We start from the raw sequence: 57,671 nt of genomic DNA on the forward strand, positions 1-57,671 counted from the left end.
TTAGTTGATAGGGCATTGCTTGCGCCTAAAAACTTACTTCTTGAAGGGACGGCAAGGCTTTTGGCATGGGAATATCTTGCCTGGCTGTGCAGTTGGGAGGCGATGCTCGTTATTTTTATTGTCGAAGAGTTAGTGACGTATTTTTCTGATAATGAGTTACAAAAATGGTGTCGGAATTGTGTGTTTGGTTTGGAGCCGACAAAAAGCTTGAAATCAACCCAATTTATTGACCCTGAATCGCAGCGAAATACGCTGTATGAAGCACAATGTAAAGGCTTTGCTGACGCAATGAAGGATTTGTCATGAGTACCAGTCGCCCTTTTAAAGACGCTATTGACTTTAAGGAAATAAAAAGTCAGAGAAGTAGTCTTAATACACGAATAGCGGTTAAGCGAGAAAGGATTCAGCGCTGCCCTGAAGATAGAGCCGAAGTGGAAAAAGCAATAGCGGAGGTTCAGGCTCAAATTCCGGCATTGGATGCCATTTTAGCAAAAGAGCCGCCCCCGCCGGAATTACCGCCGCGTAAGCCATTAATCAAAGTCAGTGGGGTATTGGAAGAATTTGAGGCGCTCTGTGTGAGAGGCTATTTTTCCGATCGGGAATATGATCTTGCCGCCTTTGCCCGCAAGGAGGAGCGGGATCAATTTGGAGCACTGTTGCTGGCAATGGTAGGAAATAGTTCAGCGGCGGCGGTGACTTCACAGACGCAAGTGAGGCTGGGTGATGTTTGTGATTTTGTGCAGGGAAAAATCAATGGTATTCCTTTCCACGGTTGGCTGGGATTTACCTCCGCAAAAGTGGGTGATTACGTTGAATTAGCGGTGACGGAGCAGGCGGGATATTATGTGGTTTATGCTATCGCTAATCCCGAATTAAGGATTATTTCCATGACCCCGCGTTGCAAACAGGGTATTCATGCAAACGCTAAATATCAGATACGTGGGACCTGGTATGGCTCTTCAGTTATTTGGGTGATGTACATGTTAGTCGGTGTTTTCTTTATTAGAGAAGATATTTTCGAATATATAAAATATGTGTCTTTATTTTGTATTATCATGGCAGTAGTATTTTCGCCCTTCATCTATATTTCCTGTATGAGAAACCCAAAACCTTCATTCAGATTGGCTGAGGCTATTTTCACTGCTTTAGGATTCCCAGACCCTACAGAGGTTAATCTTGAACGATTAACAAAAAAAAGGCTTAAGGAAATTAAGGCTAATTCCCCTGATAGGGAACCCAGTAAAGAGAGTGGAATAGTGTTGCCAGATAAGTATTATTTCGTAAGCCATTACTATTATTACTAATTCAAGTAGCTATGTAATTGATATGGATTTATCAGGATTATCTATGACTGGTCGTAGAGATATGAATAAACTTTCTGACTTTGAAAAAATCAGTAACCCATTATCGAATGGTAAAATGTTATCTAATACTATTCGAGTAATAGGTAATTTTGTGTAAATTAAGGTTTTTTTATGAAACAAATCTATAAAATGGTTTTCGTCGGTTTTGCCATTAATGTATTAATATGTTTGGTTTCACTGGCGGCGACCAGGGCACTTTATGCCAGTTATGATGATCTTTCTTATCAATTACAAAGTGTAGTTGATAAGTTACTTATCGTGGATAAAGTGCTACAGGTTTTCATTTTCCTGCAAATTGTTAATTTATTTATTATTATCAAAATGCCAAAGTATGCAAAAATCAGTTCTTTTATCGTGTCCAGTGTCTTTCCATTGGGGGTGGTTTATTTTATTGGGTGTTTATTGTCGATTCAACGCGTGGCACTTTTCTCCTTCACTGAATGTGAGAATAATCCGTTCCCGGATAGCGCGGTTTGTTTTTTGCGGGACGAGTATCGATACAAAGCGTTAATTTGGAGCGGCGGGGCTATTTTACTCTTGATTAAAGGCTTAAGTAGTACGTGTATCACGATGGCAGTGATGCATTATGTCTCATATCGTAAAATAAAAGATCGTTATTTCTTTGCCGAGAAAGAGGACGGCTTTTTGTTAACCCCGACTACTTTTAGTAAAACGATTTTTTTGCCTTATGGATGTATTGAACGAGTTGAACAACGTAAAAATAAAGTGATTGTTTCCGTCAAGTTAAAGGGAAACATCGACATCGTGTGTTCAACGAAATTTATTGATAGAGCCGAGCTGGAAAAAGTCGTTAATACTCTGTCGCTGGCGGCGTCAAATAATCAGGGTAATCAGCAATAATTATTGCCGCTCTTGAGATGTGAAAAGTTTATTCTTAATTATACCGGAGTCATTATGTTTGAAGGCATTATTCGTCTGGGTGATAAACTCAGCAGCGGCGGTGAAGTGATTTCCGCTTCTTCCTCAATAGAGATTGACGGTAAAAGAGCCGCGTTATTGCATGATGTAGTCAGTTGTCCGCTGAAAGGGCATGGTATTAACCGTATTGTCAAAGCCAATACCCAATTTATCTCTGATGGCAAGCCGGTCGCTTTTGATAAAGCCCTTTGTCAATGCGGTTGTTATGTCATTGCCAGTACATCGAAAATGGGGACCGGAGGGGAAGCGTGATGATCTGGGAAATTCCGGAACCGCATGTTGTGCATTGGCCAGCGTCGTTGAACTGGTCACTCTGGTGGCGGTGGTTCAGTCTGATCTGTTTTGTCGTGGTGGTGGCCGCCAGTGGTTTTTGGTACGTGTCTGAAGATCCCCGTAGCGTGTTCTACGCCGTGGTTGCGGTGGTCGGAACCGCGATGGTGTTCGGGTTGATAGCCGGTTGGCAGCTTTTCCGTTACGGCGTGGAACTGGAGCAGGCGGAGCGACTGACGCAGGAAAACGCCTGGCAGGCAGCGTATTGGCAAGCGTGGGCTTCACAGGGCATGAAGGTCGTGGATTATCAGGCGGTTTTTCCGCCGGAAGTTCCCTCCCCGATGGACAGTGCGGTGTTAGTCAATGGCGATAGCGCTCTGATCTTACCGCCTTTTCCGGGGTATACCCGCTTGTTTGAAGAGGTGTTAGGGCCGATGCGCCAGAGCTTGCTGAAACATGCTGCTCGTCGTCAGTTGACTCTCTATTTCCCTTTACCGGTAGCAGAAACCGTTTGGCAGCAATTCTGCCAGGTTTGGCAAACGCTGGGGTTTTCTGTGTCGCAGTTACAAGGCCCGGTCGTGCTGAAACCGGATTATGCCAGTCAACTCAATGACTGGCTGGTGACGGAAAGTAAGGATCTGATGCTGATAATTACCTGGTCGTGGGAAAGTCAGGGTGGGTGTCGCAGGGCCAGTGATGGCGCTGTGGCCTGGTTATTAGCTGCATCGTCTTCTACGCTGCCGGCAAAATGTTGTTTGCACCGTACGATGATGACAATGCCTGATGATGCTCAACGGGATATCGCCCGGTTTCTGCGTTATCAATGCCCGGCAGTCACGGCGGGGACGCTGTGGGACAACGATGTTGATCCCGCCATAAAAGATCGCTTACTTATCCAGCTAAATCAAGTGTTGGCCTCTTCGTTGTCACCGGAGGTGACGACAGCACCGGTCATGCCGGATCACCAGTGTGTGAGCCACTGGCTGGGGAAATCAGGGGATTTCACCGACTGGTTCACCCTGACGCTCGCCATGAGGATGGCGGAATATCAACATGTCCCTCAGCTTTTTCTGCTTTCTCAGCCTGCTACGTTACAGCTGGGGACGGTTTCCCCAGTAAACCCGGCAATTTCATCAGGAAATTCCTATGTCTAAAGCGTTTATTACCCGTAATCTGGGGGTGGGGCTGATAACCCTGCTGATAGCACTGGTGTCAGGCGGGCTGTTATATCTCCGAGGGGATCAGTTAGGATTAAATACGCTGGCGCTCAAGATAGTCGTCTGGATAGTCAGTATGGTGGGGGTCATCTGGTTGTTGAACCTGATTCGTGACGGTAAACAGAGGACTCCCCCACAGAAAATGCCTGTCAACGCTTTGAGGGGAAAAGCGCTTTCCTCGGAAGAGCCATCTTATTTTTGGGCGCTGAAAAGTTGTGTTCGTCGGCGCTATGGGTATTTCTGGCGTTTTAAGGTGCGGATTTTACTGGTGACAGGTAAAAAGGCGCTCGTGGAAGCCATCGCGCCGGGGCTGACCAGCCAACACTGGCTGGAGGGCCATCGCACGCTCCTGCTGTGGGGCGGCAGTTTACAACACACGGCACCCGATACCGCGCAACTGGCGGCCCTGCGTCGCCTGCGCCGTCTCCGTCCGCTCAACGGCATTGTCTGGGCGCTGACCGAACAACAGAGCGCGCAGCCGGTCTGGATGGATAACGCCCTGCGCCTGTTGCAGAAACAGGCCCGACAGTTACGCTGGCAGGCACCCGTCTATTTGTGGCAGGTGTGTCACAGTCTCTGGTCACAGGAGGGGCGGGTGACTCAGGCGGTGGGCAGCTTTTTTCCTGAACGCTGTACCCCCGAGATTGTGGAGACCCAGCTGCAACAGTTGATTGACCCGATACGCCGGCAGGGGATGCAGCAAGTCCTGGCCGAGAATGCCCATGATTTTTTGTATCGGCTGGCCGCCACCCTGGAGAAAAAAGGCCTTGCCCACTGGCGCAGGGTGTTGACGCCGTGGCTGGCGGAGTACAGTGAGGTGGTGTTGCTGCGCGGGTTGATGTTCAGTCTGCCGCTGAAAGCGACCCCGGATGCAGGACCGCAAAACTGGTTGCCCGATTTTGCCTGGCAGGGGGTGTTGGCTGACAGTCGGCACCGGCACGGCAGACGGATCGGGTGGATCCAGCGGCGCAACGTCTATCGTGGCCTGATGGTGCTGGCTTTATTGTGGGGTGCCGGGACTGTACTCTCCTTTTTCACCAACCGCGATCAGATAGCGGTGGTCAACGCGGCAGTGACCGACCTGAAAGCCCGCCCGGAAGCGTCTGACGCCCAGTTGCTGGCGTTTAAGGCACTGCGTAATGAACTGGGCCGGTTGCAGTACCGGGCCGAACACGGGGCCCCCTGGTATCAGCGTTTCGGGCTGGATCAAAATCAGCCGCTATTGACGGCGGTGCTGCCGTATTACACCCAGATGAATAACCGGCTGATACGGGATAAAGCGGCGGCGATACTGCACCAAAAACTGAGCGCGCTGGTGAATCTGCCCCCGGGCAGCCCGCAACGGGCCCGTCAGGCGAAAGCCGCGCACAACCAGCTTAAAGCCTATCTGATGATGGCGCACCCGGAAAAAGCGGAGGCCGCGTTTTTAACCCGCGTCCTCAATGAAAACGAGCCGGCCCGGGCGGGTATTGCCCCCGGCGTCTGGTTGAGTGCGGCCCCGGATTTGTGGGATTTTTATGCGGAGAATCTGCCTGCCCATCCGGCATGGCGGATTACGCCGGACACGGTGTTGGTCAGTCAGGTGCGGCGGATATTGCTGGACCAGATGGGCCGACACAATGCGGAAGCCACGCTCTACCAGCAGATACTGCAATCGGTGGCGAAGAATTATGCCGACCTGACCTTAAGGCAGATGACCGGCGACACCGAAGCGGCACGGCTGTTTACCACGACACGCGTGGTGCCGGGGATGTTTACCCGTCAGGCATGGGACGGGCAGATACAGAAAGCGATGGATAATGCGGTGGCCTCACGTCAGGAAGCGATTGACTGGGTATTGAGTGATAACCGTCAGGCCGTCCCGGCGGCGGTGTCACCCGGGGAGCTGAAAGTCCGTCTGAGCGCGCGTTACTTTACCGATTTCGCCGGGGCCTGGCAGGATTTTCTCAACAGCCTGCGCTGGAACAACGCGCGTAATCTGGCCGAGGTGACAGACCAGTTAACCCTGATGGCGGACGGGCGTCAGTCCCCGCTGATTGCGTTGATGAACACCGTGGCGTATCAGGGGCAGACCGGCCAGCAAGGCCCGGCGTTATCGGCGTCACTGGTGAAATCCGCGAAGGCGTTGCTGAATAAAACAGCGGTGCCGGTGATTAACCCGCAAACGCCCGAACTGAGCGGGCCAATGGACCGCACCTTCGGGCCGTTACTGGCGCTGATGGGGAAAAATAAGGCATCGGATGTCATAACGGCGGACAGCAACCTCAACCTGCAAACCTTCCTGACCCGGGTCACGCAGGTGCGGCTGAAACTGCAACAGATGAACGCCAGTGATGACCCGTTGGAAATGGCGGGAAGGCTGGCGCAGACGGTGTTTCAGGGCAAAAGCAGTGACCTGACGGAGACGCAGGGTTACGGCAATCTGATGGCGGCCAGTTTGGGGGCGCAGTGGCAGGGTTTTGGTCAGACGATGTTCGTGCAGCCATTAAATCAGGCGTGGCAGGGGATACTGAAACCGTCTGCGGCCAGTCTGAATGCGCAGTGGCAGACGGCGATAGTGGCTAACTGGAATAGGGCTTTTGCCGGTCGTTACCCGTTTGCCGGAGGGGAGAGTGATATCTCATTGCCGATGCTGGGGCAGTTTATCCGCCCGGATACCGGGCGCATTGAGCAGTTTTTGACGCGTCAGTTAGGCGGGGTGCTGCATAAAGAGGGTAATCGCTGGGTGCCGGACAGGGTGAACAGTCAGGGATTGCCGGTTAACCGGCGTTTCCTGAACGCGGTGAATCAGCTCAGTCAGTTATCGGATGTGCTGTTTGCGGACGGCAGTCAGGGGCTGCGGTTTGAGCTGCGGGCCCGGGCGGCGCGGGATGTGGTGGAAACCGACCTGACGATAGACGGGCAGAAACTGCGTTACTTCAACCAGATGGAAAGCTGGCAGCGTTTTCGCTGGCCGGGAGAGACCTATAAACCGGGGGTGATGCTGACCTGGACCAGTGTCAATGCGGGGGCGCGGCTGTTTGGTGATTATTCGGGAACCTGGGGGCTCATTCGCTGGCTGGCGCAGGCGAAAGCGGAAAAGCTGGATGAAAGCCGCTATCGGCTGACATGGATGATGCCGGACGGTTTACCGATAACCTGGATATTACGCACGGAAATGGGCAGCGGGCCGCTGGCGTTGCTGAAACTGCGGGGATTTACGCTGCCGAAAGCGATTTTTGACACGACACCGGGGGACGACACAAAAATGTCGGCGGTCGATGACGATGACCTGACGGAGGGATCATGTTGCAACGATTGATAACAACCTGTCTGGGTGAGCGTGATACAGAAAGATTGCTAAGGCAATGATGACAAAGACAGGTAAGATCGTGACTTGATAAACCTGATTTATGCTCTGAGCTTAAAGCTCGTTAGGAGAGTGAGGAGCCAGTCAGCGGATTATATCGAGGCCCGCAGATCTGTCTGCAATAAGGCCGGATATAGGGCTGCAACCTACCATCGATGTCAGAGTAATTTTTGTCTTGAAGCGCTTACCCGGATCTTGGGATAAGCTTGTGCAAACCTGAAATTCCGGTGGCTTGACGCTGTTGCCTGAAAAGGAGTGAGTGTATGAAAAATAAAATCAACAGGCCTCCTCTGCATGAATGCCTTTTCGGCAACGTTAGCGGCGGGTTGGATTTGTTAGGCAAATTAACCACTCTAAATCTCACGATATAAATGCAGTCTTGGAATAACCAATTCTAAGGGTTTAGCTTTGGGTTTATAACGATGCACTATTGCATTAGCATCATAATCAGGCAGTCCGCCAATCTTTGGTGGGGTTTCGCCACCGTTAACATAAAACGCAATTAATGGAAGAGGGCAGGCATATTGTACTTGCTTTTGCTGATCGGCATACCAGACCCGTGCAATAGGTTGTACTTTCACTGGACGTTTTATTTTTAAAATCACATCATCAGATAATTTTTTTATATCGGTAATTTCTTTGGCAACAAATTCTGCCCATTGTTCACGGGAATAGGGGGAAACCGCCCGCCCTGAATTGTAGCTTTTCTCCAAACGCGCCAAAATTTGATTTTTTGTGACTTTATTAATGATGTTTTTATTTGCCCAACCAAAACGCACTGAATCAGGGTTAAGAAGGGGAGTGATTGTTCTGTAAGCGTTTAGTGTAATTAACCCGTGTAATTGATTATGAACAAACTCAAACCGCTGCTCTTTATTCACACCTGATTGCACTGTGACGATGTGTTCAAGTTCTGCTTTTAACTTATTAATCTCCTCAATCAGATTTAAAGCAGAGTGGTATTGCTGTTGATTCACAGAAAAACATAATACACCCGGTAAGCGAACAGCCGCTTTGCTGCTAATATTGTGATTATTGTGGTGTATAAATAGCCTCTGATAATGACTTAAACCTAAATTTAATGCTTCATTACCTGAAATTTCATTAACGGTTATTTCCGTTATTGGATCATGTTCACTGCCTTTTTTGATATTAGGCAGAACAAACACATGAGCGGCCGATAAAGAATAGCGGTGAAGGAGTTCATGTAATTGCCTCAATTTATTCTCTTGCTTTTGAAAACAACGATTCAAATCTTCAATTGATAAGTATTTACTCATATGAATAACGAATTTAGTTACAACATACTTTTTATTATAGAACAAAAGGTGCAAAATTCAAACTTCTCAGTCACATTTCAAGGTCTACATCGGAATATCCCTACAACACTAAAAATTTACTTAATAATTGTGATGTCATTCGTAGTTCAATCACATTCCTTATCCTATGCTTAAGCGTACCACCGCAACTTACCTGCAAGTTAATTTACTGTATCAACGTGTTTTTAAGGCCAATATTGTGAACAATCTGATAATCAAAGATACTGAGCATTTACGATCAATTTCGTCGAGACAGTTAAAAATTAATGAACAATTTTCCAGGTTTGTCGATGAACGTGAATACATGCCTGATGATGCTCCCAGCAATGCAAATCTTGGCATGCCGGGTAATATCGAAATACTGCTGTGGAAAGATTATGCTAGCGTTAGTTAATGGTTTTATTCTTTGCTTAGGGCTTGTTGTTTCGATTGGCCCTCAAAACATGGAAATCCTCCGGGTTGGCTTGTTGAACGACCGAGTGGGTTTGCTCGCGTCAGTTTTCGTGATTTGCGATGTCATCCTGATTATCACAGGTGCGTTAGGTGTTGGAAGTATCATTGCGTTAAACCGGGGAATTACGGTGGCTTTGACATTACTCACCGTAATGTTCCTGTTATTCCTGACGTTCCAAGCGGTGCGCCGGGCTATAAATGAGAGTGGGGCAGTTATTGCTCTTGGCGGGCAACAAAATACTCGTTCCTTCAACATGGTGAAACGTGGGCTTGCTCTCTCGTTCCTGAACCCTTTAGCTCTGCTGGAAACTGTTGTCATCTTGGGATCAACGGCTGCGCCTTATCCTGTCAATCATCGGATTTTGTTCGTGGCTGGCGCGCTTACGGCCTCGGCCATGTGGTTCTACGGTCTGGCCTATAGTTCACGCTGGTTCTCGGCCTGCATATCGAAACCTTGGCAGCGTTGCATTATGGAATGTGTTGTTGCTGTCATCCTGTTTATTACGGCTTGTTGGTTGTTACAGCGTACTTTCGGTGGTTGAGTTGACAAAAGTTCAGATTTCTCAAACCAAACTAAATTGAACTCCTTAAGCAATCTACTATTTATTTAAATATAATAGTTGTTAAAATTAATGTGATTAGGTGCTAAGTTTACAATCACTTGAACGTAACATATGGCGTGTTACTGGAAAACCACGCAAACTATTGGAGTAGATAGCTTGGAATTAAATCAAGTAATTACCGCTCTTAAAAAGTCTGATAATAACTGGACTGTAGAGCAAACAGGTGAATGTCTTATCATCACTAATGAAGATGGTGTTAAGGCCCATCTGGCAATGTGTGGAAAACAAATCACAGTAGAAGCGTTAATATTTTCGGAAGAGCATGTTTCGGATACTATCGCCTTAAATAAATTCATTTTAGAAACACATAAAATGATCCCTCTGACCTCTGTTGGAATTACTGAGGTAGATGGTCAATCTTACTATACCGCTTTTGGTGCCCTCTCTTCGGAATCAAAAGTGGAGAGTGTTGTCATTGAAGTCTCTATGTTGTTTGCCAACATCAATGAACTTCTTGATGCATATTCTGAGTTTCTGAAATAACAACATTAGGGTAAATACCAATGAGTAGTGTATGGAAAAAGCTTTTCAAAGCAATCAAAGGTACTGTGAACAATGCAGCAGAAACTGTGGCTGACGGGAACGCATTGACGATTCTTGATCAGGAAATTCGTGAAGCTAAAGCAGAAATTCGCCGTGCTGATGACAGTTTGATCCGTATTATCGCCAAGCGCAAAATGGCAGAGCAAAAGGTTTCAGCTATCAAAGCCAGCATCACCGAATATGAAGGGCACGCTCGCTCTGCTGCTAATAAAGGTGACAATGGGCTGGCACTGGAATGTGCTCAGAAAGTTGTGAGTCTGCGTGGCGAACTGGAAACAGGGCAATCACAGCTGGACGCTTTCAAGACGGCTGAAACGACCCACCGCCGTACTGTGCAAGAAGCTAAAGAAAAAGTGTCTCAGCTTGAGAATCAGGTTGACCTTGTTAAGGCCACTGAACAAGTACAGAAAGCACAGGCTGCAACCCATAATTCTGTAGTCGGCGCGTCGTCAAAAACATCGACTGCGCTTGATTCGCTTGAGCGTATTAAAGCGCGACAGGCCGAAAAAGCGGCTCAGTTTGAAGCTCAACAAGAGCTTCACGATAGCGCTACTTCAAGCGACTTGGACAGAAAGCTTAAAGAGGCTGGCATTACTTCAAACTCCGCGTCCGCAGAAGATGAACTTGCCCGCATTCTTGGCAAGTAATCCCCCAAGTTTGTTAGTCAAGATCCTGCTCCTTAAGCGGGATCTTCCTCTGTAAATTCAAAGGATGTTTCTATGTTGTCCAAAATCGCTAAGGCATTTAAGAGAGCATTCAACAGCAAAGAAATTGCGCCTGTTGGTCCAAAGGTACCAGAAGTATTGGGTTTGCGTATTGGCGGTGCACTTGAAATAGACCCGCTTATACTAAAACTGATCGAGTCTGACCTTACCATCGAAAACGCGGCCTCAACTCAGCTTATATGCTCTGTCGGTGTTGTCGATCTTGGCGATAATGTACGTTTAGTTCGCTATTACACCGATGATGAAGGCTACCTCCAGGTGCTTCAAGAAAACGAAAGTGATGATGGGGTGAGAGAGGTGAGCCTTTGGTACTTCTACGAAACCAAACCGATCGACGACCAAACTCAGTGGGATGGACTGATTGAAAGCGGTATCGTTACACCAAACGGACAATATGACCTCGACGGTACCAAGTTTTCCCGGCTGTGGGACAACACGAAACCTGTTGCTGTTACTGAAAAAACCTACCATCAGAACGGTACCGTTACTGAAACTGACCAGTTCATAATGGCTTACACTCGCCAGGTCTCAGATAACAGAACAGAAGAGCTGTTGATTGTGGGTGAAGAGAAGATTGTAGACAGCCGTTTAGACAGGTTGATGGTAAAAAGCACCGGTATTCAACTTAATCAAACAGATTTTAAAGTGGTGGCATAAATGATTACACTCGCAAATGAAGAGCAAGCTTTAACGCAATTTATTAACAGCATAACCAACTTTGGATTGTGTTTTGGTCTGGCGCTTGTTTTCTTCATTGTATTCAAATTCATCTATGTCATGGTGACTCCACAGGATGAATGGAAGCTGATCAAGGAAGAAAAGAACATGGCGGCCGCAGTATCGCTAGGCGGCGCTTTGGTAGGTTATACCATCGCAATTGCAAGTGCCGTAAGCAATTCGGTGGGCGTGACTGATTTCATGATGTGGGGGGTTATTGCACTACTGGCGCAAATTGCTGGTTTCTTCATCGTTCGTATATTTATGATGCCAAAAATTGTATCTCGCATTGAAAACAATGAGATCCCTGCCGCTGTCGTTCTGGCCTCAGTTTCAATCTCTGTTGGCCTTCTAAACGCAGCTTGTATGACTTACTAATTCAGAGGTTGTATGACGAACGAGAATAAAAGGCGCAGAATGCGCAGCTCAGGCATCAACATTGAAAGTAAGCGTAAATATTGGCGTACTTTTTCACTTACTTCGCTAGCGTTCAGTGTCGGTTCGATAGTGGGCTGTGGTCAATCGACGGATGAACTGTCAATCAAGCTCTACAAGGATTTGGCAGCTTGTCAAAACGATCCTCAAAATACGATTACGGCTGAATGTGAAACCACATATAAAGCAGCATTGCGTGAAGCAGATCGGACATCGCAGAAGTTCAGACAAGAAGCAATGTGTAACCTTGAGTACGGCGAGTGTGAAGAGATGCCGGGCAAGCTTGGTTACCGGCCAAAGATGGCTGCTTTCATGATGGCGGATGTAAAGCCTGAGCATTTCAATGAGTACAACATTTCTGACAAATACCGCAATGTATTTTACCAACCCATATTCACTTCAACATCGAGCTATAGTGACCTGTACGGCAATCTGTTTTTCGCTGATGGCAAGGTGATTGGTTCTTACTCCGATATGGATAATATTCAGTTCGAGATGAACCCGCGTTATTTGCATCCATTGGCAACCGTTCGCTTGCCAACTAAGCAAGAAATCTCTCCGGGGACAGCAAATGCCTCTGCGGGTATGAACTCGACGCTAGGCGCTATGGGGTCTGCTTATATTGCATCTGAATTGCTCAAAAACAGAGACAGAGATAGTGTGTATAGGGAAAGAATGTATAGAGAACGCCTAAATCGTGAGAGAGAACAGCAATCTGAAACCGGCTATTACGGTGGCGCTGGTACCGGGTCTTCAACTCGATCTAAGGACGGTTTCACCCGGTTCCCTGACTACAATAAACCAATTGTCACCACTAAGTCTAAAGGTGGTTTTGGCTCAACATCCTCAGCCAGATCAAGCTGGGGTAGTTAACTGGCTTTGACATCTAATTCAGGATGACAAGAAGTATCAGGAGGTCAAAGTAATGCTACAGATCCCAACGACACCACGCCATGATTGGAAAGTACGTGCAAAAGAATTTGGTTTTGGTTTCCACACAATTGATGATGAACCGTACTGGATGGAAGACCGTTATTATCAGTTCACTCTCAGGCAGATTGAGGAGCATATCGAAGCTCCGACAGAGGAAATCCATCAACTGGGCCTGCAAGCGGTAGAGCGAGTGGTTAGCAGCGACAAGCTGATGGCTAAATTCCAAATTCCAGAAACAATGTGGTCGTTGGTGCGTGAGTCCTGGGAGCGCAAAGACCCGAGCCTCTATAGCCGGCTCGATTTTGCTTATGACGGTAAAAATCCGGCGAAATTATTAGAGTTCAACTCGGATACGCCGACCTCGATCTATGAACTTGGCTTCTTTAGCTGGCTGTGGCTGGAAGACAAAGTTGACCGTGGAGAAGTGCCACGCTACGCAGACCAGTTCAACTTATTACAAGAGTTGCTTGTGGATCGTTTCTATGAGCTTAAACCGTTCCTGCCATTCAACACACTTCACTTTGCATGTTGTAAGGATACAGAAGAAGATCGGGGTACGGTCAAGTACATGGCTGATTGCGCCAAAGATGCCGGCATTCATACAGAATTTGTCTATGTTGAAGATATTGGTCTGAGTGAATGCGGTAAGTTTACGGACAACAATAGTAAGATCATCGACTCTATATTCAAGCTGTACCCGTGGGAGTTTATGTTTCGCGAAGAGTATGCTCAACACTTGAAAACTGCTGACGTTAACTGGTTTGAACCCATGTGGAAGTGCATTACCTCGAACAAATCAATTTTACCGTTGCTTTGGAAAATGTTCCCAGGACACCCAAATCTGCTTGAATCGTACTTTGCTGATGACCCGAAAGCTAAATGCTTAACGCATTATGTAATAAAGCCAATATTTAGCCGCGAAGGTTCAAACATCAGTATTCATAAAAATGGCAAGATAATCGAGAAAGTCGGTGGACCTTATGGGCAAGAAGGTTACATCGTGCAACAATATAGCCCGTTACCAAAATTCGGTGATAACCACGTTCTTATCGGCAGTTGGCTCATCAATGACAGACCGGCTGGTTTATCGGTGAGGGAAGATGTTGGCTTAATCACGAAGGATACATCGTTATGTGTGCCTCATATTATTTTAGGCTGATTACAGCCCTTTATCTCAACAATTAATACAAATGAGCCGATCCCCATAAAAGGAACAGCGCCATGCTGTTCCCAAATTATTATATAATATACTAAATATCAGACAGGATTAATTGTTGTATCAATGACTTGGTAGAATGCGTTAAGGGTATCTGCAACAGTCCAGATACCCAGTATAACGTGATAACCTTGATATCCTTCTGGTAAGGTACATTTATTAATAACTTGATTCCCTGGCATTTTCTCCTGGTAATCCTCAAAACAGAAAGGAGTACTATTAAATTGCTCTCTGGTTAAAGGCTTATTGGGCTCCCAGTTTGGTTTAGTAATAAAATATTCCCAGCTTGCAGTTTTGTGTTGAATAACAATTTCCCATTTGAACTCAATATTACCGGTGGTAATAGGAATTTTTTTCCAGCGATCTTCTGTTTGGACATCCAACGCCCCAAAATGACCAATACCAGCACTGGCAATGTGACCATCTTCTGGACCTGCTTGTGGGAAGCCTTTTTTAGCTTCGAGAGATTGAGGCTCATATTTAACCAGTCCACAATCCGTATTTTGTTTATTTCCCTGAACAGAACAAAGAAATGCACGACTTCCTGGACTATCAATATAACCATGAGCCCAAGCACCATTAAATAAAGCTGCAATTATCGTAGTGGCTAAAGTCATCTTTCTCACTTTATGTTTATACATAAATCGTGTCCTCCATCAGACAGGATGATTTATCTATGACAAATAAAGCCCCGGGACTTAATCATTCATTTTAGGTAAATATAATATGATTATCCATTTCATAAATTGATTAATAATCTAATTACATTAAGCTATTGAAAGTTTATCTAAAATATGCCTGTTATTATTTTTTATAATATAAAAGGATATGATTTTCTTAATTTATTTGACATAGTTCATGCTATAAACAATCTGTGAGTTTTGGTGACATTTATTAACTTAAAAACACTTACTTATAGTTATGGTGATGTGTTTTTGACAGTCTATTCTTATGCAGATAATCTGAATGGTAAAAACTATCGATGTGGAATAATGATATAGATTATAAAAATATTAAATCATATCGTAAAAATATATAAAAAATACATTAATTTAGTAAAGTTAAATTTTCTACTATATTAATTGTCTTTTTGAATTCAATCAGGATTAATTGAATTATGATTTTCTATTCAGAAAGACAATTCATCCGCTTTCTATTAGGGGAAAAGCAATCCCTGCAATTCTAAGGGATATTATTTTAATTTTGATATATAGAAGAGGTTATAGTGAGTATTTTATATAATTCTGTTATGGTTCCTAGTACTACACCTTATTATGGTTCTATTACTGTCAATAACTTGCATTATGATACCGGAGAGCAGGTTCACATTGATAACTATCTGAGTTTTAACTTTATTTCCCCGGTTTTGATATCACGATTCTATATAAATCCGTTATTTTCCGAATGGCAAAATTGGGATATTGACGTTCAAAATGTCTCTGTTGGTGCCAATACATTTTCTGTAACAGTAAAAATAACCTTCCCAAATCCACATATATTTATTGATTCAGATTCAATAAACATTGGTATCAATGGAGATTTGACAACAGATCCCAATAAATATCTGGATTCCTTTGTTTTTGCCGCAGATAGTGCACCAGAGATCAATGGCACGGTTAATATTACCTGTGCAGCATCACCTGATCCTGCATTGGATAATCTTCAACCTACAGTGTTGCTTACTACCGCAGGTGGGTATTCAGTATCAGTAAATGTGGTAATGGGCACAACTCAGCCGGAAAGTATCCTGCCTGGTAACTATTCGTTGAGTGTTCCAGACCTGGAAAATAGAGATTTAACTGTGGTGGCTCCGGTGCTGGTTACTCCAGCTACGATAGAGGTTATAACAGGCGGAACAACAGAAGCGTCGGTCAACTTTGGTCAAGTTGAATACTACTGTTCAATTGATTTTACCGTTAATGATGTTCCGGGACTTGAACATGAGATATTGAATGTCACGGTATTAGATGCGATAAACGGTGACATAATTGCTAATTTTGCTACTAAAGTGAATAAAACCACGCAGTTACGCAAATTAAATAGTAGCGGAGTAGTTAATATTGTTATTGATACTGTAAACCTCAATAACCAGATATACACCTTTGATGTTCTTCCGGTGGAATTACAAAATGAACTAATTGATGTCAGATACACTGCTAATTTAGTCACAATAGAGTTTGGATGGAAATAAGTAAGAAATGGGAACAGTACCATTCTGTTCCCATATTAGATATTGGGTGGAATATTCAACAATTGATGACTAGATATAATTATTATAAGAATAATAGTTTTCACAAAACATATTATAGGCATTAAATATTTATTTTCTTATTTATATTTATCCGAAAATTAAATAATATAAAAAACCATATCTAATTCATCACTAATGTATTAATATATGATAAGAGAAAAACTTTAAGTAATTATTAAATTCATACTCAACAATATATCTCTTCGATAAATAAAGCACTTTGGCCTTTAGCTAAGGATAAAAAACATGAAAGATGACACTTTATATGACCCTATTGCACATCTTTACGAGAGCTTTTCAGATGCTGCTGACCATATCAAAGTAGAAATCAGAACTATTTTCAATCTGGCAGGAGATATACACGGGAAATCGGTGTTAGATTTAGCCTGTGGATATGGTCTCTTTAGTCGAGAATACAAAAATGGCGGTGCGTCAAAAGTCATTGGAGTCGATATATCAGATAACATGATAGCAATTGCGAAAAGCAAATCACAACAATACGGTGACGATATCGAGTTTCACATAAGAGATGTCTGCAAGATGGAGTCATTTGGCAAATTTGACATAGTCAATGCAGCCTGGTTATTCTGCCATGCAGAATCTATTGAAGATCTTGAAACTATGTTCCGTGTCATTGCCGCTCATCTCAAACCTTCCGGTAAACTCATTGCGTATACTTTTGAACCTGATTATCGATTAGATAAAGGGAATTATGAAAATTATTGTATAAAAATTCTGAGTGAAGAACCGGTGAAAGACACCACTCTCGTGAAAGCTGAATTTCTTACCACACCACCCAGCCCTTTCACTATGTATCGTTGGAGTCGTGAACAATATCAAACAGCGATCCAAAAGGCGGGGTTCAAACAATTTAGATGGCAAAAACCCATGCTGTTAAAAAGCGATATTGATAATCATCCCCTAGGTTTTTGGGATGATTATCAACGAAATTGCCTTGATACAGCTCTTGTTTGTCAGTTTTAACAAGATAATTCCCGAGATCCGACTATTGCTTTCAGATGTTGGGTAAAATAGGGCGCCACTAATAATAAAATAGAATAAACATTCAATCATCAATATTTATATTGATGATTGAATGTTTACACGGTTATACTATTGTTTAATTAGAAGGATATATTTTTTCTACAAATTCATGGTAACGGAGGAACTAATTAGTATCTATATATTTTAATGTTACTAAACATATTTATTATTATAAATAATACATGACAGTATTTTGAATTTAATACTATAGGATAATATCATGCCACCACTGAGAGTTACTCTTATTCCATATAATATTTGGAAAATGTTGATGACGTTATTAATAATTATATTAATGAGAATCCTGGTGTATAGGGAGAACCCGAGAATAATATTGGTATAATTACTATTATATATAATGGTAACTTAACCGAACATGAACTGGAAAGAGAGGTTGAAGGTATTCTGGAGGCTAGTGTAGTAGTAGATCCTATATAATTAAAAATTAAAGTAAGTCATCAATTTTCTACTAATAATTTATTCTGAATGATCATAAAATTTTATCAATATATTACGGTCTAAAACAAATAAAACTGTTTAAAACCGTAATGTCCATTTAAATATAATAATATTTTGCTAATGCTTAATAACATAGAGATCTTTTGACGACACAAAACCGAGTGGACTCAGATAATATCCGCCAACATAAGGTTTTACTAATCTGGCGCCAATATAATAATAAACAGGAATTGCAGGTGTATCTTTTGCCAGAATATTTTCTGCTTGCTGAAAATATTTTCGATCATTTGTTTCTTTGGCTTTATTTATCAAATCATCATAAACTTCATTGCTATATAAGAAAGTATTATTAGAACTATTAGTCACAAAATTATTTAAAAACGATGCAGGGTTATTATAATCAGCAATCCGTGCATATCTCACCATCTCAAAATTACCTTGATGAATGACATCCAACAAGGCTTTTCGTTCTTGGTTTTGCAAAACAATATCGGCACCCAGATTTTTTTTCCACATTGAAGTTGCGGCAATCGCAATTCTTTTATGCTCCTCTGATGTATTATAAAAAAGTTTAAATCTCAATGGGTTATCTCTATTATAACCGGCTGCGCTTAATAACTGCCTGGCTTTTTCAATCCTTGCCTGCTGCGTCCATAATGCATAATCAGGCTGCTCTAAATTCATTTCTCCGGTATTGGGTGGGGTATGGTTATAGGCGGGTTCTTGGCCTTGTCCTAAGACTTTATTTGCTATGATCTCTTTATCTAAAGCCAAATTTAATGCTTGTCTTACCCTGACATCATTAAAAGGTGCTTTTTGGTTATTAAAATCGTAATAATAAACCCCTAATGCAGGTGTAATGTGAACCTGACTGCCTAATTTAGTTTTTAAAGATTGAAATAAAACTGAGGGGATATTCTTGGTTATATCTATTTCTCCGGCCAGATAACGATTCACATCTGCTGTTTCCGATGCAATGGGAAGATAAGTCACTTTATTAATAACAGTATGTACATTGTCCCAATATTGAGAATTCCTGACGCCAACGACTTTCTCATTAACCACCCATTCAGATAATTTAAATGGCCCACTACTAACAAATATATCTGGGTGAGTCCATTTATCACCATATTTTTCAACCGCCTTTTGGCTGACAGGCACCATAACAGGATAAGCCAGCATCTGTAAAAAATAGGATACGGGCTGTTCTAATGTGATCTCCACTGTCAAATTATTCAATGCCTTAACACCTAATTCATCGGTTTTTTTCTTACCGGAAACAATATCTTTAGCATTGATTATATGCATGTTTCCAAGATAACTACTGTATGGCGACGCAATTTGTGGATCAACTAAACGTCGCCAACTAAAAACAACATCATGGGCAGTAATAGGTGAGCCATCAGACCATTTTATTCCTTCTCTTAAATAAAATAACCAGACTTTATTATCTTTAGTTTCCCAACGAGTCGCTAAATCAGGATTGATTTTTCCATCATTGCCTGTGCTGACTAATCCACTGAAAAAGTCATGAATAATATTAAATTCAACATCATTTTCAACTTTATGGACATCAAGAGACGCTGGTTCTGAACCATTATTACGAACGATATCTTGCTTAACTGCCAACATTGTATTTTCTGGAATAATCGCTGCGTGAGATAATGTTAAATTGCCAACTATAAAACCAGTGAATAAAAATATGTTTTTTATTACTCTTTTCATTATTCTCTCTCCAATAATATCTCATTTTTAAATTGATATTGCTGATTAATCAACGCTTGGTATTGATTCTTACGGAAATAATCCTGTCCAGATACGGAGATATGTTTATTGTTATCGAATCCTCTGGTAGTCATTCAGTCGTTGGTAAACTGATTCTATTGAATATCCTATTTGTTATCGCTATGAGTTTGAAGTGAGGAAGATAACTACAATTGAGTATTTGTATAAAATACTTATCAGAACTTCATCAATATTGTGATATTTAAGTAATAAATTCCCTTTTTCTATCTAACAATGCTTCCTATTACTTAGGGTATAGACTCTAAAAATATCCTTTCACTTTGGTTTAATATAACTTAGGAATTAATTAGTGATTTTTATTAAAGGAATAAAACCGGCGTTACAAAATGCTGCGCAAATAGCTTTGAATGAGCATGCATCATTCGATGTGCCACCTATTCCTCTGACAGTGAGCGATATATCCATCACCTTAAAACCTTCTGATCTGAAGATATCCACTTTTGATAATGATCTGCTCGGTCTAAAGAAAATCTTTTTCGGAAGCCAGCCATGTTCCTGTAGAATAATTTGTTTCCATATTGTCAACATAATAAACCTGCGGTATACTGTTTCCAGATTGGAAACAATGGGGTATGGAAATGAATGTTATTTCAAGGGAGCCATTTGATTTAGCTACACCCCGCTACCCAAATAGTTCCGCCGCACTTGATGATCTATATAAGTCGTTGCGGTGCTTAAAGTTCAGTTCTCCAGATGAAATGAAGTGCGTATTCCCTAGTCTGGATCGGATGAAATATCGGGAAAAATGGTGGGTCATTGATGTTGGCGGCAATAATTTAAGAGTGATGTTTTTTGCAGATTTTGAGCGTGGGAAAATTTTTATCAAGCACATATCAACCCATGCAGAATATGACAAATTGACGGATTATTACCGGAGGAATAAAGGATGATGATCAACGAAGCAATTCAGGCAGCAAATGGCCTGGTAAGCATTGTCCCTCTCTTAGGGGGCAGCACTTCCCGCAAAGATTATGATGAGGCTATGAAGCTGGTAGAATATCTGGTCGAGCACAATCCAGATAGTCCGCTGGTCGATATGCTTACGGCTAAAATTGACACATACGAAAGTAGTGCACCAGAGTTTACAGAGTTCAATGAACGTATTGCTAGCACACAAAGCGGTGTAGCAATTCTGCGTATATTGATGGATCAGTACGGCCTGAATCAGACTGATTTTGAGGACGAAATAGGAACGCGTTCCCTTGTTAGTCGTATTTTGAAAGGTAAACGTTCGTTAACGCTTGAAGCTATGCGTAAACTCTCAGTTCGCTTTGGTGTACCGGTTAGCGTTTTTATTGATTAATCAACCGGTAGTCTGCGGCCATTAAAGAAATGCTGGCATTACCCGCTTAGTTGCGGGTTTTTTCATGCGCGTAGCGCATAGAAAGCGGTACACGGATATTGTATATGGCACTGTTGGTTATCCGCCGAAGCCCGGCGTAAGCCGGTACTGTTCTAACAGGAGAGCATCTATGATTGGAATATCTTTCTTTTATATAACTATTCCGATTATAGCTAACGGATTAACCAGATTTAGTAAAATTCTCCAAAAAAATGTGAGCTAAACTCTATTTATACTTGAGCATTATCAAAATTTGCCCCGTTTTCTCTGCATAACATGCATCATACTCATGAGATGCAATGTGGAGGCTAATATGAAAAATAAAAAAATAAGTGATGAAGTCAACGAACAGAATGATGAGTTGGTGGTCAGCCGTCGTCGTTTTGTTCAGGCCAGTGCAGCCCTTATCACCGTTCCTTTTGTTTCTGCCCGCACAGTGGCCGCAGAGGAGAAAAAAAATCAAGAATCTCTGTTAATGAACGTTGTCGATACTGGAGAAACAAAAGTCGTCCCAACCTGTAGTACCTTTGACTGTGGGGGAAGATGTGATATCCGCGCCCATGTTAAAGACGGAGTCGTCACCCGGATAACCACCAGACCTGATCATGAACTTGATGAAGCCATGCCGATTATGCGGGCTTGCGTTCGTGGCAAAGGCTATCGCAAATTTGTTTATAACCCTGATCGCTTAAAATATCCGATGAAACGGGTTGGCAAGCGGGGAGAGGGGAAGTTTGAGCGAATCTCCTGGGATGAGGCAACCACCATTATTGCAAATCAGCTGAAACACATTACTGAGAAATATGGCCCGGCTTGTCGCTATGTCAGTGTTAATACCGCCGTCATCGGTGGTGTATCATCCGGTGATAAAATGTTACGTCGTTTACTGAATATTACTGGCGGGCATTTACAATATTACCATTCCGTGAGTATGGGCAATACTGCGGCAGCGACACCTTATACCTATGGTGTGGCAACTTCCGGCAGCACACTGGATACTTTGGAAGATACGCCATTGGTGATTCTTTGGGGCCATAATCCGGCTGAAACTATTTTTGGTCACACCAATCACTATTTCCAAAAAATGAAGAAAAACGGCACCAAATTTATTGTTGTCGATCCCCGTTATTCCGATTCTGCTTCCTCGCTGGCTGACCAATGGATTCCTTTGCTTCCAACAACCGATAACGCGATGATGGATGCAATGATGTATGTGATTGTCAGTGAAAATTTACACGATAAAGAGTTTATTGATCGTTATGCGATTGGTTTTGATGAAGACAATATGCCGGAGGGTATTCCTGCCAATGAATCTTTGGTTGCTTATTTAACGGGCGCTAAAGATGGCATTGTAAAAACACCCGAATGGGCTGAAAAAATCACCAAAGTGCCAGCAAATACAATTCGTCAGCTTGCCCGTGAATACGCCAGCACTAAACCCGCCGCCCTGATGCAGGGATGGGGGCCACAACGTCATATCTGTGGTGAACGTGTCGCACGTGGCTCAACAATTTTAGCCACAATAACCGGTAATGTGGGTAAAAAAGGCGGGTGGGCCGCAGGTTTCGGTGGTGTCGCGGGGAATAAATATCTGTCCGGGCTCGATCTTGGTAAGAACCCGGTAAAAGAAAAAATCTCCGTTATGAATTGGGTTCAGGCCGCTGATGATGCCAGTAAAGTTACCCCGGAAGAGGGTTTGGTTAATGCTGATAAATTAAACACCAATATCCGTGTGTTATTCTCACTTGCGGGTAATTATCTTGCAAATCAAAACCCAGATATCAACCAAGCAGTCAAAATATTGGCAGATGAATCTAAAATTGAGTTCATTGTCTCCAGTGATCTTTACTTGGCACCCAGTGCCCGATATGCAGATATCTTATTGCCGGAAACCAGTTTTATGGAACGCTGGAATATTGCTTATCCCTGGGGTACCGGCAGTTATTTCATACTGTCATCAAAGCTGATTGAACCTGAATTCGAACGGCGTTCTGATTATGAATGGATACGCGAAGTTGCAGCAAAATTGGGTGTTGAACGCGAATTCAGCGAAGATCGTGACGAAAAAGAGTGGATAGCTCATATTATGGAATCTAATCGTCAGATAATGCCGGAAGCAAATTTGCCAACTTTTGAAGAATTACAAAGTACGCATAAGCATCTTTTCAAAATACCGCCCTACGTGGCTTTTGAAGACAATATTCGTGACCCGGAAAATCATCCATTCCCAACACCGTCAGGAAAAATAGAGATATTTTCTAAGCGCTTATACGACATGCAAAATCCTGAAATTCCGGCATTGTCACATTATGTACCTGCATTCGAAGGGCCGGAAGATAAATTAACTGAAAAATATCCATTGCAATTAATTACCTGGAAAGGGAAAAACCGCTCTAATTCTACTCAATATTCAAACCCTTGGGTACAGGAAGTTCAAACCCAGAAATTGTGGATTCATCCCCTGGATGCGCAGAAACGCAATATTGAACCAGGGGATTTAGTGCGTGTATTTAATGATCGTGGTATTTCTATGGTTCCTGCTGAGGTTACCCAACGCATTATTCCCGGAGTGGTGGCAATGCCAACCGGTGCATGGTGGCAACCGGATAAAAATGGTGTTGATTGGGGTGGTTGTGTCAATGTGTTGACATCATCCCGTAAAACAGCACTGGCACACGGAAACGCTCATCTAACATTATTGGTTGAGGTAAAAAAGCATGAGTGAATTTATTAACCTTCAGCTGAAGACCAGCGCTAAAAAGACGCTGGAACGTGCCGCAAGCTTCAAAGGTAAGACCGTCAGCAATTATTCAGTAGCGGGCAAATCCTTTCTATCTCTAATGTTCTATTGACGCCCGTCATCAATATGGCATGTGTGAATCGTAGTGAAATATGTATTCGTATAAGTCAGACTCATCTTTTGATAAATGAATTACAAGGGCTCCAACATAAGAAAATCACTGTATTATCAATGTTAGAATTAATATGGAAGTTTGTATTATTTATCAAACGGATTAACGTGTGTAAATTAAGTCATGATGTTCGATGTGAATTAATAGATTGGTAGAATGAGAAAGTGTAATCCTGCGCTGCGGGTTGCCGGTCTATCGTGATGAACGTGATACTTTATCCACAAAACGGTGGTTTTCTTTACCTGGTAGCAACGCGGAGATTTTATGATATAGTAGTTAAAGGTATTACCTTTTAATATTAAGGTGGAAAAAATGGCAACCTCAGTAAAACTTGACGATAACTTGAAAAGCCGGATCCAGTATTTGGCAGAAGTGCGACATCGTTCAGCTCATTGGATAATGCGTGAAGCTATACGTGACTATGTAGAGCGTGAAGAAAAACGTGAATCCTTCAAACAGGATGCATTGCGTGCCTGGGAAGCGTATCAAGAGAATGGGCTACACCTGACACTTGAAGAAGCGGACGACTGGTTAGCTAAGCTCGAAGCAGGAGAAGATGCGGAGTTACCTGAATGTCATGTTTGATTTGGTCTCCTCCTGCTCTCGCCGATATACAGCGGCTCTATCGTTTTCTTGCCAAAAAAGACAAATACACTGCTAGCCGGGCCATTAAAACAATACGGGCTGGCGTGAAAACGCTGGCACACCAGCCTGAAGCAGGGCGTCCTGTTGACGATATGGATCCGGCATTCCGAGAATGGCTTATTGATTTTGGAAGTAGTGGCTATATCGCCTTGTACCGGATTGAGGGTGAAACAGCCACAATTTTTGCTGTACGGCATCAAAAAGAGGTCGGATATTAAAATTAGCAGGAATATGACAGATGACGGCTAATAAGAAATTCCTGACACAACGCCAACACTACCCGCCTGTTACTTTGCTGAATCCAACTTATTATGTTCCCTGAGTCATACTGGATAATGATTTTATGTCCTTTCATTTTAAAATCCAGACTGGAGGATGGGTGCCAGGTCAGCTAATTGAGTGGGATGGCGATATTCACAACGGAATTGCCAGAGAAAATTATACAGCCAGAGAACTTGATGTGAATGAAGGGGATCAAGTGATCGCAACAAAAGCCCTGAATGGCTGGATGTGGTGTAAACGATTATCGGATATGTTAGGTATTCAAAAAAGTGAGACATCACTTGTAAAAACGAAATTATCTCACCGGAACACCTCTTTCAAACGTTGCCGGAATAATCTCATAAGAGGTAGCTTGTATACCATAAAACAACGGTTGATATCACACCGTATCTTGGTAACACAACATAAATGAGGAATGTCATGGACCGTATGCTAGAAGGTAAGGTTGTGATTGTCACTGGCGGGGCAAGTGGCATCGGAGCAGGTATTGCTTTGGCGGCTGCCCGTCATGGTGCCGCGACCGTGATCATCGGTGACATCACAGATCAACCTCGTGAAGGAGGCACACCAGTGGTCCAGCGCCTTCGTTCGATGGGCGTGGAAGTGATATTTCATCGGTGTGATGTCACCTTGCGCAGTGATATGGACTCGTTGGTTAATGTTTCTACACCGTTCGGTGGTGTTGATCTGATGGCTTGCAACGCCGGAATCGCGTTAGCTACCGATGGCCCACAAATTAGTTCGGACGATTTTCACAAGTTGCTTAACGTCAATCTTGATGGCGTTCTATTCGGCGCACAGGCAGCAGCTGAACAGATGATGAAACTGGGCAAACGTGGAAGTATCGTGGCAACGTCGAGTATGGGGTCCATTAGGACGGGTCAACTCACGACGGCCTATTCCACCAGCAAAGCGGGCGTAAATATGATGGTCGCTGCGTTGGCTGATGCCTTTGGGCCGTCGGGTATTCGCGTCAATGCGGTATGCCCAGGGTTGATCAATACAGCACTTCCTCTTTCTTCGCCTGAAGTTGCCAAAACGTTTGATGTGTTGTGTGAACGGATGCCACTCCGGCGGCTGGGTGAGCCGGAAGAGGTTGGGAATGCGGTGGTGTGGTTAGGCTCGGATCTTGCGTCGTTCGTGACGGGTGTGTCGCTACTTGTCGATGGTGGGCAAACAGTGGTGCTGTGATCGTTTATTGGTTCAGATTTTACACACAGCATAAATAACACTTGTTCAGGCTTTTGTATCAGAAGAGCCGAAGATCTGCGCCAATTTCACTAATTGAGCAATTTCATCATTTGACGCACCATTTCTGAGGATATCCAGTACTGTTGTGGATCCGTCTATACTGATATCAAGATCAAATGTATTGATTTTACGGGTGAAAAAATGGCATTTCCTGATGTTGCTTACTTTCCCGATATTAGCCAGTATTTCTGGAACGCCTTTTAAGTATCCTTTATTACTGGTTTTTTTATTTACCGAAAACTGGAAAACAGGATATAAATTTTCTATTCCCCAGTTTAATACAATGAGTTTATGATTCTCACCATATTTATTTACTGTGGGGCGGGTCACTCCTAATATGTCAGCAACTTTGCTGGACTTGTAGACTCCGCCGAATTCCCCAAGACAGACAAGAAAAGCGTTTCTGCTTTCGATAAACTCCTCATGTTTTTTCTTTTCCAAAGTGGCCGTTTCCACTATTTCAATATAGTTGGCACGTCCTTTGATTTCCGCCCAAAGTTCATCATCCGGCAGAGTCAGTAATAGGGGAATACTATCCGGGTCTTTTCTTCCAAGCACATCAATAAAATGATCAGCAAGGTTAGTGATGCGTGCTTTGAGAAGTTCAGATTGGTTAAACCCACTTGTCGGTTTTATTACCCGGTTATTGGATTCTTCGGCTATTGTCTCCATTCGCACCTCAATGGCATTTTTCGATTTTAAGAATCCAAGCATACATGATTTACATGCACCCGCCAGTGGCGTCATGTAACAGTTTTCTGTTATGGTCATGGTTTAATGGGTTTTTGTTCTACGGCACTTCAAATCCCACTTATCATATTAAACGAAATCCATAATAAAGGATCGTCAGAAGAAATAAGAGGTATGTATGCACAGCCAAATCAATTCATTACCCCAATATATGTTAGCGATCAGCATTGTTAAGCCTGGCGGCCCAGAAAAATTGCATCTGGTTCAAGCGCCATTACCACGATTAGAAAAAGGCTACTTGCTCGTTAAAGTGGCTGCGGCGGGTGTTAACCGGCCTGATATATTTCAGCGAATGGGTTCTTATCCACCACCCTCTGATGCCTCTCCATTACCTGGGTTAGAGATTGCAGGAGAAGTTGTTGCCAAAGGTGAAGGTTGTGAACGCTGGAGTATTGGCGATAAAGTTTGCGCTCTTGTTGCCGGCGGTGGTTATGCTGAATATTGCCTGGTACATGATTCCATTGCTTTACCCATATATGGGTTGGATTTTGTCCAGGCGGCGGCATTGCCGGAAAACCTTTTTACGGTCTGGGCTAATGTTTTCCAGACTGGCAAGTTGAAACAAGGAGAAAGTTTGCTGATTCATGGGGGGACTTCCGGGATAGGGAGTGTCACTATCATGTTAGCAAAAGCCTTCGGTGCCAAAGTGTTGACAACCGTTGGCTCGGATGAGAAAGCTAAAGTTGCACACAGCTTAGGCGCTGATTTTGTTATTAATTATCGAAAAGAAGATTTTGTTGATCGGGTGTTGAAAATAACGGGTAATCACGGCGTTGATATGGTTGTCGATTTAATCGGTGGTGATTACGTCAATAAAAACTATAAAGTGGCTGCTAAGTTCGGGCGCATTATTCAGATTGGTATGATGAAAGGCAATCCTGAAAACCTTAACCTGATGTCTTTAATGCAAAAACGTCTGATTCATACGGGTTCTACATTACGTTCACGCAGTGTGGAGGAAAAAGCAGCGATAGCCAGGGAATTGGAAGAATATGTCTGGCCATTGCTGAAATCAGGAAAAGTCAGCCCATTAATTTGTAAGGTATTTGATTTGAAAGATGCCGCTGATGCACATCGTATGATGGAAGCGGGTGATGTTATCGGCAAAGTGATGTTGGTAAATGTATCGTCTTGAAAGTATTTCTTCTTAAATCAGGGCTATTTTCAACCGGTAGCCCTGTATTTTATCTATTAACCGCTTCATGTTAGAAAAAATCCTTATGATTAATAAGCTTACTATCTAATAAGCTATTATTTTCCTCTGTTTTCTGATTGGTTTTTATCCGTTATTTGCCCTCGCGCACAAAATTAGAATTTATATTTAACATTATTATTAATATTTTAACAAATATGGACTATATCTATTAACAAATGATCGGTTATAGATATGTTAATGACTAATCAATTTCACCTGATAGTTTTTTTTCAATGGCTGGATTACTGAGGTATTACCCGCTTTTGGTAAGTCAGGTGGCATAAAAGTTTCTGTCTGCTTATCAGAGAATGATAGTGATTTCATTAACAAATAAAGAAAATCGAAATCTCTCTGTTGCTGACAGTCGTTTTTGTCAGTTGGAAAAGGGTAAGTGATTATGACTAAGCAGTTTACTTCGCACTTAAACGTTGATGCGTTGTTTTTAGGCCCTAAATCAGAAAATGCGGTTTTTTTTAGAGAAATGATGGAATATGCCGTAAGTGAGCATATGCACTGGCGTTCTGATTTTCACCCAGAAGATCCCGCCTTGGTAACTTCAGTAGATCGTTATGAACCTGATTACAGAGAAACCCTTTATAGAACGGAGGGGATTCTGAACCAGCTCTCAGCAAAATTGAAAAACACCTCTGTTCCTTGGTTCTCTCCCCGTTATATGGGGCATATCAATGCTGATACTTTAATGGTTTCTAATCTCGCCTATGTCATGGCGATGATGTACAACCCTAACAATTGTGCTCATGAATCATCCCCGACAACTACCGAGCTGGAAATTGAAGCAGGGCTGGATTTGTGCCGGATGTTTGGCTATGACACCCGTCTGGCCTGGGGACATATCACATCCGGTGGAACCGTTGCCAACTATGAGGGATTATGGGTTGCACGTAATTTAAAAACTATGCCATTCGCCATCGCAAAACACCCGCAATCCTGTGATCTGGTCGAGAATAAATCAGAACAACAACTGTTGAATATGTCGTCATCAGATATTCTGGATCTGACTGATGAATTAAAACGGCGTGGTATTTTCGAAGAAATTCGTGAACTTTCTTGCCGTGGTATCGGGATAACGCAAGGAATGCTTGGCAAAGTTCTAGTTCCGCAGTCGAAGCATTATTCATGGATGAAAGCAATGGATGTTTTGGGGATCGGTCAAGAGCACATTGTTTCACTGCCGGTAGATGAAAACTATCGAACTGATGTTGAAAAAATGCGGGAAATCACGTTCAGCCTGATAGAGCAGGGCGAACCCATTTTAGCTATGGTGAGCGTCGTTGGAACCACTGAGGTCGGTGCCATTGATCGGGTTGATGAAGTTATTGCGTTACGCAAAGAGTGTGAAGAGCGTTATGGCGTCTCATTTTATTTGCATATTGATGCTGCTTATGCAGGGTATGCCAGCGCAATGTTTCTTAACGAGCAGGGTGAGTTGATGGAATATGATGAACTTATCCGCCGTTATCATGAATTAGACATTATCCCTGAAGATATTATTTGGCCTAAGCCTGAAATTTATCAAAGTTTCAGGGCGATGTGTCAGGCTGATTCGATTACCGTAGACCCGCATAAAGTTGGATTTATTCAATATGCAGCCGGTGCGGTATGTATGAAAGATAAGCGTATTGTTGACCTGATTTCCTACCGTGCCGCTTATGTGTTTGAAGACGTTGAGGCGCAATCCGCTAACCGGCATGTGGTACTTGGCGCTTCTATTATGGAGGGTTCAAAAGCCGGGGCTAGCGCAGCCGCACTTTGGGCTGCACACCGATTGGTTCCACTGAATATCAGCGGCTATGGCAAAGTGATTGCTTCCGGCATTGTGGCCGCCAATTGGATGATTAAAAAACTTTTAATGGCAGAACCCCTTGTTGTTGATAAACGCCGTTTTGAAATTCATGCCATGCCGCATCCTGATTTCCATATGGTCAATTTTACTTTTAAAGAGCAAGGCAATGGCGATCTGGGGCATCACAACCGCCTTAATAAACGGATGTATGAGCTTTGTTCATATGCCTCTGGCCGTACTTATACCAATGACTTTTTGACCTCTTCCACCTCTCTTGGTTATGGAGAATATGGGGATACTCCCTGGCATTACGTTGAAAGTTGTGGTTTCAGCCGGGAAGAATGGGAGAAAGTTCACAGCCTATATCTGTTACGTGCCGCAATTATGACCCATTGTTTGCGTAATACTGATGATTTTGACGAATATTGGGAACGGCTCCAGAAGATTTTTATTAAAAAACTGACTCAGATCGTTGATGAAGAAGAAAAAAAGAAAGATGCCTGATTTTCTATTATTAAACATTTACTGTTTATTTGAAGGGAAAAAATATGAAAAACCGTACCCTTGGAAGTACCTTTATCATAGCCGGGACTACGATTGGTGCTGGAATGCTGGCCATGCCATTGGCGACTGCCGGTGTAGGATTTGGTATAAGTTTTATCATGCTGGTTGGGTTGTGGGTGTTGATGAGTTATACCGCATTATTGATGGTCGAAGTTTATCAGTATGAGTATCCTGATACGGGGTTGGGAACGTTGGCCCAACGTTATCTTGGCAGTAGCGGTAAAATATTAGCCGGTTTCAGCATGATGTTTCTGATGTATGCGCTGACATCCGCATATATCAGTGGCGCAGGGGAATTATTGACAACCAACCTCAATAAATGGTTTGGTTTATCCTGGCCGGCTCCAATCGGTGTTGCGCTGTTTACTGTGATTGGTGGTGGAATTGTTTGCATTGGCACCAGTTCAGTAGATATGGTTAACCGGGTACTTTTCAGTGCAAAAATTATTTTCCTAATATTAATGCTAGGCCTGATGATACCGCATGTTCAGCATACCAACTTACTGACTATGCCATTAAAACAAGGCTTAGTATTATCCTCAATTCCTGTGATTTTCACCTCGTTTGGTTTTCACGGCAGTATTCCCAGCATTGTAAAATATATGAATGGAGATATACGTAAATTACGCTGGGTGTTTATTATCGGTAGCGCCATTCCGCTACTCTCTTATATTTTCTGGCAATTAGCAACGTTGGGCAGTATCAACTCCGTCACGTTTGTTGGTATTTTAGCTGAAAACTCAGGGCTGAATGGCTTATTACACAGTATTCGTGAAGTTGTTGCTTCGCCGAAAACTGAAATTTCAGTACAAATGTTTGCTAATCTGTCTCTCACTACCTCATTTCTTGGTGTTGCACTTGGTTTGTTTGATTTTCTGGGTGATCTGTTTAAACGCAAAAGTAATATCACAGGGCGTATGCAGACCGGTTTGCTGACTTTCGTTCCACCATTGGTTTTCGCTCTGTTTTATCCAAAAGGTTTTGTGATGGCTTTGGGATATGCCGCTGTCGCTTTGTCCATTTTGGCATTGGTATTACCCAGCCTGCTGGCATTTAGATCCCGCCAGCACAATCGTCAGCACAATGAACGCCGGTATCAGGTATTAGGTGGCAAGCCAGTACTGGCACTGGTATTTTCCTGTGGTGTTGCAGTGATAGCAATTCAGATCGCGCTTGTAAGTGGGATGCTGCCGAAAGTGGGATGAACATTCTGTTTTGAAGATAAGCTCTTTTTTGATCTGGAATGTATTCTCTGACAAACTGCCATATGAATTATCTGTATGGCAGACTTAATTTTCAGGATTGGATGTGTTTCCTGATGTATGTATTTGGAGTATTTCCCATATCCTGTCTTCTGAGTTTTACCCTGATTTAGATTTGTGATGTTGAAAGCAAGATAAGCATTTTAAAAACAAAAAAGAAAAATTAAACGTTATGATAATGATCAGTGTTTGACCTTACGAAAAGCGAATGTTGATTATAAGGAGTTGGATCATGGCAAAAGAACTATTTACAGCCACAGCAAAATCTGTAGCTGGATTGAAAGTTGAATGTACATCAAGAGATTTCTCCTTTTATTTAGATGAACCACGTAATTTAGGTGGTACTGATCAGGGGATGAATCCAGTTGAAGCTTTACTTTGTTCTCTGGGGGCCTGTAAATGTATCGTAGCAAAGGCTTTTGCTAAACTGCATAAAATTAATTTAATTGACATTCACATTGATCTGGAAGGGGAGCTTGATACTGATGGTTTCACTGGTAGAAATAAACAAGCAAAATTAGGATTTTCTAAAATAGTAACAAAATTTTATATTAAAGCCGATAATAGCGAAGAAGAAATTCACGCCTTTGTCGATTTTATTAATAAAACTTGCCCGGTTCATGACACCATTGAGAATACACCAAGTTTCGCCACTGAAATATACTGCGAATAATAGGCGTCGTGTTGAAATAATTCCACAAAGGAAATATTGTTTAAGTTAATTTAAAAATCCTCTACGATGAAGTGGAGGATTTTTTAACTCTTTATCCTGTTGATAATAATGTGATAATTAATTACTGCTGTTTAATAACGTAAACCGTAGTTATATTGCAACTTACGTTTTCTATGCCAACTTTAATATTTAAACCCTGTAAATAAGCTTGGCTTAATAGCTTATTGATGTTTTCAGAGCTTGAGCCTGACCAAATATAACCTGGTTTTCCACAGTTACCGACTAAATTTCCGCTGAATGTATAAAGATAATGTGCAGGATTATCCCAATCAGCTTTTATTTCTGCAACTCTAACAACGCCACTATTCGTTTCCGCTGAGAATGCGGGGGCACCAATCATACCAATGAAAATAAATAGCATAGATATCAATTTTTTCATACCCAACTCCTGATTAATAATAAAGAAAATATGACGCATTCGAAGTGTAAATTATGCAAATAATCTTTGCATCAACTTCATATTAATATAATAGGTTCCTCACCTGATAAATAATGCTATAAATTTACCCATTAAAATAAGAAGCTGATAAAAACAGCATGGTGATTTTATCTATAATAATAACATCAACATTATTTAAACATAATAAAAAACTCTATTAAAAAGTAAATATTTTCACCATTAAATTCAGTATTCACTAACTGGTTATATTAAAAAAACAGAAATCCATTCTTATAGCAAGCAATGAAAATTCACAGGAAAGTAGAGACTATTCACTCAATTAACTGCTGGTTTTGAGAAAAACGGCAGTTACAACGATGTGTTGATGATGGCATGCCCTATCTACCCACCATTTACAGAGCATATGGCTGCGGAAATTAAGTAAAAACGCCTGTTTTGCCAAAAGGTGGCCATTCTTCATGGCCACACTATGGATAAGGGTATCGCATGATTTTTGTGTTATGCCAATATTATATTGTCTGCGAACAGGCTATCCATACTGACGCCAACTAAAGTGACTGAGTTTTGCCCAAAGGTAAACACCAAATTATTGTCCACCATCTTAGCGTGATCCAAATAACTACTTTTTTCGTCACTGCTGCCTTCTGTGCCCAAGAATACCAGTTTGTCAGTTTTATTGTAGCCGTAAACAATATCTTGCCCAAAATCGCCGCTGAACAGGAAAGTATTGTTATTACCCTGACTTTTTAGCACATCGTTACCTTCACCGCCGACAAAGACATTATTATTGCCGAAACCGATCAGAGTATCGTCACCCTCCAGACCGAACAGCCAGGAGCCGGAGGTTTTGGAAGTGAGAGTATCATTTCCATCATTACCGGTTACCGAATTAGCGTACTGTTTCACTCCTTGGTTGGAGTGCAAACCGTCGGCTCTGACCTGCGAATCTACTGTTTTGGTCAGAAATAGCCACGTACTTTCCTTACTTCTTATTGTGGAGATATCCGTGGCAATAGTGATATCACCGTGGGCATCGCGCAGATACAATGTTCCCGCCTTGTCATAGGCTATTTCCGCGCCTTTTAACGACTTCTGTAGGTCAATGGTATTATGGCCTTTCCCACCAGCAATCATGTTAAATCCACCGTCGTCGCGGAATATATCATTACCGTTGAGGCCTTCCAGATAATCGTTTCCTTTGCCACCTTTGATCAGATCATTGCTGTTGGTACCGATAATGAAAGTACTGCCAGTATGTTTTTCCGCGTTCCGGTTTAAATCTTCCACCCAAGTATTGCCACGGGTGACGTTGGAAAGATTGCTGACGACAATCGTGGAGTCTTTATGGGTCAGGTCGTAGAACGTTGAATCCATAACCCGTTGCATACCGCTCTGATAGAAAGGTGTGACATGCGAAACCCAGGTTGATAGGTTGGCAATAGAAAAGGGGAGCAGATTCCACACGGTTGATGCGTAGTGATCGTTAAAATTGACAATATTATTTGTCGCTGAATCCTTTGGTGCATCATGCACACCTGCTGACGATGCAGTAGTGCTGGTGCCAGTCAGTACACGGAATACCGGGTCATTCTCATATCCCACGTTCAGCACCTTGTTACCTTTCTCATACTGCGATGGTGAGGCGAAGGTTATATAGTTCGATTGAGAGTAAAACCCACCCCATTTTGCCTCACTAGACTCCGCCATGCTATTTGCCGCTAACCCACCCAGACTATGGCCGCTGACCAGAACATCGCTCCCAGTCAGACCATGAGCTTTAGCGTAGTTGGCGACATGATCTAACAGTCGGCCGAAAGCGTTTGGCGTATAGTTATTCGAATATTCTGTTTTCCCTAAACCTACCAACACATTATTAATAATGTCGCCGAATACATCGGTGATTATTGATTCTCGAGGGCCGCTAGTGCCACGAAATGCAATACCGATTGAGGTCAGGTTACCATCAGCGTCATATTTCCCCATCACTTCTGCCTGGGCAGTGGAATGACTTGATTTTTCGCCATAAAAAGTGCCGCGGGCATCCGTTTTACCCTTATAGCCTAACTCATCAGCGCTGATAGTAAACCATCCCTCTCCGTTTAGTTTATCCCGTGCTTGTTTTTCCGCATCTGGGTTCCAGGGCAATTTAGTCGAGACCCCTTGTGAGGTCGTACTACCGATAAGTGCAGTTACCAGCGTTAATGGTATTCCCAAACCATAACCATAGTTATAATACCCTTCAGCAAATCCGCTGCCCAGATTATGGTAAGCATACCCGGAGATAGTTTTAGCGTCAGAAAATAACTCTTTAGAAGTTGTGTCATCAAAATCTTTATACTGGAAAACACCCATGATGCATATCCTTGTAAGGTTAAAATAAGGTTAAAAGAGTGTTCTAAAAATATTAACGAACTAGATAAGTATAGATCTATAAGAATCTTTTAAAGAGTAAGCATCTGTTAATTTATAAATTAGTGAGCCATCATGAAAATTTGACATTTTCGCAAGGAGTCTATTGCAAAAAAATTATTAATGTGCTAGATATCGCGCGAATGAGAATAAACATCCTGACACTTATATCATCGTTGATGGTTCGATAATGACTAAATGATAGATAGTGAATAGTCCACGCCATTATAAATAGAGATCTATTAATTCCATTTAATACTTATAATAAAAATGTGGATATGTGAATTCTAGTGGAGAAATTTTATCGCTGATTTATAACAGATTAATGTTGTGCAAATTTTAATACAGTTCAAAGATAAGCTGATCATAACTAAGTCGTTATTGTTAGTGCGATAGATTTTCTCTCTATAATGCGCTTTTTCCCATGTAGTTCTATCATTAAAAGGGCGCGTATTCCCAAACAGGATGGTCGAGACGAACATACGCGGAGGATATGGCAAGAACTTTATATGTATATATATACATGTAGTTAACATTACATTAAAATGATAAGTGCAATACAATAACAAACTGTTACATGTTGAGCGATACAACAGTTTGTTTTTACTTTCTTATATTGAATCAAACTTACATGAGAATGACATGATGACAGTATCTCCCAAACCCAACCTTCAACTTGTTTACGTATCTGATATCGAGCGTTCGACAGCCTTCTACCAGACACTTTTCAATTCTGAACCCGTATTTTCTAGCCCCCGCTATGTAGCATTTGCTGCCGACGACAAAGCACTGTTTGCTATTTGGTCTGGTGGAACCAAGCCAGATGTTGCTGTCCCGCGGTTCTCTGAGATCGGTATTATGTTGCCATCTCACGAAGATGTAGATCGCCTTTTTGAGGAATGGCGGAAGAACCCCGACATCAAAATCGTGCAGGAACCTTACACTGAAGTTTTTGGTCGTACTTTCCTCGTTGAAGACCCTGACGGTCATATTATTCGGGTATGCCCCCTAGATTAGTAAAAACCGCCGTAAACCCCCATTCTGACAGGGCGGGGGGGGATTCGAGCCACGAGAAGTGTGCCGGATCCTTGCTGCAAGCAAACAACCGTGCATATCAATATTCCATGAAATAGATTATTTTTCAGAATTGAAAATAATGTTTATTCACATCATTTTATTCCCTATTTTCCACTCTGTTATTTCTATTAAATTAAACACTTTAAAATCTAAAAAATCGATAATCAATATAACCATTTCAGGTTAATCATGATGAAACCCATAATTAACCTTTTAATTAAATCTATATTTTATTTTTTCTGACTAATCAGAATTTCACGGCAAAAATAACAGTTTAAAAAATAGGACAAGTATGAAAATACACTTTAATCACAATGCGTAATTTTTAATTTAATCTTTAAATACAAGAGGTTGAATAAATTTAAAAGAGTTTATATATTATATTTAACCCCATCAGTATTGCATTAAATCAATATACATGAGAACTTATTTACCAGCCGATACACAGAGGATTTTAAATATCATCAAATGTGTCACAGTATATTAAATTTTTATAAATAGACGTTAATTGTTCTCTTCGTCTATCTCATCTTGTTCGGTTATTCAATCAGGTTTGGTGCGGTTTAACGTAAGTTTGCACTTCCTGTCATATATATAAGGTATAAAGGTGCCATGAATACTCAACGTAAGCTTGATAAAGTGAGACCGCCCCGAGTTCAGATTACTTATGATGTTGAATTAGGTGGTGCGGTCGAGAAAAAAGAATTGCCTTTGGTTATTGGTGTCATTGGTCAATTTGCTGAACAATCAATTCCTATGCGTGAACGTCGTTTCATGCATATTGATAAAGATAATTTTAATGCGGTGATGGAAGGTCTGACTCCTTCATTGGAATTACAGGTTGAAAGTGCACTGCCTGGTCAAAGTGGATTTCTTAATGTCGATTTGCAATTTAAATCAATGGCAGACTTTACCCCAGAGAATTTGGCGAAGCAGATTGAACCGTTGCGTAATTTGCTGGAGATTCGCAGCAAATTAAGTGATCTGAAAGGCCGTGCATTGAGCAATGAAAAATTGCGTGACCGTCTGGCAGAAATTCTTGCTGAACATGCGGACAAATTACCGCAAGTAAATAATGAAGAGACAGAAACGCCAGCCACAGAAAATACGGCGGATGACGTTACTCCGGAAAATAACAATGCACAGTGAGGAAAACATGGAACAGAGCGTTGTTGAACAGCAAGAATTGAAAACGGCGGAAGCAAGTGGTGATTTTCTTGATCAGATTATTGATAACACCCACGCTATTCGCCGGGAAGCCGATCGTGATCGGGTCAAAAGCCAGCTCGACCAGTTTCTGGCCGAAGTAACGTCAGGCTCGCTGGTGGTTTCTGGTGATTTAGTAAACAGCATTGAGGAACGTATCGCAGCAATTGACGCGCTGATGTCCGCTCAACTGAGCCTGGTGTTACATCACCCGGAATTCCAGCGTCTGGAATCATCCTGGGTAGGGCTTAAAGGATTACTCGACCAGAGTGAAACGGATAATACCCAGATCAGAATGCTAAATGCGACAAAAACCGATTTGATTAAAGATTTTAAATCGGCGTCTGATTTCGATCAGTCAATGTTGTTTAAGAATGTTTACGAATATGAGTACGGCACTTTTGGTGGTGAACCTTATTCAGCATTTGTCGGTGATTTTGACTTTGATAACAGCCCGGAAGATCTTTACTTACTAGAGCAAATTTCCCATGTGGCAGCAGCAGCCCATGCCCCGTTTATCAGTTCAGCCAACGCAGGCATGTTGGGGCTGAATGATTTTGGTGAACTGCCTCGTCCACGCGATTTATCCAAATTGTTTGAAACGTCAGATTATCTGCGCTGGAAACGTTTCCGGGAATCTGATGATTCCCGCTATGTCGGCTTGACATTGCCGCGGGTGATTGGCCGTTTACCTTACGGGGCGAAAACCATCCCGGTTGAACAGTTCTGTTTCGAGGAACAAGTAAAAGAAGGGAGCAGCAGCAGTTATCTGTGGATTAACGCCGCTTATGCACTGGCGGGCCGTATGGTGGCCGCATTTGAACAATATGGTTGGTGCGCAGCGATTCGCGGTGTGGAAGGTGGAGGATTAGTAGAGGCATTGCCGACCCATCATTACGCCTCTGTATCCGGTGAAAAGATGTTGCAATGTCCAACTGAGGTGGCCATTTCTGATCGCCGTGAAAGAGAGTTGGCAGAATTAGGGTTCATTCCTCTGGTTTATTATAAAGGTACTGACTATGCCGCCTTTTTCTCGGTGCAGTCGCCTAATAAACCGAGGAAATATAATTCTGACCTGGCAAATGCCAACGCAAAATTATCAACACAATTGCAATACATTATGACGACTTCCCGTTTCGCCCATTATTTGAAAATGATCGTGCGTGACAAAGTGGGCAGTTTTATGTCTCGCGGAGAATGTCAGTCTTATCTGCAAAGTTGGATTAACCAATATATTGTTGGCTCTGATACCGTCGGCGCAGAAATTAAAGCCAGCCATCCATTACGCGAGGCAAGGGTTGATATTATTGACGTTCCAGGAGCACCGGGAACATATCGAGCGATAGCTTATTTAAGGCCACATTTCCAATTAGAAGGATTAAGTATGTCTTTACGGCTGGTTGCTGATTTGCCACCGTCATCGGCTGCCTGATTATTCTATTTATTAAAATTTGTCCTATTTATTTTTATTTATTATAACTAACTGGAGTAGTTAATTATGAGTTCTTCAATTTTTTTACAAATTGACAGTATTAACGGCGAGAGTACCGACAGCAAGCATAAAGACTGGATTGAGCTGGAGCATGTCAACTTTGGTGCGTTCAACCACGCACGTATCGCAGACAGTGGTAAACGTAAGATTACCGTTGGTGCAGCGGGTTTCCGTACCATTGATTGTGTGAAGGTGATGGACATCAGTTCTATCAAATTGTTGTCCGCAGTGGCGCAGGGCACGGCGATTAAGAAAGTGAAACTGGAAATCTGTACGATTTTTAAAGGGGAAATGCATCCTTACGCAGAAGTTGAAATGGACGAATGTATTATCTCCGACGTCCATGAAACCTGTTCACGTGGTGGTGAATTCCCACAAGAGCAGTTTTCTATCACCTATTCCAAAATTAAATGGACATTCACACCACTTAGCCCAGACGGAACCAAAGGCAGCAAAGCAGGTCCAGAAGGTTGGGATCTTATCGAGAACAAGAAACAATAATTTTACTGTTTACTGCCGGCCTTTGGTCGGCGGTTTCTACCCAGAAAAATATTATGATTCAGCCCTCATTTCTCCATCGTCTTAAAGACGATTATCCACAAGATGAAAAACGTGGTGTAACACTGAGCTGGTCACGTCAGGAGGTTTTGAAAAGCCTAATCTTCGATTTGAGTATGCTGTTTTCATCAAGACCGATCTCGGCAATTTCACCATTATTTGGTGAATTGCCGAAATCAGTTTTAAATTATGGTGTTTCCGATGTCATTAATGTGGATATTTCCGATAATGAACGTATTGATGCACTAAGTAATAATATTTACCAGGCTATTTCCTGGTTCGAGACACGCTTAAAAAATGTCGTTATTACATTACAGAAAAATACGCCGGAGAGTATTACTTTCTGGGTGAATGGAAACTTTTTTAATGAACAGGTGGTGTTTTCTATTTCATGGAGTAGTACCGCTTATACCTATTCAATTTCATGGGATAAATAACAATAAACAACATGATGCTATTACCACAGAAAATACTGACTTATTACAACCGGGAATTAAATTATTTAAGACAATATGGTGTTGCGTTTTCTCAGCATTTTCCCAAAATTGCTAAACGCCTTGGGTTCTCGGAGGGTGTTTCCGAAGATCCGCACGTAGAACGTCTGGTGGAATCTTTTGCTTTTCTGACAGCAAAGATCCATCAACGTATTGATGAAGACATGCCGGAGCTCAGTACTTCAATGTTGGAAGTACTGGCACCGCAGTTTTTACGTCAGGTACCGTCGGTATCGCTGGTGCAGTTTCAACAAGATCCGCAGACATCCGGCGTTACCGGGATGATGACAATCGCGCGGCATACACCATTGATTTCTCAGCCGGCAGGCGATGTAGCATGCCATTTCCGCACAGTATATCCATTGGAAATGTTGCCATTGGATTTAACACACACGGAGCTGACACCAGACCCTTATGACCGGGATTTTATCTTAACGTTGAATTTTACATTGTGGCCAGGTGCCAGTTTTCAGGCTCAACATATCCGTTTGTACTTACATGGTGCACCGATGCTAACTCATAGCTTGTATGAATTGCTGTCGGCACAAGTTAAGCAGCTGGAATGCCGGTTGGGTGAGCGTACATTCAGCATGAATAGTCGGGATATTCACGTGGTGGGTTTTGACCCACAAGACAACTTGTGTGCCGATGATTTATTGATAAACCCGGTTCATCACTTGTTCCGCGATTATTTCAGTTTTCCGGAAAGATTTTTGTTTCTGGATATTCCGTTACCTGATGCCGGTTTGATCTCCAGTTCATCAGGCGGGTTGCAATATCGTTTCCGGCTTAAGGATTGCATAGCGTTGCGTCGTATTGAACGTATGAGTGATAAAGTCAGCAACGAAACCTTCCGGTTGAATTGCGTCCCCATCGTCAATCTGTTTCCTCATCAGGCGGAGCCGATTATTCCGCTGGAAACCGAGCATGAATATCTGGTTCAGCCGGATGCACGTCGTCCACAAAGTATGGAAGTCTATACCATCGATCAGGTTGAGGTTGTCAGCCGTCAGCAGGAGCAATTAAGTTCCAGACTGATGCCATCGTTATTTGGCATTGAACATACGCAATATGACGAGCAGATTCCGTTGTTCTGGCAGGCGTCACCGCGCCCCTCACTAAGACATGACGACACAGGGATGAATATGTTCATCGGCTTTTCTGATAGTCACGGCGAACATCTGAAACCAGAAACCGATGTGGTGATATTGAGTCTGACCTGTACCAACCGCGATGTACCACAGCAGTTGAGTAATGGTCATCCTGACGGGGATTTTGAATCGGAAAGTGCCCTGCCAGGTGTAAAAATTCTGGGATTGATCCGCCCCCGATTGCCGGTACGTCCACAACCAAGCTGTGCGTTGAACTGGCGGCTGGTGTCACAACTCAATTTGAACCAAATGTTGCTGAGTGGTCCGCAGGGAGTTCAGTGCTTAAAAGAAACGCTGGAACTCTACAACCTGCTCAGTGATCCGGCCATATCGAGGTTGATTGCACAGTTACAGCAGATTGCTATTGCGCCGGTAAGTGCACGCTTAAACCCCGCCGACCCTTATTCTCTGGCGCGGGGGCTGGAGGTAACGCTGACCTTTCAGGCACAGGCGGGAGAGTTTGTCGATTTTTATCTGTTTTGCAGTCTGTTGGAACGTTTTATCGCTATGTATGCGCCAATTAACAGCTTCACGCAAACTGTTACACAGTTAGAGACGGTTAATAATAGTGCGCGTCGCTGGCCACGCCGCAGCGGGAAACTGACATGGCTTTAGCAAGCAATAATGCAGAAAACAAGGTGCGTTTAGCGGGTGGTCGTTTTTATCAGAATGTACGTCGGTTGCTTAAACGCCATCGTCAAAATGAAGAAACAGTGATCATCCCTGATGATGTGGTGCAATTTAGCTCAGTACCAACACTGGAGGCACCGGAAAGGGAAGTAGAATCCCTGAGACCTCCGCAAGAGGGGCATGAACAGTATCGTATGGCGGTACATCACTTTGGCCTGTTAGGGACTTTTGGTGCATTACCGTTACGCTATACCGAATGGCTGATCGACAGGCGTTATCGCTATGGTGATGAATCAGCTCAGGCGTTTCTTGATATTTTTACTCATCGGCTGCTGAGTTTGCGTTTTCAGGCATGGCAGAAATACCGGTTATACGTCAACGCAGAACTGCAAGGCTTTCAGGCACTACCAGCGGTCATTGCGGCATCAGCCGGGCAATTGACCGACAACGAAACCCAACGCACTCATCCTGCTTGTGTTGGGTTACTGGCGACACCGGTTCGCACAATGGTGAACTTGCAGCATCTGTTACAGCGGGAATTTAACATGCCGGTCAGTATTCATCCCTTCAAAGGGCGCTGGCAATATGCTGAACCGGCACATTGTTGTTGCCTGGGCCGCAGTTTGTTGGGTGATAACCCGATGTTGGGTCAAGCTTATTGGGATATCCAGTCAGGGTTTCATATTCAGTTGGGGCCGTTTGCCGCCTGGCAGCACGCCGCTTTTATGCCGGGAAATGAAAAATATCGCAGATTGACGCAGTGGGTGTGGCAATTTGCCGGGCCGCTACTCTCTTTTTCGCTGGAATTACTGGTGCAACATAGTGGGCAGGGCAATATGTTAAATGGCAGCCGCCGATTGGGGTGGGATGGTTGTTTAGGGGATACCGGAGATAGCAATATTCAGCGGGTTTATTTGGCTGAATGTGCGAGTCCTTACGCGGTTTGAATAAAAAATGCAGGTGAAAATATGCTGTTAGGGCAAAAAAATCGTTTTTTACAGGTTATCGGTAGCCTGTCGGATATTGTGGCGCTGAGTAAAATCGAAGGTGAAGAACACCTGTCTCAGCCTTATTTATTTTCTGTTCAGCTCTATTCCAGCGCAGACTGGGACAAGCTGGAACCTTATATCGGTAAACCACTGGCATTTCGTATTGGTGAAGCGCCAAATTACCGTATTGTGCATGGCATATTGACTGAATTACAGCAACAAGGTTTTACCGACGGCCAGTTTTGTTATCAGGCACGCATTGAACCGTGGCTGAAAATGCTGATTTTAACCCGCAATCTGCGCGTTTATCAGCGCATCAGTGTGCCGGATATGGTATGCGATATTTTCCGTAAACGTGGGTTTAACGACGTTGAACTGGCGTTAAAAAGCCGTTATCCGAAGCTTGAATATTGTATGCAATACAAGGAATCGGATTTTGATTTTGTGACGCGCCAGCTGGAACAGGCGGGTATTTTCTATTTCTTCCGCCATGAAGAGGGACGTCATGTACTGGTGCTGGCTGATCACCCTTCGACGTTTACTAATGCGCCTTTAGCCGTATTGCCGTATCAATCGAAGATCGGCGATCAGCAAGGATATGGGTTACGCGCCTGGCATACTCATCGCATGATTATCCCAGGTTCAGCGGAAATGAATGGTTATAATGTTAAAAACGCCGCAGCAGTCAGCGCCAGCGCCAAAGCAAACAGCGGCTATTCCGTCAATCCGAAGCTTTCTATTTATGACGACCGACGTCAGGAGGAGCGTAATCAACTGGAAGCACAGGCGGCGCTGTGTATGGAACAGTGGGAATCACAGTCACATTACGCGCGTGCCGCTAACAGTTATCCCGGTTTACAGGTTGGACATCAGTTTACGCTGAAAGGGCACGCCAGTGCCGATGGTCGGTATGCGGTGGGCCACCAGCAATTAAAAGCGGAAAGTAACCTGGAAGAAGGCGGATTACTGTTTTCATCTCAAGTCGCTTTATTTCCGGCGAATAAAGTATTTCGTCCACGTCCTTCTGTTATTCGTCCCTCTATTTCCGGTGTGTTGTCTGCGCTGGTTGTTGGTCCATCGTCAGAAGAGATCCATACCGATGCGCAAGGGCGTATCAAAATCCAGTTTTACTGGGATAAAGAACACAAGAAAGATGATGACAGTTCCTGTTGGGTACGCGTGAGCCAATTCTGGAATGGCGCAAAGTTTGGGGCGCAATTTGTGCCACGTGTGGGTAGTGAAGTACTGGTGAGTTTTGTTGACGGCGACCCGGATAGTCCGTTAGTTACCGGAACGGTGTTTAACGGAGTGAAGACGCCCCCGTTTGCGTTGCCAGGGCAGAAAACGCAAAGCGGCATTGCCACGCGCAGTAGCGCAAAAGGTACGGTGGAGCAAGGGCATCAGCTTTGTTTCGAAGATAAAAAAGGTGAAGAATTTATTTTGCTTCATTCACAAAAAGATATGCGCCTGAAAGTAAAAAATGATTTTTCGGCGCAGATCGATCGCAACGCGCAATGGGAAATCGAAGAAAAACGCGATACCCAAATTAAAAAGGGCAATGACACGTTAATCCTGAGTGAAGGCAACGCGTTAACCGAAGTGAAAAAAGGTGATAAGAAGCAAACACTGGATCGCGGCAATTTCACCACTACCGTTAGCGCAGGTAATTACGCGCTGGAAGTATCTAGAGGCAACGTTAAAATTAATGCGGGTCAGAAATGCTCCATTACCGCAAGTCAGGGGATTGAGCTGAAAGTCGGAGCCAGCAAATTGTCGCTTACCCCAGCGGGGATCACCATCAAAGCGCCGTCTGTCACGGTAGAAGGTTCAGGAAAACTGGCGTTAAAGAGTAGCGGTATAGCGGAACTCACCGGGACTACGGTAAAAGTAGCAGGCAGCGCAATGGCACAATTAAAAGGCGGCATTGTTCAAGTGGATGCTACCGGCATTGCTATGGTGAAAGGGATTTTGACCAAGATTGGTTAATAGCAAGATCAACGAATAACAAGAGCTTAGAACAATGGTTAAATTACGACACTGCCGGCTTTCTCCACAGGCGGAATGGGTATTACAGCAACATGCAGTACACGAACAGAATTTATCGGCGCTCAATAAGGAAATGTTGTGGCAGGACGCGGTGTTCTACACCATTTTCATGTTGCCTTACACTCAGGCTTTGGAACTGGCACTGACATTTATCTCCCGCGTTTACGAACGAGACCTGATACAAGAGCAGCGTTTATTGCTGCAACAGGTACGGCACTGGCGCACGAATGGTGGTGATCCGCTACGTCATGAATTGTTCGAACAGGCGCAGATTGTGGGGTTTGATAACCCGATTTCCTGTCTGGTGCTTTCAGTTTTCTGGAGTGAAGGCAGTATGACAACACCCGATCTGGAAGCGGTCTATCCGCAACCGTGGCAATCACTTGCGGTATTGGCAGATACGTTGTGTCTGATCCTGCATGTATATGGCGAACAACCGGAACAGCAAGCGCTGTACATTGAGCAATTTTTTCAACTGGCACACAGTCAACTGAAGCAATTGCCACCGTCACAGGATCAGGGACGCAAAAACTATCTGTATCATGAAGCCACGTTATAAGGAGAATAATGATGCCAATGCCAGCAGCCCGTGTGGCTGATATGCATATTTGTCCCATGATGTCGCCGGCAGTACCACCAATACCCCATGTGGGTGGACCCATTATGCCGCCAGGCGTACCAACGGTACTGATTGGTGGTTTGCCGGCAGCAACAATGGGATCACTGTTGGTGTGTGTCGGACCGCCGGATACGGTGGTGATGGGCAGCCCGACCGTGTTGATTGGTGGGAGGCCCGCAGCCAGACTCGGTGATCTGTGCGCACATGGCGGCACAATTACCACAGGTTACCCGCTGGTGATTATTGCCTGAAATGGAAATCACTGTGAATTTAGCACAAACAGATATCGCTCGTTTTTTACATCCAATTTCTGCTGATGAACCGGCAGGATGTGATATCGAATACGAACCTATTTTTGAACAAATAAATGCGGCACGCGAAACTGATGAGGCGTTTCTCCAAGACGATACATGGGGATGTGAAACCCGTCAGGCTGATTGGATGCAGGTTTCAGCGTTATGTCAGGAAGTACTGGAAAAACACAGTAAAGACTTACAGATAGCGTGTTGGTTAACCCAGGCACAAGGGGAGCTGTATGGTTTGGAAGGTATCGTCGGTGGTATCACGTTACTGACCCGCTTGCTGGAAACTTTTTGGCCGGTGCTTTATCCGCCTCTGGATGATGATGAAGAAAACAGTGCGGATACCCGTCTTGGCCGCCTGAGCTGGCTGGATAAACAACTGGTGAAACAGTTGGACAACCTGACACTGACCGATGATGACAAATTGAGCCTGAATGTCTGGCAACGGGTGCAATATTTTGAACAACGTATCGCAGTTAATAGTGAATTACGTGCTCCTCTGATCAGTGATGGTTATTTTGGCATCGCTGAATGTAACGACAGTATTCGTACCACACCAGCCGGGCGGTTTAACCGGTTACTGGAACAGGCCGAACAGGTCCGCAAGGCACTGGAAGCATTGCAGCAAATCATGCTTGGTTTATTGCCAACATCCGGCAACAGTATGAGCGCCAGTACGCAACATCTGCAAAGTCTGGTGACATTAACCGAACGTTTTAGTGAAATTGTTGCTCCGGGATCGACTCAGAAACACAGCAGTGAAGAGACCGTGCCAGGAGGAAAAGAGTCAAACGGCATTAACACAACTTTTTTGGCGGAAGATCGGACGCATCATGAAATGCGCACTATTGCCATTGAGCAAATGATCAACCTCGCCAATTATTTTCGACAGAATGAACCTACCAGCCCGGTGCCATATTTAATGGAGCGGGCAGCACGTTGGGCGAATATGGGAATGGCCGAATGGCTGGAGGAAATGATGGTAGATAATACCTCCGCGCTACAAGAAATTATGCGCGTGATAAAAGGGCCGGATAAAAACAGAGGGCAAAATGAATAATATAAGTTTTTATAATGTCATTAAACGCAGTTTTTTAATATTAACAGTAATTTTTATAATAAGTGGTTGCAGTGATTCCATTTCCAATAATGAAAAACGCTTTCAGGCAATTGAACAGGCCAAACCGGTTTATGCCAGTAATGCTATTCGTTTAAAAATGACTGCCGACGCGCAACTGAATGTTTTTAATAATATACCTAATAGCTGCACGATATTAATTGCCCAGGCGGAAAAACGCGAACAACTGGATAAATTACTGGCTAATCCAGTGTTGCTACGTAATTTATTTGCCGGCACCGGTGCAACAGAGCAGATATTACAGCTTGATAATTATGTGATGATGCCGGGGCAATCCGTCTCTTTACATATTGATAGAGCAGAACAGGCACGTTATATCGCATTGATTGCCGGTTATTACCCTACACCGAATAATACTCATGTACGTGTGTTATCACTACCATTGCATCTTAAGCAGCACGGTTGGTGGAATAAATACTGGAATGCTGAATTTGTTCCCATGAATATTGAGCTGACGTTGGGGCGTTATGCGATTACCCGCAGTGATTTCTCCGCAGGCAACACTGGGGATGAGGTGATTTTCCTCGGACAAACAGCCGGATCCGGCAATGACAGAAACCCATTGAGGAAGTAACGTCATGTTTGAATATAAACCGATGTATTGGTATTCAGGATTGTATTTACAGCCACAACACTTTCAAGCACATGAGCTGCAACATGAATACTGGCAAGGGCGTTATCAGTTACTGACTCAACCTTATGCGTTTGGTGTGGTGAAGTTGGCGTTCAATCTGGCTGCGCTAAGTGATGAAGTGCTCAGTGTTCATAACGCCGCGTTCATTTTTCCCGACGGGTGTTATGTGGATTGTAGTGTCAATAGTGTACTCAGTGCCCGATCATTACGTGATTGCTGGCTAGTACGCGAAAAACCGCAGCGCATTTATGTTGGCTTGCGGATGTTCAGCCACAATCAGAGTAACGTCACCGGTATAACGGATAGCGGAAGTGTCGGTAATATTACCAGCCGCTGGGTGACATGGCCGCAAGAACAGCATATGCGGGATGTTTTTGGTGAAGGACCGGAAGCAGAAGTACAACAACTTACCTATAACTTACGTTTTTTCCTGCACGATGAGATTGCACAAGCAACGGGTTATACCTTGTTGCCAGTGGGTCAATTGCATTGTACCGGTGACAGCATTGAGCTGGATAACCGCTATCTGCCACCCTGTTTGACGCTATACGCTGCGCCACAACTTGGGCAACGCATTGAGCAACTGTGCCATGAGCTGACCGGGCGTGTCCATCAATTGGAAGAATTGAAACGCCCACAAACGCTGGAAGGGGAAGTTTATACCCAGGAAAAAAGCACACTATTGCTGACGTTGCGTACTCTGGCACGTTATGTCGTGCAGTTACACCATTTCCAGGAGGCGCGGGATGTTCATCCCTTACAGATTTTTGGACTATTGCGTCAATTGATCAGCGAGCTTTCCTGTTTTACCGATCGTTGCTCTTTTTTAGGGGAGTGGAACGGGCAGGAAGAAGTACTGGAAAAATATCAGCATCTGAATCTGTCCCTGACTCTCGACAGTTGTGAACGGACAATTACTGAACTGCTCAATGCATTAGTGCTGGAACCGAATACGGTTATCCCTCTGCAACAGGAAAGCGGCGGTTATTATCATGCTGCGTTCAATGTCGCGGGTGTTGGTGAACAGCAGCGGGTTTATCTGGTGCTGCATTCTGACAGCTTTACCCATAGCGAACGTGAAATTCCTGACGATCGCTTGATTAAGCTGGCCGCAGCAGAACAGATCGACGGCATTATTAATCGCGCTTTGCCCGGTGTGCATTTGTATTATCAGGAAATTGCACCGCATGGTTTACCTAACCGGACAAATACACGTTATTTCCGGGCAGAAAATCGCGGGACGCTGTGGCGGCAGGTAGAAGAGAGTGAACGAGTGGCAGTGCACTGGGCTGATGCGCCAGACGATTTGCAGATAGAGATCGTTATAGTGAGAGCATCATGATGCGTTTGTTAGATTGTTACATTCCGGTATTCACTGGTGTGCTGCGCATGATTCAACAGCAGGTGAATCATGCCGAAGAGTTGCGGCAAACACTGTTAGCCGCGCTGACGCAGGCACAAAATAAAGCGCGTCTGCATGGTTATGGATTGCAGGATATCGAAGAGGCAAATTTCGCTGTGGTGGTTTGGGCAGATGAAGCCATTTTGTGCGCAGGTCAGAAAGAATTGAGTGTTTGGCGACAATCATCATTACAGGCAGAGCTTTATGATGCCGAGCTTGGTGGAAATACGTTTTTTGATCGTCTTGCCGCGTTGATACCAGATAATTACCAGGTTCGGCTAGTCTATATTTTTTGTTTGCTTTCTGGGTTTTATGGCCGTTATGGCAAACGTGACAATTTGGAATTGCATAATATCATCCAGCAGGAATTAGAGAATCTTCCTGATACTTTGCGTCGTTATATTTCCTTAGAAAATCATCGACTAATGAATACACGCGATAATCTTCTGGAAAATAGACGGCCCAATAATAAATGGCGTGTTAAATTAATATTATTCATGTTATCTCTTACATCAATTTATATTTTCATCACCGTCTATTTATTGAATATTGACCGATAAATTCGGAAGTTAAACATGAAAAAATTACTTTATGCCATTGGCTGGTTCAGCATGGTGGTTGTCTTTCTGCTACTCAGTTTAGCTATTGCAGTCGCATTTTCATGGCCGACAATAGGTGGCCTGTTATTGTTTCTTTTCCTATTACTGTTGTTATTGCTGCTGCGTGGAGTGATGGCATTTATACCCCAGATAACAAATAAACTGCGCGGGGTAAATACATTCTGGCGGAAGGGAAATAACCGTCTGGAATATTTACTGTATCAGCACTGGTGGTGGGGAGGACGTTTACAAAGCTGGCGCCGGTTCCGCTCACTGTTACACCGTAACGGACCCATGCCACCGTGGTTTATGGTGATGGGAGAGCGCGGTAATGGTAAACAGGGACTATTAGCTCACTGTAATGTGGTGCCGATGACAGGGCAGAATCTACCGTTGCTTACAGAGAATAGCTTTACCTGTCGCTGGTGGTTTTTCCGCCGTGCCATGTACATGGTAGTTTCTGGTCGTTATACCGAAGGGCAATCTTTGCACCGGCAAGCATGGCTGCGTCTGATACGCTGGATCGCGCAAGTACGTAAGCCCGCTGGTGTATTGGTTTGCTTGTCAGTGGAGCAGTTGCTAAAACGCGACAATAGGGCACTGTATATTGCAGCACGCAATGTGCGGGCACAATTGGAGCCATTACAGATACGTCTGGAACGCCGCCTGCCAGTTTGGTTGATCCTCACACATAGTGAAGCATTGCCGGGTTTTAACCACTGGTGCGCACAACTATCGGTAGAACAACGTGCTGAATTGCTGGGCAATTTTATTGAGCATCACACGGATAGTCATGTCACCGATGCGCTGGACAAGAGTATGAGCACGATTGTCAATGCCTTAAAAGCGATGCGCCTTAAACTGCTCAATCAGCAACGGCAACAACCGGAAGCTGAAGTGTTGGCGTTGCCGGAAACTGTTGCTCAACTGCAACCGGCACTGGGCTACTACCTGAGTGCATTATTTGATCATGACCATTATCTGGAGCATGGTCTGCTGCGTGGCCTGTTTTTTACTGCGGAACATCAGGCAGAACCACAGCAAATTGAAGGCGTTTTCAGCCACCGTTTGTTGGGTGAATATCTGCCCGGGCAAATTCACCGTACTGATGCCGTCTTACTGACAGGTTGGCGAACACTGACCAAACGTGCGTTGATTATCATATTCAGTTTGATGCTGGTGTATGGGGCAGGTAACGCATTAATCACTACCTGGCGTGGTGTCATGCAGCTTGAAAATATCCATGAAGCAAATCCGCTTGAGCGCAGTTACTTGCGTTATCGGCAGGTTGAGTATTGGTTACAGGAAACTCTATCACATCTGATTTTTTATCCGGTTACCCATACGATGGAACAACGTATGGCGAGGGACTATCAGCAACAAGCGCCAGTCGGGGCATTTAACCCGAAGTCGGTGGTTACACACTTGCTTGCACGCTTTCATAACGCTGGAGTACCGCAAAAACGACTGTTGGCTTTACATTGGGCGCGTTTTATCAATATTGAACAAGCAATGGCGCATGGCGCTACGCTGGAAACTTTACAGCGTATGCCAGCTTATTCCGCTTCACTGTTAAGCGGTGAAAATGATCCTTTATCGGCAGAACAGCGTGTGGCTCTGCGTTTAGCGCAATATCAACAGAACAACGCACAGCAGAAATTTGATCAATGGCGGAATGTATTGCAATCCTTACTGGAGGATACCGGTAATTGGCAATGGCTTTTAGCCGACGAACAACCCTCAGGAACACGTTCGCTGACACTGGCGGATTTCTGGCCGCTGACCGGCGATGATGCCACCAAAATTAACGCCCGTATTCGCGGCATTTATACCCAGGCTGGTGAGCACAATATTCAGGCTACTCTGGATGAACTAGCACAAGCGCTTCACAGACCAGTGGTTTTTGTTCCTTTACAGCACTCGTTTCATCAACAGTATCAGAATCAGCGCCAGTCAGAATGGTTAGCATTCGCTCAGGTTATGCCACAAGCGGAAGAGTGGGTACGCGGCAAGAAAAACTGGAAAGCGCTGATATTGGCAGCAGGTCAATATGATAGCCCCTATATCGCCTTTTTAAAGCAGTTGGAGAGTGATTTATCTACGGTGGCGCAGGAAGATCAGCAGCCTTGGTTGCAGACGCAGCAGCGTTTATGGCAACTGCATGGTTATGTGCAAAAAAGCAACATGATGCAACGCGTCTCGCTGGGAAACATCTCTTTACGCCAGCGCATCATGTCATGGCTTGGCATTTCACCGCAGATCTCTGTGCAGCTGGATGACAACGCGCTGACCCGCTATCGCGCCTACCGGCAGGCTGTGCAGTTAAATAGTCAGCGTGCATTACTCAGTGATATGGAAACCGAGCTGTTGGTTAAAAATGCGCTGAGTAACGAGAAGGGGGAACTGGATGATAACGGCTTACGTACACTGTTTAACCGTTTTACTTTGTGGCGTCATGAAACTGAAAGCAAACAGAATGAAGCTGTCAATGAAACGTTATGGCGACTCTATCAGGGCGATGCTCATTTGGTACTGCGTTACACCTTCTTAAGTGCCGCCAGCCGTTTGCAAACACAATGGGAGAGCAAAGTGATCTGGCCGATGGAAAAATTAAGCAAGCAGGAACTGTTTGATGGCCGGGAATTGAATACGCGGTTGTATGAGTACAGCAACGCGTTTGTACGGGATACCGCAGAGTATGCGCTGGATATTCGTCCTGAGGGCATTAAACGCCAGGCAATAGAAGATGTGATCTTTCCGTTTAACGATGATTTCATTTTCTATATCAATAACCTGATCCAGCCGAACGACATGCTTTCATCGACATCTGATATACGCCGTCGCCTGCAAGAGAAACTCAACTTGCTGGAAAGTGAGCGTGAACGGGCAACTGCACAGCAGGAACCGGAACAGGATCAATCGGCGGAGGTGATGATTACCAGCCAGCCCGCGACGGCCAATCGAGGAGCGCAGGTATTGCCGGTTGGCAGTTCAGTGACGCTGAGTTGTGATGATGGTGTACAGCAACTCAAAAGCATGAATTTCAATGACAGCAGGACCTTGCACTGGAATCCGGGATCATGCAGCAAGGTACAGATTGAGGTGTATTTCCCCGACTTTACGTTAAGTAAAAGCTACGTTGGTACTGATGGTTTGCTGCAATTTTTCCATGCCTTTTCCAGTGGTGAATTGACGCTGGCGGCACAGGCATTCCCACAGCAACACGATGAATTAAGTGCGCTGGGTATCAATAACATCACCGTGCGTTATCAGATCAGCGGAGGGAAGGAAGTTTCAGCATTGTATCGGCAATGGCAGCAACATCAGCAGCAACAAACAGCGTTAGTGGAACAACGCAACCGACTGGACAGCCAGTTGCTAAATTTAAGTGAACCGGTGGTGGCGAAAGGAACCCTTTCGACGTTGCCGTTACAGATCACCCCATATTGGAATGAATTAAGGAAACCTAAAAGTGAGTAGTTATCTTAAACAGATCGTCAGTAAATTAACGGTGGAAGCGCGTCAATGTCTGGATGAGGCCGCTAATCTGGCAGTACGGCGCACCCATCATGAAGTGGAAATTGAGCATCTGCTGCTGTCTTTGTTTGAAAAACAGATGCCGATGATGGAACAGGTATGTCACCACGGTGGTATTGATGCTATCGCGTTGCTGAATGCCTGCCAGCAGTCACTGACGTTATTACGCAGCGGTAATCATCGTCCTCCGGTACTTGCTACTAACTTGACAGAATGGATGGAACAGAGCTGGATGTACGCCAGTACCCACTGGGGAGCGTTGCAGATTACCCCACAGGCGCTGATTGCGGCACTGATAATGAATCCGTCACTGCATCATTCACTCACATCGGAGCTACAACAGGCGTTACAGTGTAACATAAATGCTATAGAACAGTGGTTGCGTACACAGGTACATACAGAACCGCAGCACATTGCAGCTCCCGTCGGGAATAATACCCAATCCGCGTTGGCGCAATACACTCATCACCTAACGCAGGCGGCGCGTGATAACACACTGGATCCGGTTTTAGGTCGTGAACGGGAGATTCGTCAGTTAATTGACGTGCTATTACGTCGCCGCCAAAACAACCCGTTATTAACCGGTGAAGCCGGTGTCGGTAAAACAGCACTGATCGAGGGACTTGCTCAACGTATCGTCGATGGCCGTGTGCCGGAAGTGCTGGCACAGGCCGAATTGTTCACGTTGGATATGGGGCTGTTACAAGCGGGCGCCAGCGTAAAAGGTGAGTTTGAAAGTCGCTTGCAGAAATTATTGGATGAGGTGAAAGGGCATCCTACACCGGTGATTTTGTTCATTGATGAAGCCCATACTCTGATTGGCGCTGGTGGTCAGGCCGGACAAAACGATGCAGCCAATCTGTTGAAACCGGCGTTGGCGCGTGGTGAATTGCGCGCTATCGCTGCAACCACTTGGGCGGAATATAAGAAGTATTTTGAGAAAGACGCCGCGTTAGCACGTCGTTTCCAGGTGATCAAAGTTGAAGAGCCTTCGATCGAACTGGCGAGGGCCATGTTGCGTGCCATGACGTCGGCGATGGAAAAACATCATGGCGTCAAAGTGCTTGCAGAGGCGGTGACAGAAGCGGTTGTATTATCCAGCCGTTATATCAACGGCCGTCAGTTGCCGGATAAATCGGTTAGCCTGTTGGATAGCGCTTGTGCCCGTGTTGCCGTTTCACAGACTGACGAACCTGCACCGATTGAAGATCTGCGTGCCATGCTGGCAAATATTGCCACCGAACAGGAAGCATTATTGCGTGAAGGTGGTCATGAAACCCAATTACAGAAGTTGGCACAGCGTCAAACCGAATTGCAGGTATCCCTTGAGAAAATTTTGCCGGAATATCACGCTCAACGTCAGTTAGTGAATGACATCCTTGCCTGTGAGGAACAACACGACGAACGGTTACCTGTGCTGCGTGCGGAACTGCGTCAGCGCCACCATCAGCATGCCTATGTATTTGACTGCGTTGATGCTGCCTGTGTTGCGGACATTGTTGCCGGCTGGACCGGGATACCTCTTGGCCGGATGGTGGAAAATGAACGCGATGTGCTGCGCCAGTTGGAAACGCGCCTTAGTCAACGGGTAATGGGGCAAGATCATGCGCTTAATCAAATAGCTCGTCAGATTCGGATTGCTAAAGCACAACTGGCTGATCCAGTAAAGCCGACCGGCGTATTTATGCTTGCCGGTCCTTCTGGTGTGGGGAAAACTGAGACTGCCCTGGCATTGGCTCATGAGTTGTATGGCGGTGAACACCATCTGATCACCATCAACATGTCAGAATATCAGGAAGCGCATTCTGTTTCCGGTCTGAAAGGCTCCCCCCCAGGATATGTTGGTTATGGACAGGGGGGCGTGCTGACTGAAGCGGTTCGCCATCAGCCCTACAGCGTGGTATTACTTGATGAGGTCGAGAAAGCGCACCCTGATGTACTGGAGCTATTCTTCCAGGTGTTCGATAAAGGCATGATGGAAGATGCCGAAGGGCAGCAGATTAATTTCCGCAATACGTTGATTATCCTGACCACGAATGCCGCATCGGATTTGGTGATACGTGCAGCGATGCAAGGCGTAAAAGTACAGGGGGAAATTCATCCGGCAACCCTTGAAGATATTCAGGAAATTATCCGGCCGGAACTGCAACGTATCTTTACGCCTGCATTTTTAGGTCGCTTGCAGGTCATTCCTTATTTGCCGGTACATGGCGAAATTCTGCATGCCATTGTGCATCATAAACTGAATAAAGTTGTGATGCGTTATCGTCAAGCAACTCAATGCGAGTTGCACTATAACAATGCGCTGGTGGATTTTATTGCTGAAGGATGCCGGATAGCGGAAAGTGGTGCCCGTGAAATTGATAACCTGTTAACCCAATTCGTCTTGCCGCTGTTATCCGATCAATTACTGTTAGGAGAGGCACCGGTGAATGAGGATGTATGGCTGGATGTTATCGAAGGCCAAATACAGTTATCGTAAAAACAAAAGAAACTATTGCCACTAAGAAAGACTATCAAACATTATCAATTTAGGGTAAGAAGCTGCCTACTTTGCTATTATTACCTTATAATGTAACATTTCGTGTTACGTATTATCTTGTGATGCAACATTCAATGCTGCATATTATCTTATGATGTAACATTCGGTGTTACGAAATGAGATCCTGATGAAAATGAAAAAGATAGTGGTCTTTTGGTCTATTTTTACGCTAGTCAATTTTGCGCTGGCATTGCTGAATTTGCAAGTGCGTGATGTCTGGAGTCTATCGTCATTGGTGTGGTTTCCAGCGGGCCTGTTACAAGGCATTTTTTGCGCAAGGGCACCACGGTACTGGCCTGTTTGGTTAATAACGGGTGCTCTGATTTCGTTAACAGCTAGCCAATGGTATGGCAGACCGGTGAACGTCTCACTGATATTTTCTTGTATCAATGTAGTGATGCTGGTAGTGACAGGGTTAGTTTGGCAATTTTTCTACGGTGTAATGTGGGCCCCAAAGCGGGCAAGTGACATCTTCAATCTGACAGTGCTTTGCTCATTAAGCGGAATTATTGAGCGATTTATGGCGAAGTGGATACTTCATTTATTGGGTTACCCTATTGATATATCTATTTCATTACCGATTGTTGTCGGTTCTGTGTTGAGTTATCTGCCGTTTACATTTTTTGTTATTTCTTGCATCACCTACAAAAAAAGCCGGGTTGAAGACAGGAAAACCTATGGTTTATGGTTGGTAGCCGTGTTTGCTATGACAGCATTGTTTACCAGCCCGCCTCCTGAAACCGGGAAAATACATTGGCAAGGAGTAGCGCTCCTCTTTTCCTTCGGCCTGCCGATGCTACTGGCGTTAAGAGGTGATTTGCTGGTATTAAGCGGCTTTTTATCCTTATGCACGGTAGGGATCGTGAGTGCAACCACTTTTGGCTTTGGGCCATTCGCATCCCGATTAATGAGCATCCAACAGAACGTGCAAATTGCGGCATGGTACAGTACCGCATTTACCCTGCCTGCGCTGTTATGCTGTAGTTGTTTATATAATACAATCAATGTATTACATCGCCGTAAAGCGCATTTTTTGTTAATGAGTGCTATGCTGGAGCAAGAACAGGTTAATTGTTTTCGGTTAAGTGCCGACGGGCACCTGTATTGGCATCATGACGCGGCCTGGATGCGATGTGGAAAAGCACCCGCCTGCTGGTCACAGTTAATGGCTTGGGTGCATACAGAAGATCGGCAGAAAATCGAACAGCTTAAACGTTCCGTCTCGCGGATACCGCAGACATTAAAAATTCGAATTGCTGATGGTAAAGGTGAATTTAACCCGGGGATTATCGCCTTGATCGTTCATATCGGCGAAAATGCCGGTTTTATTGAAGGAACTATGCGTGAAATAGCGGATAGAGAATAATATGGAGAAATAACCAATGCCAAGACAAGTCATTATTGCTGACGATCATCCAGTCTTCTTATTAGGGCTACGCACCGTATTGGCAACATTACCCGAGAATTATCAGGTTGTGGGGGAGGCGCATGATGTGACGACACTTTTTTCTCTGCTGGAGGAAAAAGAGGCGGATATGCTGATTACGGACTTCAATATGCCGGGTGATAACCAGATCGACGGTTTGCGGATGATTAGTCGAATTCGTGAGCAATATCCGAATTTGCCTGTTGTAGTGATCACGATGATCAGCGACCGGAAGATGATAGCTTCATTGATTAATTATAAAGTGAAAGCGATTTTAAACAAAAACAGTCTGTCTCACGAGTTAGTGAAAGGATTATACAGTACAACAGGGCACGATAAGCCTTATTTGAGTGAGCAATTTATTGAATTTCCGGACAAGGAAGTGGTAAAGGCGCTGACCGGCAAAGAACTGGAAGTGATTAAACTATTAGGGCAAGGGTTGAGTGTGAATGATATCGCTGCACGTTTATACCGTACTAAGCAGACGATCAGCGCACAAAAAATCAGCGCAATGAAAAAACTGGGGTTAAATAATGAAGCAGCGCTTTATAATTATTTGCATCAGGTTGGACTGGGATTGTAATAGATGAAGGGCGGCCGGAAAGGATCACGATGGT

Annotated in this window: 53 protein-coding genes (2 of these 53 only partly in view); 47 read left to right on the plus strand and 6 right to left on the minus strand. The window is 43.9% G+C overall.

Annotated features, from left to right (window positions below; all coding sequences use genetic code 11):
* The 6 genes from ACUN2T_RS13125 to ACUN2T_RS13150 form a co-directional block, all read left to right on the plus strand.
* On the plus strand, window positions 1–306 hold the 3' portion of the coding sequence (locus ACUN2T_RS13125; RefSeq protein ID WP_445493467.1) for a T6SS effector BTH_I2691 family protein. 2,313 nt of this gene lie to the left of the window's left edge; the window shows 306 of its 2,619 coding nt (coding positions 2,314–2,619); its start codon lies off the left edge, out of view; its stop codon occupies window positions 304–306.
* Complete coding sequence (locus ACUN2T_RS13130; protein WP_445493468.1) at window positions 303–1,304, plus strand: putative type VI secretion system effector; 1,002 nt, start codon at window positions 303–305, stop codon at window positions 1,302–1,304. Before ACUN2T_RS13125 ends, ACUN2T_RS13130 begins: the two co-directional genes overlap by 4 nt.
* A 171-nt stretch (window positions 1,305–1,475) precedes the next feature.
* Complete coding sequence (locus ACUN2T_RS13135) at window positions 1,476–2,225, plus strand: hypothetical protein (protein WP_445493469.1); 750 nt, start codon at window positions 1,476–1,478, stop codon at window positions 2,223–2,225.
* A gap of 54 nt (window positions 2,226–2,279) precedes the next feature.
* Window positions 2,280–2,555, plus strand: coding sequence for a PAAR domain-containing protein (locus ACUN2T_RS13140; protein ID WP_445493470.1), 276 nt, complete (start codon window positions 2,280–2,282; stop codon window positions 2,553–2,555).
* Complete coding sequence (locus tag ACUN2T_RS13145; protein ID WP_445493471.1) at window positions 2,555–3,727, plus strand: hypothetical protein; 1,173 nt, start codon at window positions 2,555–2,557, stop codon at window positions 3,725–3,727. Before ACUN2T_RS13140 ends, ACUN2T_RS13145 begins: the two co-directional genes overlap by 1 nt.
* On the plus strand, window positions 3,720–7,091 hold the full coding sequence (locus ACUN2T_RS13150) for an ImcF-related family protein (RefSeq protein WP_445493472.1): 3,372 nt from the start codon (window positions 3,720–3,722) through the stop codon (window positions 7,089–7,091). The genes ACUN2T_RS13145 and ACUN2T_RS13150 overlap by 8 nt, the downstream gene beginning before the upstream one ends.
* 401 nt (window positions 7,092–7,492) lie before the next feature.
* Here ACUN2T_RS13150 and tus read toward each other — a convergent pair whose 3' ends face one another.
* On the minus strand, window positions 7,493–8,419 hold the full coding sequence (tus, locus tag ACUN2T_RS13155; protein WP_445493473.1) for a DNA replication terminus site-binding protein: 927 nt from the start codon (window positions 8,417–8,419) through the stop codon (window positions 7,493–7,495).
* A gap of 166 nt (window positions 8,420–8,585) precedes the next feature.
* Here tus and ACUN2T_RS13160 point away from each other — a divergent pair, with 166 nt between their 5' ends.
* From ACUN2T_RS13160 to ACUN2T_RS13195, 8 genes are all read left to right on the plus strand, one after another.
* Window positions 8,586–8,852, plus strand: a complete 267-nt coding sequence (locus tag ACUN2T_RS13160; protein ID WP_445493474.1) for a hypothetical protein — start codon at window positions 8,586–8,588, stop codon at window positions 8,850–8,852.
* Window positions 8,836–9,453 (plus strand): LysE/ArgO family amino acid transporter, encoded by a 618-nt coding sequence (locus ACUN2T_RS13165; RefSeq protein WP_445493475.1) that lies wholly within the window; start codon window positions 8,836–8,838, stop codon window positions 9,451–9,453. The genes ACUN2T_RS13160 and ACUN2T_RS13165 overlap by 17 nt, the downstream gene beginning before the upstream one ends.
* Before the next feature lie 177 nt (window positions 9,454–9,630).
* Complete coding sequence (locus ACUN2T_RS13170; RefSeq protein ID WP_445493476.1) at window positions 9,631–10,017, plus strand: DUF2170 family protein; 387 nt, start codon at window positions 9,631–9,633, stop codon at window positions 10,015–10,017.
* Window positions 10,018–10,037: 20 nt separating this feature from the next.
* Complete coding sequence (locus ACUN2T_RS13175; RefSeq protein ID WP_445493477.1) at window positions 10,038–10,724, plus strand: PspA/IM30 family protein; 687 nt, start codon at window positions 10,038–10,040, stop codon at window positions 10,722–10,724.
* Window positions 10,725–10,796: 72 nt separating this feature from the next.
* Entirely contained in the window at window positions 10,797–11,459 is a 663-nt protein-coding gene (locus tag ACUN2T_RS13180) for a YjfK family protein (protein WP_445493478.1), read from the plus strand.
* On the plus strand, window positions 11,460–11,897 hold the full coding sequence (locus tag ACUN2T_RS13185; RefSeq protein WP_445493479.1) for a DUF350 domain-containing protein: 438 nt from the start codon (window positions 11,460–11,462) through the stop codon (window positions 11,895–11,897).
* 12 nt (window positions 11,898–11,909) lie between these two features.
* Window positions 11,910–12,827, plus strand: a complete 918-nt coding sequence (locus tag ACUN2T_RS13190) for a DUF1190 domain-containing protein (RefSeq protein WP_445493480.1) — start codon at window positions 11,910–11,912, stop codon at window positions 12,825–12,827.
* Window positions 12,828–12,879: 52 nt separating this feature from the next.
* On the plus strand, window positions 12,880–14,046 hold the full coding sequence (locus ACUN2T_RS13195; protein WP_445493481.1) for a glutathionylspermidine synthase family protein: 1,167 nt from the start codon (window positions 12,880–12,882) through the stop codon (window positions 14,044–14,046).
* Window positions 14,047–14,144: 98 nt separating this feature from the next.
* On the opposite strand, the gene ACUN2T_RS13200 is transcribed toward ACUN2T_RS13195, so the two are convergent.
* On the minus strand, window positions 14,145–14,744 hold the full coding sequence (locus tag ACUN2T_RS13200; RefSeq protein WP_445493482.1) for a lytic polysaccharide monooxygenase: 600 nt from the start codon (window positions 14,742–14,744) through the stop codon (window positions 14,145–14,147).
* A 584-nt stretch (window positions 14,745–15,328) separates the two neighbouring features.
* On the opposite strand from ACUN2T_RS13200, the gene ACUN2T_RS13205 reads away from it, so the two are divergent.
* Both ACUN2T_RS13205 and ACUN2T_RS13210 read left to right on the plus strand, forming a co-directional pair.
* Entirely contained in the window at window positions 15,329–16,294 is a 966-nt protein-coding gene (locus ACUN2T_RS13205; RefSeq protein WP_445493483.1) for a hypothetical protein, read from the plus strand.
* 306 nt (window positions 16,295–16,600) lie between these two features.
* Window positions 16,601–17,338: a class I SAM-dependent DNA methyltransferase gene (locus ACUN2T_RS13210; protein ID WP_445493484.1), complete on the plus strand. Its 738-nt coding sequence runs from the start codon at window positions 16,601–16,603 to the stop codon at window positions 17,336–17,338.
* Window positions 17,339–17,974: 636 nt separating this feature from the next.
* Here ACUN2T_RS13210 and ACUN2T_RS13215 read toward each other — a convergent pair.
* Window positions 17,975–19,582, minus strand: a complete 1,608-nt coding sequence (locus tag ACUN2T_RS13215; RefSeq protein WP_445493485.1) for an ABC transporter substrate-binding protein — start codon at window positions 19,580–19,582, stop codon at window positions 17,975–17,977.
* 659 nt (window positions 19,583–20,241) lie between these two features.
* On the opposite strand from ACUN2T_RS13215, the gene ACUN2T_RS13220 reads away from it, so the two are divergent.
* The 8 genes from ACUN2T_RS13220 (at window position 20,242) to ACUN2T_RS13255 (ending at window position 26,035) form a co-directional block, all read left to right on the plus strand.
* On the plus strand, window positions 20,242–20,553 hold the full coding sequence (locus ACUN2T_RS13220; protein WP_445497874.1) for a type II toxin-antitoxin system HigB family toxin: 312 nt from the start codon (window positions 20,242–20,244) through the stop codon (window positions 20,551–20,553).
* Window positions 20,550–20,966, plus strand: a complete 417-nt coding sequence (locus tag ACUN2T_RS13225) for a helix-turn-helix domain-containing protein (protein ID WP_445493486.1) — start codon at window positions 20,550–20,552, stop codon at window positions 20,964–20,966. Before ACUN2T_RS13220 ends, ACUN2T_RS13225 begins: the two co-directional genes overlap by 4 nt.
* Window positions 20,967–21,318: 352 nt before the next feature.
* Entirely contained in the window at window positions 21,319–23,730 is a 2,412-nt protein-coding gene (locus ACUN2T_RS13230) for a DMSO/selenate family reductase complex A subunit (protein ID WP_445493487.1), read from the plus strand.
* Window positions 23,723–23,857, plus strand: a complete 135-nt coding sequence (locus tag ACUN2T_RS13235; RefSeq protein ID WP_445493488.1) for a hypothetical protein — start codon at window positions 23,723–23,725, stop codon at window positions 23,855–23,857. The genes ACUN2T_RS13230 and ACUN2T_RS13235 overlap by 8 nt, the downstream gene beginning before the upstream one ends.
* 372 nt (window positions 23,858–24,229) lie before the next feature.
* Window positions 24,230–24,502, plus strand: coding sequence for a CopG family ribbon-helix-helix protein (locus ACUN2T_RS13240; protein WP_011146552.1), 273 nt, complete (start codon window positions 24,230–24,232; stop codon window positions 24,500–24,502).
* On the plus strand, window positions 24,490–24,780 hold the full coding sequence (locus tag ACUN2T_RS13245) for a type II toxin-antitoxin system RelE/ParE family toxin (protein ID WP_445493489.1): 291 nt from the start codon (window positions 24,490–24,492) through the stop codon (window positions 24,778–24,780). The genes ACUN2T_RS13240 and ACUN2T_RS13245 overlap by 13 nt, the downstream gene beginning before the upstream one ends.
* A gap of 125 nt (window positions 24,781–24,905) precedes the next feature.
* Window positions 24,906–25,256, plus strand: coding sequence for a hypothetical protein (locus tag ACUN2T_RS13250; RefSeq protein WP_445493490.1), 351 nt, complete (start codon window positions 24,906–24,908; stop codon window positions 25,254–25,256).
* Window positions 25,257–25,264: 8 nt separating this feature from the next.
* Window positions 25,265–26,035, plus strand: a complete 771-nt coding sequence (locus tag ACUN2T_RS13255) for a glucose 1-dehydrogenase (protein WP_445493491.1) — start codon at window positions 25,265–25,267, stop codon at window positions 26,033–26,035.
* A gap of 45 nt (window positions 26,036–26,080) precedes the next feature.
* Here ACUN2T_RS13255 and ACUN2T_RS13260 read toward each other — a convergent pair whose 3' ends face one another.
* A complete protein-coding gene (locus ACUN2T_RS13260; protein ID WP_445493492.1) occupies window positions 26,081–26,842 on the minus strand; it encodes a hypothetical protein in 762 nt (253 codons plus the stop codon).
* 121 nt (window positions 26,843–26,963) lie between these two features.
* Between ACUN2T_RS13260 and ACUN2T_RS13265 the strand changes: the two genes are divergently transcribed.
* From ACUN2T_RS13265 to ACUN2T_RS13280, 4 genes are all read left to right on the plus strand, one after another.
* A complete protein-coding gene (locus ACUN2T_RS13265; RefSeq protein WP_445493493.1) occupies window positions 26,964–27,980 on the plus strand; it encodes an NAD(P)H-quinone oxidoreductase in 1,017 nt (338 codons plus the stop codon).
* Window positions 27,981–28,437: 457 nt separating this feature from the next.
* Window positions 28,438–30,348 carry a pyridoxal phosphate-dependent decarboxylase family protein gene (locus ACUN2T_RS13270; RefSeq protein ID WP_445493494.1) on the plus strand — a complete coding sequence of 637 codons (1,911 nt, stop codon included), beginning with the start codon at window positions 28,438–28,440 and terminating at the stop codon, window positions 30,346–30,348.
* A gap of 44 nt (window positions 30,349–30,392) precedes the next feature.
* Complete coding sequence (gene tyrP, locus ACUN2T_RS13275) at window positions 30,393–31,613, plus strand: tyrosine transporter TyrP (RefSeq protein ID WP_445493495.1); 1,221 nt, start codon at window positions 30,393–30,395, stop codon at window positions 31,611–31,613.
* Between the two features lie 289 nt (window positions 31,614–31,902).
* Window positions 31,903–32,343 carry an OsmC family protein gene (locus ACUN2T_RS13280; protein WP_166291268.1) on the plus strand — a complete coding sequence of 147 codons (441 nt, stop codon included), beginning with the start codon at window positions 31,903–31,905 and terminating at the stop codon, window positions 32,341–32,343.
* Window positions 32,344–32,464: 121 nt separating this feature from the next.
* Here the strand turns inward: ACUN2T_RS13280 and ACUN2T_RS13285 are convergent, their stop codons facing one another.
* Entirely contained in the window at window positions 32,465–32,782 is a 318-nt protein-coding gene (locus ACUN2T_RS13285; RefSeq protein WP_445493496.1) for a hypothetical protein, read from the minus strand.
* 519 nt (window positions 32,783–33,301) lie between these two features.
* Window positions 33,302–35,155 (minus strand): polyurethane esterase, encoded by a 1,854-nt coding sequence (locus tag ACUN2T_RS13290; protein WP_445493497.1) that lies wholly within the window; start codon window positions 35,153–35,155, stop codon window positions 33,302–33,304.
* A 699-nt stretch (window positions 35,156–35,854) separates the two neighbouring features.
* Between ACUN2T_RS13290 and ACUN2T_RS13295 the strand changes: the two genes are divergently transcribed.
* The 19 genes from ACUN2T_RS13295 to ACUN2T_RS13385 form a co-directional block, all read left to right on the plus strand.
* Entirely contained in the window at window positions 35,855–36,229 is a 375-nt protein-coding gene (locus tag ACUN2T_RS13295; RefSeq protein ID WP_445493498.1) for a VOC family protein, read from the plus strand.
* A 672-nt stretch (window positions 36,230–36,901) separates the two neighbouring features.
* Window positions 36,902–37,438 carry a type VI secretion system contractile sheath small subunit gene (gene tssB, locus ACUN2T_RS13300; protein ID WP_445493499.1) on the plus strand — a complete coding sequence of 179 codons (537 nt, stop codon included), beginning with the start codon at window positions 36,902–36,904 and terminating at the stop codon, window positions 37,436–37,438.
* A 7-nt stretch (window positions 37,439–37,445) separates the two neighbouring features.
* Window positions 37,446–38,927, plus strand: coding sequence for a type VI secretion system contractile sheath large subunit (tssC, locus tag ACUN2T_RS13305; RefSeq protein ID WP_445497875.1), 1,482 nt, complete (start codon window positions 37,446–37,448; stop codon window positions 38,925–38,927).
* A gap of 66 nt (window positions 38,928–38,993) precedes the next feature.
* Entirely contained in the window at window positions 38,994–39,488 is a 495-nt protein-coding gene (locus tag ACUN2T_RS13310) for an Hcp family type VI secretion system effector (RefSeq protein WP_445493500.1), read from the plus strand.
* 53 nt (window positions 39,489–39,541) lie between these two features.
* Window positions 39,542–39,982, plus strand: a complete 441-nt coding sequence (locus ACUN2T_RS13315; RefSeq protein ID WP_445493501.1) for a type VI secretion system baseplate subunit TssE — start codon at window positions 39,542–39,544, stop codon at window positions 39,980–39,982.
* An 11-nt stretch (window positions 39,983–39,993) separates the two neighbouring features.
* A complete protein-coding gene (tssF, locus tag ACUN2T_RS13320; protein WP_445493502.1) occupies window positions 39,994–41,805 on the plus strand; it encodes a type VI secretion system baseplate subunit TssF in 1,812 nt (603 codons plus the stop codon).
* Entirely contained in the window at window positions 41,796–42,767 is a 972-nt protein-coding gene (gene tssG, locus ACUN2T_RS13325) for a type VI secretion system baseplate subunit TssG (protein WP_445493503.1), read from the plus strand. Before tssF ends, tssG begins: the two co-directional genes overlap by 10 nt.
* A 21-nt stretch (window positions 42,768–42,788) precedes the next feature.
* A complete protein-coding gene (locus ACUN2T_RS13330) occupies window positions 42,789–44,795 on the plus strand; it encodes a type VI secretion system Vgr family protein (RefSeq protein ID WP_445493504.1) in 2,007 nt (668 codons plus the stop codon).
* Window positions 44,796–44,829: 34 nt separating this feature from the next.
* The gene (locus tag ACUN2T_RS13335; protein WP_445493505.1) at window positions 44,830–45,414 is read left to right on the plus strand and encodes a DUF6931 family protein; all 585 of its coding nucleotides are present in this window, start codon (window positions 44,830–44,832) and stop codon (window positions 45,412–45,414) included.
* An 11-nt stretch (window positions 45,415–45,425) separates the two neighbouring features.
* Entirely contained in the window at window positions 45,426–45,725 is a 300-nt protein-coding gene (locus tag ACUN2T_RS13340) for a PAAR domain-containing protein (protein ID WP_445497876.1), read from the plus strand.
* Between the two features lie 13 nt (window positions 45,726–45,738).
* Complete coding sequence (tssA, locus tag ACUN2T_RS13345) at window positions 45,739–46,836, plus strand: type VI secretion system protein TssA (protein WP_445493506.1); 1,098 nt, start codon at window positions 45,739–45,741, stop codon at window positions 46,834–46,836.
* Window positions 46,829–47,488, plus strand: coding sequence for a type VI secretion lipoprotein TssJ (locus ACUN2T_RS13350; protein WP_445493507.1), 660 nt, complete (start codon window positions 46,829–46,831; stop codon window positions 47,486–47,488). The genes tssA and ACUN2T_RS13350 overlap by 8 nt, the downstream gene beginning before the upstream one ends.
* Before the next feature lie 4 nt (window positions 47,489–47,492).
* Window positions 47,493–48,890: a type VI secretion system baseplate subunit TssK gene (gene tssK, locus ACUN2T_RS13355; protein WP_445493508.1), complete on the plus strand. Its 1,398-nt coding sequence runs from the start codon at window positions 47,493–47,495 to the stop codon at window positions 48,888–48,890.
* Complete coding sequence (locus ACUN2T_RS13360) at window positions 48,887–49,510, plus strand: DotU/TssL family secretion system protein (protein WP_445493509.1); 624 nt, start codon at window positions 48,887–48,889, stop codon at window positions 49,508–49,510. Before tssK ends, ACUN2T_RS13360 begins: the two co-directional genes overlap by 4 nt.
* Window positions 49,511–49,525: 15 nt before the next feature.
* The gene (locus ACUN2T_RS13365) at window positions 49,526–53,029 is read left to right on the plus strand and encodes a type VI secretion protein IcmF/TssM N-terminal domain-containing protein (RefSeq protein ID WP_445493510.1); all 3,504 of its coding nucleotides are present in this window, start codon (window positions 49,526–49,528) and stop codon (window positions 53,027–53,029) included.
* Window positions 53,022–55,568, plus strand: a complete 2,547-nt coding sequence (gene tssH / locus ACUN2T_RS13370; protein WP_445493511.1) for a type VI secretion system ATPase TssH — start codon at window positions 53,022–53,024, stop codon at window positions 55,566–55,568. Before ACUN2T_RS13365 ends, tssH begins: the two co-directional genes overlap by 8 nt.
* 187 nt (window positions 55,569–55,755) lie before the next feature.
* Complete coding sequence (locus ACUN2T_RS13375) at window positions 55,756–56,994, plus strand: hypothetical protein (RefSeq protein WP_445493512.1); 1,239 nt, start codon at window positions 55,756–55,758, stop codon at window positions 56,992–56,994.
* Between the two features lie 16 nt (window positions 56,995–57,010).
* On the plus strand, window positions 57,011–57,637 hold the full coding sequence (locus tag ACUN2T_RS13380) for a response regulator (RefSeq protein ID WP_445493513.1): 627 nt from the start codon (window positions 57,011–57,013) through the stop codon (window positions 57,635–57,637).
* Between the two features lie 3 nt (window positions 57,638–57,640).
* A protein-coding gene (locus ACUN2T_RS13385; protein WP_445493514.1) for a transporter substrate-binding domain-containing protein crosses the window boundary here: on the plus strand, window positions 57,641–57,671 show its 5' end (the start). It continues 3,578 nt past the right edge of the window; the window shows 31 of its 3,609 coding nt (coding positions 1–31); its start codon is at window positions 57,641–57,643; its stop codon lies off the right edge, out of view.

Source organism: Photorhabdus machadonis, assembly GCF_052657765.1.

Excerpts from the sequence above, each read along its gene's own strand:
- ACUN2T_RS13130 (WP_445493468.1), top strand. The coding sequence starts at position 303 with ATGAGTACCAGTCGCCCTTTTAAAGACGCTATTGACTTTAAGGAAATA.
- ACUN2T_RS13135 (WP_445493469.1), top strand. The coding sequence starts at position 1,476 with ATGAAACAAATCTATAAAATGGTTTTCGTCGGTTTTGCCATTAATGTA.
- ACUN2T_RS13140 (WP_445493470.1), top strand. The coding sequence starts at position 2,280 with ATGTTTGAAGGCATTATTCGTCTGGGTGATAAACTCAGCAGCGGCGGT.
- ACUN2T_RS13145 (WP_445493471.1), top strand. The coding sequence starts at position 2,555 with ATGATCTGGGAAATTCCGGAACCGCATGTTGTGCATTGGCCAGCGTCG.
- ACUN2T_RS13150 (WP_445493472.1), top strand. The coding sequence starts at position 3,720 with ATGTCTAAAGCGTTTATTACCCGTAATCTGGGGGTGGGGCTGATAACC.
- tus (WP_445493473.1), bottom strand. The coding sequence starts at position 8,419 with ATGAGTAAATACTTATCAATTGAAGATTTGAATCGTTGTTTTCAAAAG.
- ACUN2T_RS13160 (WP_445493474.1), top strand. The coding sequence starts at position 8,586 with ATGCTTAAGCGTACCACCGCAACTTACCTGCAAGTTAATTTACTGTAT.
- ACUN2T_RS13165 (WP_445493475.1), top strand. The coding sequence starts at position 8,836 with ATGCTAGCGTTAGTTAATGGTTTTATTCTTTGCTTAGGGCTTGTTGTT.
- ACUN2T_RS13175 (WP_445493477.1), top strand. The coding sequence starts at position 10,038 with ATGAGTAGTGTATGGAAAAAGCTTTTCAAAGCAATCAAAGGTACTGTG.
- ACUN2T_RS13180 (WP_445493478.1), top strand. The coding sequence starts at position 10,797 with ATGTTGTCCAAAATCGCTAAGGCATTTAAGAGAGCATTCAACAGCAAA.
- ACUN2T_RS13185 (WP_445493479.1), top strand. The coding sequence starts at position 11,460 with ATGATTACACTCGCAAATGAAGAGCAAGCTTTAACGCAATTTATTAAC.
- ACUN2T_RS13190 (WP_445493480.1), top strand. The coding sequence starts at position 11,910 with ATGACGAACGAGAATAAAAGGCGCAGAATGCGCAGCTCAGGCATCAAC.
- ACUN2T_RS13195 (WP_445493481.1), top strand. The coding sequence starts at position 12,880 with ATGCTACAGATCCCAACGACACCACGCCATGATTGGAAAGTACGTGCA.
- ACUN2T_RS13200 (WP_445493482.1), bottom strand. The coding sequence starts at position 14,744 with ATGTATAAACATAAAGTGAGAAAGATGACTTTAGCCACTACGATAATT.
- ACUN2T_RS13210 (WP_445493484.1), top strand. The coding sequence starts at position 16,601 with ATGAAAGATGACACTTTATATGACCCTATTGCACATCTTTACGAGAGC.
- ACUN2T_RS13215 (WP_445493485.1), bottom strand. The coding sequence starts at position 19,582 with ATGAAAAGAGTAATAAAAAACATATTTTTATTCACTGGTTTTATAGTT.
- ACUN2T_RS13220 (WP_445497874.1), top strand. The coding sequence starts at position 20,242 with ATGAATGTTATTTCAAGGGAGCCATTTGATTTAGCTACACCCCGCTAC.
- ACUN2T_RS13225 (WP_445493486.1), top strand. The coding sequence starts at position 20,550 with ATGATGATCAACGAAGCAATTCAGGCAGCAAATGGCCTGGTAAGCATT.
- ACUN2T_RS13230 (WP_445493487.1), top strand. The coding sequence starts at position 21,319 with ATGAAAAATAAAAAAATAAGTGATGAAGTCAACGAACAGAATGATGAG.
- ACUN2T_RS13235 (WP_445493488.1), top strand. The coding sequence starts at position 23,723 with ATGAGTGAATTTATTAACCTTCAGCTGAAGACCAGCGCTAAAAAGACG.
- ACUN2T_RS13240 (WP_011146552.1), top strand. The coding sequence starts at position 24,230 with ATGGCAACCTCAGTAAAACTTGACGATAACTTGAAAAGCCGGATCCAG.
- ACUN2T_RS13245 (WP_445493489.1), top strand. The coding sequence starts at position 24,490 with ATGTCATGTTTGATTTGGTCTCCTCCTGCTCTCGCCGATATACAGCGG.
- ACUN2T_RS13250 (WP_445493490.1), top strand. The coding sequence starts at position 24,906 with ATGTCCTTTCATTTTAAAATCCAGACTGGAGGATGGGTGCCAGGTCAG.
- ACUN2T_RS13255 (WP_445493491.1), top strand. The coding sequence starts at position 25,265 with ATGGACCGTATGCTAGAAGGTAAGGTTGTGATTGTCACTGGCGGGGCA.
- ACUN2T_RS13260 (WP_445493492.1), bottom strand. The coding sequence starts at position 26,842 with ATGACGCCACTGGCGGGTGCATGTAAATCATGTATGCTTGGATTCTTA.
- ACUN2T_RS13265 (WP_445493493.1), top strand. The coding sequence starts at position 26,964 with ATGCACAGCCAAATCAATTCATTACCCCAATATATGTTAGCGATCAGC.
- ACUN2T_RS13270 (WP_445493494.1), top strand. The coding sequence starts at position 28,438 with ATGACTAAGCAGTTTACTTCGCACTTAAACGTTGATGCGTTGTTTTTA.
- tyrP (WP_445493495.1), top strand. The coding sequence starts at position 30,393 with ATGAAAAACCGTACCCTTGGAAGTACCTTTATCATAGCCGGGACTACG.
- ACUN2T_RS13280 (WP_166291268.1), top strand. The coding sequence starts at position 31,903 with ATGGCAAAAGAACTATTTACAGCCACAGCAAAATCTGTAGCTGGATTG.
- ACUN2T_RS13285 (WP_445493496.1), bottom strand. The coding sequence starts at position 32,782 with ATGAAAAAATTGATATCTATGCTATTTATTTTCATTGGTATGATTGGT.
- ACUN2T_RS13290 (WP_445493497.1), bottom strand. The coding sequence starts at position 35,155 with ATGGGTGTTTTCCAGTATAAAGATTTTGATGACACAACTTCTAAAGAG.
- ACUN2T_RS13295 (WP_445493498.1), top strand. The coding sequence starts at position 35,855 with ATGATGACAGTATCTCCCAAACCCAACCTTCAACTTGTTTACGTATCT.
- tssB (WP_445493499.1), top strand. The coding sequence starts at position 36,902 with ATGAATACTCAACGTAAGCTTGATAAAGTGAGACCGCCCCGAGTTCAG.
- tssC (WP_445497875.1), top strand. The coding sequence starts at position 37,446 with ATGGAACAGAGCGTTGTTGAACAGCAAGAATTGAAAACGGCGGAAGCA.
- ACUN2T_RS13310 (WP_445493500.1), top strand. The coding sequence starts at position 38,994 with ATGAGTTCTTCAATTTTTTTACAAATTGACAGTATTAACGGCGAGAGT.
- ACUN2T_RS13315 (WP_445493501.1), top strand. The coding sequence starts at position 39,542 with ATGATTCAGCCCTCATTTCTCCATCGTCTTAAAGACGATTATCCACAA.
- tssF (WP_445493502.1), top strand. The coding sequence starts at position 39,994 with ATGATGCTATTACCACAGAAAATACTGACTTATTACAACCGGGAATTA.
- tssG (WP_445493503.1), top strand. The coding sequence starts at position 41,796 with ATGGCTTTAGCAAGCAATAATGCAGAAAACAAGGTGCGTTTAGCGGGT.
- ACUN2T_RS13330 (WP_445493504.1), top strand. The coding sequence starts at position 42,789 with ATGCTGTTAGGGCAAAAAAATCGTTTTTTACAGGTTATCGGTAGCCTG.
- ACUN2T_RS13335 (WP_445493505.1), top strand. The coding sequence starts at position 44,830 with ATGGTTAAATTACGACACTGCCGGCTTTCTCCACAGGCGGAATGGGTA.
- ACUN2T_RS13340 (WP_445497876.1), top strand. The coding sequence starts at position 45,426 with ATGCCAATGCCAGCAGCCCGTGTGGCTGATATGCATATTTGTCCCATG.
- ACUN2T_RS13350 (WP_445493507.1), top strand. The coding sequence starts at position 46,829 with ATGAATAATATAAGTTTTTATAATGTCATTAAACGCAGTTTTTTAATA.
- tssK (WP_445493508.1), top strand. The coding sequence starts at position 47,493 with ATGTTTGAATATAAACCGATGTATTGGTATTCAGGATTGTATTTACAG.
- ACUN2T_RS13360 (WP_445493509.1), top strand. The coding sequence starts at position 48,887 with ATGATGCGTTTGTTAGATTGTTACATTCCGGTATTCACTGGTGTGCTG.
- ACUN2T_RS13365 (WP_445493510.1), top strand. The coding sequence starts at position 49,526 with ATGAAAAAATTACTTTATGCCATTGGCTGGTTCAGCATGGTGGTTGTC.
- ACUN2T_RS13375 (WP_445493512.1), top strand. The coding sequence starts at position 55,756 with ATGAAAATGAAAAAGATAGTGGTCTTTTGGTCTATTTTTACGCTAGTC.
- ACUN2T_RS13380 (WP_445493513.1), top strand. The coding sequence starts at position 57,011 with ATGCCAAGACAAGTCATTATTGCTGACGATCATCCAGTCTTCTTATTA.